General features: G+C 64.4%; 45 protein-coding genes (2 of these 45 only partly in view). 24 read left to right on the forward strand and 21 right to left on the reverse strand.

What is annotated here, in order from left to right; genetic code table 11:
* Positions 1-2,987, reverse strand: the 5' portion of a protein-coding gene (locus ACA027_RS10895) for an EAL domain-containing protein (RefSeq protein ID WP_370682390.1). 130 nt of this gene lie to the left of the window's left edge; 2,987 of the gene's 3,117 nt are visible here — the first part of the coding sequence; the start codon lies at positions 2,985-2,987; its stop codon lies beyond the left edge, outside the window.
* A 323-nt stretch (positions 2,988-3,310) separates the two neighbouring features.
* Here ACA027_RS10895 and ACA027_RS10900 point away from each other — a divergent pair, with 323 nt between their 5' ends.
* The gene (locus tag ACA027_RS10900; RefSeq protein WP_370682391.1) at positions 3,311-4,699 is read left to right on the forward strand and encodes a phosphomannomutase/phosphoglucomutase; all 1,389 of its coding nucleotides are present in this window, start codon (positions 3,311-3,313) and stop codon (positions 4,697-4,699) included.
* A 30-nt stretch (positions 4,700-4,729) separates the two neighbouring features.
* Positions 4,730-6,025 carry a 3-deoxy-D-manno-octulosonic acid transferase gene (locus ACA027_RS10905; protein ID WP_370682392.1) on the forward strand — a complete coding sequence of 432 codons (1,296 nt, stop codon included), beginning with the start codon at positions 4,730-4,732 and terminating at the stop codon, positions 6,023-6,025.
* A 460-nt stretch (positions 6,026-6,485) separates the two neighbouring features.
* Here ACA027_RS10905 and ACA027_RS10910 read toward each other — a convergent pair whose 3' ends face one another.
* The 8 genes from ACA027_RS10910 to ACA027_RS10945 all read right to left on the reverse strand — a co-directional run bounded on the left by ACA027_RS10910 (position 6,486) and on the right by ACA027_RS10945 (position 14,848).
* The gene (locus ACA027_RS10910; protein WP_370682393.1) at positions 6,486-7,829 is read right to left on the reverse strand and encodes a TolC family outer membrane protein; all 1,344 of its coding nucleotides are present in this window, start codon (positions 7,827-7,829) and stop codon (positions 6,486-6,488) included.
* Between the two features lie 92 nt (positions 7,830-7,921).
* Positions 7,922-8,263, reverse strand: coding sequence for a rhodanese-like domain-containing protein (locus ACA027_RS10915; protein ID WP_370682394.1), 342 nt, complete (start codon positions 8,261-8,263; stop codon positions 7,922-7,924).
* A gap of 15 nt (positions 8,264-8,278) precedes the next feature.
* A complete protein-coding gene (locus tag ACA027_RS10920) occupies positions 8,279-8,968 on the reverse strand; it encodes a protein-L-isoaspartate O-methyltransferase (RefSeq protein ID WP_370682395.1) in 690 nt (229 codons plus the stop codon).
* A 48-nt stretch (positions 8,969-9,016) separates the two neighbouring features.
* On the reverse strand, positions 9,017-12,202 hold the full coding sequence (locus ACA027_RS10925) for an efflux RND transporter permease subunit (protein ID WP_370682396.1): 3,186 nt from the start codon (positions 12,200-12,202) through the stop codon (positions 9,017-9,019).
* Between the two features lie 21 nt (positions 12,203-12,223).
* Entirely contained in the window at positions 12,224-13,396 is a 1,173-nt protein-coding gene (locus ACA027_RS10930) for an efflux RND transporter periplasmic adaptor subunit (RefSeq protein WP_370682397.1), read from the reverse strand.
* Complete coding sequence (locus tag ACA027_RS10935) at positions 13,393-14,109, reverse strand: TetR/AcrR family transcriptional regulator (protein WP_370682398.1); 717 nt, start codon at positions 14,107-14,109, stop codon at positions 13,393-13,395. Before ACA027_RS10935 ends, ACA027_RS10930 begins: the two co-directional genes overlap by 4 nt.
* Before the next feature lie 64 nt (positions 14,110-14,173).
* Positions 14,174-14,599 (reverse strand): PaaI family thioesterase, encoded by a 426-nt coding sequence (locus ACA027_RS10940; RefSeq protein WP_370682399.1) that lies wholly within the window; start codon positions 14,597-14,599, stop codon positions 14,174-14,176.
* Between the two features lie 60 nt (positions 14,600-14,659).
* On the reverse strand, positions 14,660-14,848 hold the full coding sequence (locus ACA027_RS10945) for a hypothetical protein (protein WP_370682400.1): 189 nt from the start codon (positions 14,846-14,848) through the stop codon (positions 14,660-14,662).
* A gap of 484 nt (positions 14,849-15,332) precedes the next feature.
* Here ACA027_RS10945 and ACA027_RS10950 point away from each other — a divergent pair, with 484 nt between their 5' ends.
* Entirely contained in the window at positions 15,333-18,197 is a 2,865-nt protein-coding gene (locus ACA027_RS10950; RefSeq protein WP_370682401.1) for an autotransporter outer membrane beta-barrel domain-containing protein, read from the forward strand.
* Between the two features lie 845 nt (positions 18,198-19,042).
* On the opposite strand, the gene ACA027_RS10955 is transcribed toward ACA027_RS10950, so the two are convergent.
* The 7 genes from ACA027_RS10955 to ACA027_RS10985 all read right to left on the reverse strand — a co-directional run bounded on the left by ACA027_RS10955 (position 19,043) and on the right by ACA027_RS10985 (position 30,292).
* Positions 19,043-20,479 carry an efflux transporter outer membrane subunit gene (locus tag ACA027_RS10955; protein ID WP_370682402.1) on the reverse strand — a complete coding sequence of 479 codons (1,437 nt, stop codon included), beginning with the start codon at positions 20,477-20,479 and terminating at the stop codon, positions 19,043-19,045.
* Entirely contained in the window at positions 20,476-21,609 is a 1,134-nt protein-coding gene (locus ACA027_RS10960) for an HlyD family secretion protein (protein WP_370682403.1), read from the reverse strand. The genes ACA027_RS10955 and ACA027_RS10960 overlap by 4 nt, the downstream gene beginning before the upstream one ends.
* Before the next feature lie 48 nt (positions 21,610-21,657).
* On the reverse strand, positions 21,658-23,454 hold the full coding sequence (locus tag ACA027_RS10965; RefSeq protein ID WP_370682404.1) for an MFS transporter: 1,797 nt from the start codon (positions 23,452-23,454) through the stop codon (positions 21,658-21,660).
* Positions 23,451-24,053: a TetR/AcrR family transcriptional regulator gene (locus tag ACA027_RS10970; RefSeq protein WP_370682405.1), complete on the reverse strand. Its 603-nt coding sequence runs from the start codon at positions 24,051-24,053 to the stop codon at positions 23,451-23,453. The genes ACA027_RS10965 and ACA027_RS10970 overlap by 4 nt, the downstream gene beginning before the upstream one ends.
* Positions 24,054-24,293: 240 nt before the next feature.
* Positions 24,294-28,580, reverse strand: coding sequence for a response regulator (locus ACA027_RS10975; RefSeq protein ID WP_370682406.1), 4,287 nt, complete (start codon positions 28,578-28,580; stop codon positions 24,294-24,296).
* 216 nt (positions 28,581-28,796) lie between these two features.
* Entirely contained in the window at positions 28,797-29,171 is a 375-nt protein-coding gene (locus ACA027_RS10980) for a hypothetical protein (RefSeq protein ID WP_370682407.1), read from the reverse strand.
* Positions 29,172-29,317: 146 nt separating this feature from the next.
* Complete coding sequence (locus ACA027_RS10985; RefSeq protein ID WP_370682408.1) at positions 29,318-30,292, reverse strand: LysR family transcriptional regulator; 975 nt, start codon at positions 30,290-30,292, stop codon at positions 29,318-29,320.
* A gap of 140 nt (positions 30,293-30,432) precedes the next feature.
* Between ACA027_RS10985 and ACA027_RS10990 the strand changes: the two genes are divergently transcribed.
* The 6 genes from ACA027_RS10990 (at position 30,433) to ACA027_RS11015 (ending at position 36,322) form a co-directional block, all read left to right on the forward strand.
* Positions 30,433-31,086, forward strand: a complete 654-nt coding sequence (locus ACA027_RS10990; protein ID WP_370682409.1) for a LysE family translocator — start codon at positions 30,433-30,435, stop codon at positions 31,084-31,086.
* 167 nt (positions 31,087-31,253) lie between these two features.
* Positions 31,254-32,177, forward strand: a complete 924-nt coding sequence (locus tag ACA027_RS10995; RefSeq protein WP_370682410.1) for a DMT family transporter — start codon at positions 31,254-31,256, stop codon at positions 32,175-32,177.
* 435 nt (positions 32,178-32,612) lie between these two features.
* Positions 32,613-33,692: a hypothetical protein gene (locus ACA027_RS11000; RefSeq protein ID WP_370682411.1), complete on the forward strand. Its 1,080-nt coding sequence runs from the start codon at positions 32,613-32,615 to the stop codon at positions 33,690-33,692.
* 108 nt (positions 33,693-33,800) lie between these two features.
* Entirely contained in the window at positions 33,801-34,433 is a 633-nt protein-coding gene (locus ACA027_RS11005; RefSeq protein WP_370682412.1) for a TerD family protein, read from the forward strand.
* A 129-nt stretch (positions 34,434-34,562) separates the two neighbouring features.
* Positions 34,563-35,576 (forward strand): hypothetical protein, encoded by a 1,014-nt coding sequence (locus ACA027_RS11010; protein WP_370682413.1) that lies wholly within the window; start codon positions 34,563-34,565, stop codon positions 35,574-35,576.
* Positions 35,573-36,322: a VWA domain-containing protein gene (locus ACA027_RS11015; protein WP_370682414.1), complete on the forward strand. Its 750-nt coding sequence runs from the start codon at positions 35,573-35,575 to the stop codon at positions 36,320-36,322. The genes ACA027_RS11010 and ACA027_RS11015 overlap by 4 nt, the downstream gene beginning before the upstream one ends.
* Before the next feature lie 167 nt (positions 36,323-36,489).
* Here the strand turns inward: ACA027_RS11015 and ACA027_RS11020 are convergent, their stop codons facing one another.
* Entirely contained in the window at positions 36,490-37,419 is a 930-nt protein-coding gene (locus ACA027_RS11020; protein WP_370682415.1) for an alpha/beta fold hydrolase, read from the reverse strand.
* A gap of 220 nt (positions 37,420-37,639) precedes the next feature.
* Between ACA027_RS11020 and ACA027_RS11025 the strand changes: the two genes are divergently transcribed.
* From ACA027_RS11025 to ACA027_RS11040, 4 genes are all read left to right on the forward strand, one after another.
* Positions 37,640-38,698 carry an aldo/keto reductase gene (locus ACA027_RS11025; protein ID WP_370682416.1) on the forward strand — a complete coding sequence of 353 codons (1,059 nt, stop codon included), beginning with the start codon at positions 37,640-37,642 and terminating at the stop codon, positions 38,696-38,698.
* A 189-nt stretch (positions 38,699-38,887) separates the two neighbouring features.
* Positions 38,888-39,385, forward strand: coding sequence for a Cys-tRNA(Pro) deacylase (gene ybaK, locus ACA027_RS11030; RefSeq protein ID WP_370682417.1), 498 nt, complete (start codon positions 38,888-38,890; stop codon positions 39,383-39,385).
* A 91-nt stretch (positions 39,386-39,476) separates the two neighbouring features.
* On the forward strand, positions 39,477-40,166 hold the full coding sequence (gene plsY, locus ACA027_RS11035) for a glycerol-3-phosphate 1-O-acyltransferase PlsY (RefSeq protein WP_370682418.1): 690 nt from the start codon (positions 39,477-39,479) through the stop codon (positions 40,164-40,166).
* Between the two features lie 90 nt (positions 40,167-40,256).
* Positions 40,257-40,853 (forward strand): hypothetical protein, encoded by a 597-nt coding sequence (locus ACA027_RS11040; protein WP_370682419.1) that lies wholly within the window; start codon positions 40,257-40,259, stop codon positions 40,851-40,853.
* Positions 40,854-41,015: 162 nt separating this feature from the next.
* Here the strand turns inward: ACA027_RS11040 and ACA027_RS11045 are convergent, their stop codons facing one another.
* Positions 41,016-43,631 carry a [protein-PII] uridylyltransferase gene (locus ACA027_RS11045; protein WP_370682420.1) on the reverse strand — a complete coding sequence of 872 codons (2,616 nt, stop codon included), beginning with the start codon at positions 43,629-43,631 and terminating at the stop codon, positions 41,016-41,018.
* Positions 43,632-43,803: 172 nt separating this feature from the next.
* Positions 43,804-45,081 carry an O-acetylhomoserine aminocarboxypropyltransferase/cysteine synthase family protein gene (locus ACA027_RS11050; protein ID WP_370682421.1) on the reverse strand — a complete coding sequence of 426 codons (1,278 nt, stop codon included), beginning with the start codon at positions 45,079-45,081 and terminating at the stop codon, positions 43,804-43,806.
* 231 nt (positions 45,082-45,312) lie between these two features.
* On the opposite strand from ACA027_RS11050, the gene ACA027_RS11055 reads away from it, so the two are divergent.
* The 3 genes from ACA027_RS11055 (at position 45,313) to ACA027_RS11065 (ending at position 49,663) form a co-directional block, all read left to right on the forward strand.
* Positions 45,313-46,518, forward strand: coding sequence for a diguanylate cyclase (locus ACA027_RS11055; protein ID WP_370682422.1), 1,206 nt, complete (start codon positions 45,313-45,315; stop codon positions 46,516-46,518).
* Positions 46,519-47,101: 583 nt separating this feature from the next.
* Positions 47,102-48,319, forward strand: coding sequence for a GGDEF domain-containing protein (locus ACA027_RS11060; protein ID WP_370682423.1), 1,218 nt, complete (start codon positions 47,102-47,104; stop codon positions 48,317-48,319).
* A 189-nt stretch (positions 48,320-48,508) separates the two neighbouring features.
* A complete protein-coding gene (locus tag ACA027_RS11065; RefSeq protein WP_370682424.1) occupies positions 48,509-49,663 on the forward strand; it encodes a GGDEF domain-containing protein in 1,155 nt (384 codons plus the stop codon).
* On the opposite strand, the gene ACA027_RS11070 is transcribed toward ACA027_RS11065, so the two are convergent.
* Both ACA027_RS11070 and ACA027_RS11075 read right to left on the reverse strand, forming a co-directional pair.
* On the reverse strand, positions 49,653-50,315 hold the full coding sequence (locus tag ACA027_RS11070) for a 3'-5' exonuclease (RefSeq protein WP_370682425.1): 663 nt from the start codon (positions 50,313-50,315) through the stop codon (positions 49,653-49,655). The two genes, ACA027_RS11065 and ACA027_RS11070, sit on opposite strands and share 11 nt — an antisense overlap.
* 74 nt (positions 50,316-50,389) lie before the next feature.
* Positions 50,390-50,797, reverse strand: a complete 408-nt coding sequence (locus tag ACA027_RS11075) for a PaaI family thioesterase (RefSeq protein WP_370682426.1) — start codon at positions 50,795-50,797, stop codon at positions 50,390-50,392.
* Between the two features lie 200 nt (positions 50,798-50,997).
* On the opposite strand from ACA027_RS11075, the gene msrA reads away from it, so the two are divergent.
* From msrA to ACA027_RS11115, 8 genes are all read left to right on the forward strand, one after another.
* Complete coding sequence (msrA, locus tag ACA027_RS11080; protein ID WP_370682427.1) at positions 50,998-51,555, forward strand: peptide-methionine (S)-S-oxide reductase MsrA; 558 nt, start codon at positions 50,998-51,000, stop codon at positions 51,553-51,555.
* A gap of 145 nt (positions 51,556-51,700) precedes the next feature.
* A complete protein-coding gene (locus tag ACA027_RS11085; RefSeq protein ID WP_370682428.1) occupies positions 51,701-52,228 on the forward strand; it encodes a transcriptional repressor in 528 nt (175 codons plus the stop codon).
* Positions 52,229-52,265: 37 nt separating this feature from the next.
* Positions 52,266-52,595: a hypothetical protein gene (locus tag ACA027_RS11090; protein ID WP_370682429.1), complete on the forward strand. Its 330-nt coding sequence runs from the start codon at positions 52,266-52,268 to the stop codon at positions 52,593-52,595.
* A 34-nt stretch (positions 52,596-52,629) separates the two neighbouring features.
* Positions 52,630-53,109 (forward strand): hypothetical protein, encoded by a 480-nt coding sequence (locus ACA027_RS11095; protein WP_370682430.1) that lies wholly within the window; start codon positions 52,630-52,632, stop codon positions 53,107-53,109.
* Between the two features lie 307 nt (positions 53,110-53,416).
* The gene (locus ACA027_RS11100; protein ID WP_370682431.1) at positions 53,417-55,645 is read left to right on the forward strand and encodes a TonB-dependent receptor; all 2,229 of its coding nucleotides are present in this window, start codon (positions 53,417-53,419) and stop codon (positions 55,643-55,645) included.
* A gap of 127 nt (positions 55,646-55,772) precedes the next feature.
* Complete coding sequence (locus ACA027_RS11105; RefSeq protein ID WP_370682432.1) at positions 55,773-56,297, forward strand: DUF6882 domain-containing protein; 525 nt, start codon at positions 55,773-55,775, stop codon at positions 56,295-56,297.
* Positions 56,298-56,312: 15 nt separating this feature from the next.
* Entirely contained in the window at positions 56,313-57,131 is an 819-nt protein-coding gene (locus ACA027_RS11110; RefSeq protein WP_370682433.1) for an aminoglycoside phosphotransferase family protein, read from the forward strand.
* A gap of 178 nt (positions 57,132-57,309) precedes the next feature.
* On the forward strand, positions 57,310-57,671 hold the 5' portion of the coding sequence (locus ACA027_RS11115) for an RtcB family protein (RefSeq protein WP_370682563.1). The gene runs 1,030 nt beyond the window's last position; 362 of the gene's 1,392 nt are visible here — the first part of the coding sequence; the start codon lies at positions 57,310-57,312; its stop codon lies beyond the right edge, outside the window.

Genomic DNA, 57,671 nt, shown 5'->3' on the forward strand with positions numbered 1-57,671 from the left:
TGCTCGCATTGCTCCCTGGTCTCCACGCCCTCGGCCACCACCTGATAGCCAAAGGAGGCGGCCAGGCTGGTTACGCCCTGGATGATGGTGCGGTTGCCCTGGTCGCGCAGCATGTCGTGCACAAAGCTCTGGTCGATCTTGAGCGTATCGAGTGGCAGCTGGCGCAGATAGGTCAGCGAGCAGTAGCCGGTGCCAAAGTCGTCCAGCGACACGGTCACACCCATGGCGCGCACCTGGGCCAGCTCTTCGGCCACATGGGTGATGTCCTGCAGCGCCGCACTTTCGGTGATCTCCAGATCCAGCAGCTGGGGCGGCACCTCGGGCTGCTGCTGCAGCTCGGCAATCAGCCAGTGGGCAAAGCCGGGCTGCTGCAGCTGGCGTGCCGAGATATTTACCCCCACCGACAGCGCCATGCCCTGGCGCTGCAGCATGGCGATGGTGCGCAGCCCCTGGCGCACGGCCCATTGGCCAAAGGGAATGTCCAGGTGGGAGCCTTCGACCAGCTGCATGAACTCGCTGGGTGCCAGCACCCCGCGTGCAGGATGGCGCCAGCGTGCCAGGCCTTCCACGCCCACCAGGTGGTTGTGCACCATGTCCACCTTGGGCTGGAGGAAGAGGGTGAACTCACCATCTTCCAGCCCTTGCTGGATGCGGGCGCTGTGCGCCTGCTGGTCGCGCAGCTGGCGCTCGTTGGCGGTGTCGAAGGAGCGCACGCAGTTGCGGCCGGCCTGTTTGGCCAGGTACATGGCCTGGTCGGCGTGGCGCAGCAAGGTGTCTTCGTCGGCATCGTCCTCGGGGTAGAGGGTAAAGCCCATGCTGGCGGTGATGCGCGCCGTCTCCTGGCCCAGTTTGTAGGGGGTGGCCAGGCGCTGCATGATGCGCTCCAGCAGCATTTCGCAGTGCACGCGGCTTTCCAGCCCGTTGAGCAGGATGACGAATTCGTCCCCGCCCAGGCGGGCCACGCAATCATGGGCGCGCAGCGCGCCCTTGAGGCGCTTGGCCACCTGCACCAGCAACTGGTCGCCCACGTCATGGCCGAGGCGGTCGTTGACCGGCTTGAAGCCGTCCAGATCAAGGTAGACCACGCCCAGTTGCCCGGCCTCGTGGCGGGCAATGCGGGTGCTTTCCTTGAGCCGGGTGGTCAGGTGCACGCGGTTGGCCAGGCCGGTGAGGGCGTCGAAATGCGCCATTTGCTCCAGCACATGGGTTTGCTCGCGCTGGGGGGTGACATCCTGGGTCACGCCCAGCATGCGCAGCGGCCGGCCATGGTGGTCGCGTGCCACCACCTTGCCCATGCTGCGCAGCCAGCGTGCAGGCTCGCCATGGGCGGTGCGCCAGGTGGCGTCGAAAGGCGTGTCATCGCTGGGCGTTTCCACATGGCGCAGCAGCTCGGCGTTGATGGAGGGGATGTCGGCCGTGGTCAGCAGCTCGGTCCAGTGGCGGGCAACGCGCCCGCCTATGGCCGCCGGAATGGCCTCTCCCTCCATGCCGTTCAGCTGCTGCCACTGGGTGTCGCCAGCAATCATGCCGGTGGCCAGGTCCCAGTCCCAGCGGCCCAGCGAGGCGGCCGACAGCGTCAGCGAAATAAGGGCTTCGCTCTCGCGCAAGCGTTCTTCCTCGGCCTTGCGCTCGCTGATGTCCTGCACCGATACCAGCCAGAAATCGCCATCGCCAAAGCTGGTGCGGCGCAGCGAAAACAGCACCGTGAGCGCTCTGCCATCGCGCGTGCTCAGGCGTGCTTCGCGGTTCACCAGGTGGGCCTCATGGGTGGCGCTGTGTGCCAGCGGGCGCCAGTCGGTGGCGGTGAGCAGGCCCAGGCTGATGGCGCTGTGGCCCATGCATTCGTAGCGGCTGAAGCCGAACAGGTCTTCCCACGCCGGGTTCACGGTCTTGAAGCGGCCGTCGCGGTACTGGGCCAGGGCCATGGGCGTGGGGACCATCTCGAAAATACGTTCAAAACGCACTTCCGACTGGCGCAGGCTTTCCTGGATGCGCTTGGACGCATCAATGTCCTGCATGGCGCCGCGCAGTCCCGTGATCTCTCCGTCCTCGTCGAGGATGACTTCGCCGCGCGAGCGCATCCAGGTCAGGCGGCCGTCGGCACGGATGATTTCGATCTCCGCACTCCACTCGGTCTTGGTGCGCAGGCATTGCTTGATCTTGTCGCGCATCAGGCCACGCCAGGCCGGGGCCACAAAGGTGTTGATGTATTCGCGCGGCAGGGGGGCATCTCGGGGCAGGCCGTGGATGTCAAAGCACACCTCGGACCAATACACCAGGCCCGAGTCCTTGGTGTCTTCCCACACGCCCAGCTGGGCCAGGTGGCCGGCCTGCTGCAACAGGCGGTTGACCGACTGCAGCGCATGGTGGGTGCGCTGTTCCTCACTGGTGTCGTGGAAGACAAAGATCATGCAGTCCTGCTCGGCAATGCGCACCGGCAGAGCCGAAATAAGACCCGGAACCTGTTGCTGGTGCACCAGGCTCTGGATGTTGATGGGCATGCGGTCCACATAGCCCTGGCGCTGCAGCTGCTCGAGCAGGCGTGGGCGCTCCTGCTCGGTGGCGTAGATCTGCAGCGCATAGTTGGTGTGCCCCACCACGGCCTCTGGCGCCAGGCCCAGCAGCTGGCAAAACGCCGGGTTCACGTCCAGAAACATGCCGTCTGCAATGCGGGAGATGCCGGCGGCATCCGGCAGCATGCGGTAGGCGCTGGCGTAGGCGTCCTGGGTCGATGCAGCCTGGCCGTGTGCCTGAGGGCGCAGGGCTCGCGCCGGCAGCAGCCTTTGCGCGGCCAGCACCAGCAGCGTGGCCGACGTCAGCCAGGGCAGCTGCAGCCAATCCAGTGCCGGCAGGCGCAGCACCTGGCCCAGGCTGGGGGGCAGAGGCAGCAGGCTCCACAGCCAGGGAATGAGCAATGCCAGCAACACGGCGGCGGACCAGGCGCGCCGGTGCAAGAAGTGGGCAGTAGGACGGGGTGCTTCACTCATGGCGCGCGGCTTGCTGTGCATGTGGGGGCGCTGCGTGGCACAGCGCCTTTCTCCTTGGTACGAGGTACTCGCTCGGGTGGCGGGCGTGAATAGGGTCGGCCTGGCCTGACGGTATCGCGAGGGACTGTAATGCTGGCCCGACAGCCGGGTATTGATCCAGCCTGGGTTTCCCTCGATGAGGGCTTAGAGTGTGACTAAAAGTAACTCAAATGTGCAGAGTGCGCAGGCGGGTTGTGGCGTGCAGCCTACAATCGACCTTTCGCGCCCGGGAGCACCTGGGCTGTCAAGTGGTTTGTTGACCTTTTGCGCCAAGGACGCCCGCCGTGCACGCCGCCGCCTCGATTTTCAAAGCCTATGACATCCGGGGCATCGTCCCTAGCACCCTGAACGAAGAAGTCGCCCGCGCCCTGGGCCGCGCCTTTGGCATGGCCGCACTGGCCGAGGGGCAGAAAACCGTGGCCGTGGGCCGGGACGGGCGCCTGTCCGGCCCCGCGCTCAGCGCGGCGCTGGCCGCTGGCCTGGTGGACGTGGGCCTTGCGGTCATCGACATCGGCCTGTGCACCACGCCCATGCTGTACTTTGCCGCCAGCACGCTGTGCGAAAGCGGCATCCAGGTCACAGGCAGCCACAACCCCAAGGACTACAACGGCTTCAAGATGGTGCTGGCCGGCCGCGCCATTTATGGCGAGGAAATCCAGGCCCTGCGCCGCGCCATGGAGGACGAGCGCTGGCAGCTGCAAAGCGGTGGCAGCGTGCGCCATGTGGATGTGCTGGCCGACTACAGCGCCCGCATCGTGGGTGATGTGAAGCTGTCCCGCCCGGTGAAGATCGTGGTGGACAGCGGCAACGGCATTGCCGGTGCTTCGGCTCCGGGCATCTTCCGTGCCCTGGGCTGTGAGGTGATCGAGCTGTTCTCCGAGGTGGATGGCGACTTCCCCAACCACCATCCCGACCCCAGCAAGCCCGAAAACCTGCGCGATGTGGTGAAGGCCTTGCAGGACACCGATGCCGAGCTGGGCCTGGCCTTTGACGGTGACGGCGACCGCCTGGGCATCGTCACCAAGGACGGACAGACCATCTACCCCGATCGCCAGATGGTGCTGTTTGCCCAGGACGTGCTGTCGCGCGTGCCCGGCGGCACGATTTTGTTCGACGTCAAATGCTCGCAGCGCCTGGCACCCGCCATTCGCGCGGCTGGCGGCGAGCCGCTGATGTGGAAGACCGGTCACTCCCTGGTCAAGGCCCGCATGAAAGAGGTGAACTCGCCTCTGGGGGGCGAGATGAGCGGTCATATCTTCTTCAAGGAGCGCTGGTACGGCTTTGATGACGGCACCTATGCCGGCGCACGCCTGCTGGAAATCCTGAGCCGGCATGCCGACCCCAGCGCGGTGCTGAATGCACTGCCCACCAGTTTTTCCACCCCCGAGCTGAACGTGGCCTGCGAAGAGGGCGAGCCCCACCGCCTGACTGCCGAGTTGCAGGCCCTGGCGCCCGCCAGCTTCCGCGCACCGGCCGACATCAGCACCATCGACGGCCTGCGTGTGGACTGGCCCGACGGCTTTGGCCTGATCCGCGCCAGCAACACCACGCCCGTGCTGGTGCTGCGCTTTGAAGGCCAGACGCAGCAAGCCCTGCACCGCATCGAAGGCGAGATGCTGGCGCTGCTGCGCCGCGTGAAACCCGATGCCCAACTGGGCGCTTCGGCACATTGAAGGGCATGGCCTGAACGCCTGCCGCAGCCTGTGACCCTGGCCCGCACCCTCTACTCCGCGCTCACCTGGGCGGCCCAGCCGCTGCTGCGGCGCAAGCTGCGCCGCCGTGCAGAGAAAGAAAGCGGCTATGCCGAGGCCGTGCCCGAGCGCTTTGGCCGCTACACCCCGGAGGATCTGGGGGCAGACCACCAGGGCCGGTGGCTGTGGGTGCATGCTGTTTCCCTGGGGGAGACCCGGGCGGCGGCGATTCTTTTGCAGGCGCTGCGGCTGCAGCACCCGAATCTGAAGCTGCTGCTGACCCATGGCACGGCCACGGGCCGGGCCGAGGGGCAAAAACTCTTGGAGCCCGGTGATGTGCAGGTCTGGCTGCCCTGGGACACCCTGGCCGCCACACGCCGCTTTGTGCGCCAGTTCCGCCCCGCCGTGGGCGTGTTGATGGAAACCGAAATCTGGCCCAATTTGCTGGCCGCCTGCCAGGAGGCCGGTGTGCCCGTGGTGCTGGCCAATGCACGGCTGAATGCCAAGTCACTGGCGGGGGCCCAGCGCTGGGGCGCGCTGTCGCTGCCGGCCTACCGGATGCTGTCCGCCATCTGGGCCCAGACCGATGCGGATGCCCAGCGTCTGCACCAGCTGGGTGTGGAGGAGCCCGAGGTCTTGGGCAACCTCAAGTTCGATGTGGAGCCCGATGCCGCACAACTGGCCCTGGGCCACGCCTGGCGTGCGGCCAACCCGCGCCCCGTGGTGCTGCTGGCCAGCAGCCGCGAAGGTGAAGAGGCGCAGTGGCTGGCGGCCGTGCAGCAGTTGCAGGTCGCCGGGCCGCAAGCAGCCGTGCAGTGGCTGATTGTGCCGCGCCACCCCCAGCGCTTTGAAGGGGTGCAGCAGCTGTTCACACAGGCAGGGCTGACGGTGTCGCGGCGCAGCCAGTGGGGGGCGGGCATGCCGGCGGAGGCCGATATCTGGCTGGGGGACAGCATGGGCGAGATGCCGCTGTATTACGCCCTGGCCCATGCCTGTTTGCTGGGCGGGAGCTTTGAGCCCCTGGGCGGACAGAACCTGATCGAGGCCGCCGCCTGCGGCTGCCCCGTGCTGCTGGGGCCGCACACCTTCAACTTTGCCGAGGCTGCCGAACAGGCCTGCGCCGTTGGCGCTGCACGCCGCGTGACCGATATGGCTGCTGCCGTGCAGCAGGCCGTGGCCCTGGTGCAGGACGCTGCCCAGCGTGCCGTCATGCAGCAGCAGGCCCTGGAATTTGCGGCGCAGCACCGGGGCGCGGCTGCGGCCACGGCCAGTGCGGTGTTGAAACTGATGAAGGAAACACCCCCCTGAGTCGCCTGCGGCGCCTTCCCCCGCTCTCGCATCGCAAGCGATGCGGGCAGGGGGACGACACCAGCGCGGCGGGGAGGCGCGGCCGGCATAGGCCCTTGCGCGGTGTCCCTGGCTTGGGACGCACCAGTTTGTGCGTTGTGCCACTGGTTTTTCTCCCTCGCCCGCTTGCGGGAGAGGGCTGGGGTGAGGGTGCCTCCCGCGAGCGCAGGCAGCTACCTCATCATTGCGGGGCGGCCCTTGCTCGCTGTCTCTTGTCTGGTCCACGCCTGTTTTGTGAGCACTGCCCTGTAAAGAGATCGCTGCTGTGGGGGGAGTATTCCCGTGGGCACCGGCATGGCCCACGCCAGGCATGGGCGTGTATGAGGCTTTATACGTCGCAAAAGTCCGCACCATAAGCACTGACAGCTCACAAAAACAAAGCGCCCCTGAGGGCGCTGTTGGTGTGTCGCAGTGGAAGTGCTCAAGGCTTGGTCAGCAGCTGGTTCAGACCGTGGATGTCTTGCAGCTGCAGCTGGCCTGCGGCCTGGCGCAGTTTGAGCTGGCCCATCAGCACGCTGTAGCGGGCCTGGGCCAGGTCACGCTGGGTTTGGTAGAGCTGGCTTTGGGCGTTGAGCACGTCCACATTGATGCGCACGCCCACCTGGTAGCCCAGCTGGTTGGCTTCCAGCGCGCTTTGGCTGGAGGCCACGGCCGCTTCCAGGGCCTTGACTTGGCCTTGACCGGATTGCACGCCAAAGAAGGCGGTGCGTGCGGCCTGGGCCGAGCTGCGGCGGGCGTGGTCCAGATCGGCTCTGGCTTTCTCTTCCAGCGACAGGGTTTCCTTGACGCGGTTTTGCACGGAGAAGCCGGCAAAGAGGGGGATGTTCAGCGCCACGCCCACCTGGCCCTGGTGGATGCGGTTCTTGATCGGAATGGTGGTGGTGCCGTCGGGGTTGCGCTGCACGCCATAGCTGGCCTGCAGGTCCACCGTGGGCAAATGGCCGGTTTCGGCCTTGCGGGTTTCGAGCTCGGCCAAGTCCAGTGCCAGGCGTGCCTGGCGCACCTGGGGCTGCTCTTGCTCGGCCTGCTCGACCCAGAGGGCGAGATTGCCGGGCAGCAAGGGCGGCAGCTGCACGGGCTGGGCCAGGGGCAGGGGGCTGAGCGGGCTTTTACCCACCAGCTGTTCCAGGGCCAGACGCTTGACCTGCAGGTCGTTGGTGGCGGCAATTTCTTGCGCATCGCTGAGGTCGCGGCGGGCCTGGGCTTCGCGGGTGTCGGTGATGGTGGCCGCGCCGATGTCGAAGTTGCGCTGGGCAAATTCCAGCTGTTCCTGCACGGCGCGCTTTTGCGCCTGTACGGTGGCCAGCGTGTCCTGGGCAGCCAGCACATCGAAATAGGCCTGGCTGGTGCGCACCAGCAGGTCTTGCGTGGCCGCATCCAGCTGTGCGCGGGCCAGCTCCACATTGCGCTGGCCTTGGCGGTAGCCAATGAGGTTGGCGGGGCGGTACAGCGGCTGACTGGCATTCAGACTGGCCGATTGCTGGGCCATGCCTTCCTTGATGCCGGCAATCTGCGGGTGGATCTGCAGATTGGTATAGCTGGCACCTGCCTGGGCCCCCACGCTGGGCAGCAGGCCGGCCTGGGCCTGGGCGCCCTTGTGCTGGGCAGCATCCAGTGCGGCGCGGCTGGCCAGCCACTGGGCGTCATAGCCCATGGCCATCTCGGTCATCTCCACCAGGCTTTGCGCATGCAGCGCGCCACTGACCAGTCCCATGGCCGCCAGGGCCGCCCAAGGCGTGAGGGTTTGCCGGAAGATGCGGACCATGGGGCTCCTTGCGAAGAAAAAGGCGGTGGCGGGTGTGAAAGAGCAGCGGTGCATGGTGCCGCTGCCCTCAAGAATCGTAGCGGCAGCTACGCTCAGTAGAGCGGGACGGAGGGGTCGCGCTCCCGGGACCAGGCGTCGATGCCGCCGTCGATATTGGCCACTTCTTCAAAACCCTGGTTGACCAGAAAGGCCGCCACATGCAGGCTGCGCACGCCGTGGTGGCACAGGCAGGCCGTGGGGCGATCCGGGTCCAGCGCTGCGAGCTGGGACGGGATCTGGCCCATGGGCAGGTACAGCAGCTCAAAGCCTGCGGGCTGGATGCTGGCGGTCTGCACCTCCCAGGGTTCACGCACGTCGATCACCAGAGGCAGGGGCTGATCCGGAAACCGGGCCAGCCAGTCATGCAGCTGGGTCGGTGGGACGCGGGTGAACATGGCGGTATCCCTTGCTCAGAACACAAAGCGTTCGGCGCGGGCAAAGCCCGACAGGCGCGGCGCCACGGTGTCCCAGGGCGTGGTGGTGATGCGCTCGTTGCCTTGGCGCTTGACCAGGGTGAAGCGCATCATGGGTTCCTGGCCCACGATGGCGCCCAGGCGGCCACCGTCCTTGAGGTGGTTCAGCAGGCTTTCGGGCAGCACTTCCACCGAGCCGCTGAGCACGATCACATCGAACGGGCCTTCTGCCAGCGCGTCCTTGGCGCCGTCGCCCACGCGCACGCTGACATTGTCGGCGCCGGCGGACTGCAGGTTCTCACGGGCCAGCTCGGCCAGCTCGGGGTTGATTTCCAGCGTCAGCACTTCCTTGGCCAGACGGCCCAGCAGGGCGGCGCTGTAGCCGGTGCCGGTGCCGATTTCCAGCACGCGCTCATGGGGCTGGATGGCCAGGTCATTGGCCATGCGGGCATCGACCTTGGGGGCCAGCATGATTTGCTCACCCACGCCCAGCGGAATCTCTACGTCCATAAAGGCCTGCTCATAGTTGGCAGGCGGCACGAAGTCTTCACGGCGAACCTGCTCCAGCGCGTCCAGCACGCGCACGTCTTGCACCACCCAGGGGCGGATTTGCTGCTGCACCATGTGAAAGCGTGCGGTGGCGTGGGCGTCGGTGGTGTCAGCTGGGCGGTTATAGGGCAATGTCATCGGGGTCTCCTCCACAAGGGGATGGGGGTAAGCGCAAAATCTTCGATTCTAAGGTTCCTGGGCAGGATGCGGCGGCTTGGCCTTGTTGAAGCTGCGTCCCAGCCAACGGGCCAGGTCATCCATATAGCAGTACATGACGGGCACCACCACCAGCGTCAGCAGCGAGGAGGTGATGACGCCGCCAATCACGGCCTGGCCCATGGGGGCGCGCTGTTCCGAGCCTTCGGACAGGGCAAATGCCAGCGGCACCATGCCGAACACCATGGCCAGCGTGGTCATCAAAATGGGGCGCAGCCGCACCCGCGCGGCCGCCAGCAGGGCTTGTTCGCGCGGCAGGCCGGGGTGGGGCAGGCCGTCTTCGCCGGTATGGGGCTGGCGGGCACGGATGGCAAAGTCCACCAGCAAAATCGCATTCTTGGTCACCAGGCCCATGAGCATCACCACGCCGATGATGGAGAACATGGACATGGCGGAATGGAACATCAAGAGCGCCAGCACCACGCCGATCAGGGTCAGCGGCAGCGAGGTCATCAGCGCCAGCGGCTGCAAAAAGCTCTGGAACTGGCTGCCCAAAATCATGTAGATGAAGATGATGGCCAGGGCCAGTGCCGAGACCGCATAGGCAAAGGACTCGTTCATGTTCTTGGTGGAGCCGGCAAATTCCCAGCGATAACCCGGGGGCAGGTGGGCGGTGTTCAGCAGTTGGCGGATGTCGGCCGAGATTTCGCCCGCCGAGCGCAGCGAGGCATTGGCGGAGAACTGGATCTCGCGCGCCAGAGAGCGGCGGTTGATCTGGCTGGGGCCGCTGGATTCGTGCAGCGCCGCCACCTGGTTCAGGCGCACGATGCGCGCCGTGCCGTCGTTGCCCGTTACCGTCAGAGGCAGGCGCTGCAGGTCTTCGGGTTGGGTGCGGGCATCGGGGGCCATGCGCACATTCACGTCATAGGTTTCATCGTCGTCGGCACGCCAGTTGCCCACGGTTTCGCCGGCCACCAGCACGCGCAGCGCGCTGGCAATGCTGCCCACCGACAGTCCCAGGTCGGATGCGGCATCGCGCTGCACGCGCACATCCACCATGGGGCGGTCCCCCTTGAGGCTGGAATCCAGATCCACCAGGCCGGGAATCTGGCGCAGCTGCGGCAGCAGCTGCCGGTTGAGCCGGGCCAGCTCGGTCAAATCCGGCCCCATGACGGAAAACTCGATCTGCTTTTGCCCACCCACGGGGTCCAGCAGGCCGACCTGGGTGACGGTAATTCCCGGCACCTGGCGCAGGGCCTCGCGCAGGGCAATGCTCATCTGGTCCACATCGCGCGTGCGCTGCAGGCGGTCCACCAGGCGGACGTAGATGCTGGCGTCGCTCTTGCTGGGTGCACTGCCGCTGTTGATGGTGGTGACGGTGTAGCGCACCTCGGGCAGGCTGCGGATCACGGCTTCCACCTGGCGGGCGCGGGCCTCGGTGGTCTCCAGCGAGGCACCCTGGGGCGTGCGGAACTGCACCGTGGTTTCCGAAAAATCCGCCTTGGGAACGAACTCCGTGCCCAGCAGCGGCAGCATCAAAATAGCGCTCAAAAAAACCGCCAGGGCCAGCAGCAGCGTCCACAGCTTGTGGGCCAGCGACCAGGCCAGGATGCGTTGGTAGCCCCGGGCCAGGTCTTCGGTCAGACGTTCGAAAAAATGGGTGATGCGGCCCAGTGTGCGGCCATACAGGCTGCGATCGGGCCCCTGGCCTGCGCTGTGGATGCTGGGGTCATGCCAGATGCTGGAGAGCATGGGGTCCAGCGTGAAGCTGACGAACATGGAAATCAGCACCGCGGCAACGATGGTGATGCCGAACTCATGGAAGAACTTGCCGATGATGCCTTCCATAAAGCCAATGGGCAGGAACACGGCCACGATGGACAGCGTGGTGGCCAGCACGGCCAGGCCGATTTCCTGGGTGCCGTCCAGGGCAGCCTGGAAAGGGGTTTTGCCCATTTGCACATGGCGCACGATGTTTTCGCGCACCACGATGGCGTCGTCGATCAGCAAGCCCACGCACAGCGACAGCGCCATCAGCGTGACCATGTTGATGGTGAAGCCAAAGGCGCGCATGAAGAAAAAGGTGCCGATCAAGGCAATCGGTAGTGTCAGCCCGGTGATGACCGTGGAGCGCCAGGAGTTCAGGAACAGAAACACGATGAGCACGGTCAGCAGCGCACCCTCGATCAGGGTCTGGGTCACGTTCTTCACGGCCACCTGAATGGGGCGGGCGGCGTCTCCCACTTTCTCCAGACGAATGCCTGCGGGCAGCTCGGCCTGCAAGGCCTGCACTGCGGCGTCCAGCCCCTGGACCACGGCAATGGTGTTCTCTTCCTGTGCTTTTTGTACCGACAGCAGCAGGGTGCGCTGGCCGTTGTACAGGGCCAGTGATTCCTGCTCCTGCGCGCCATCCTGGATGCGCGCCACCTGGCCCAGACGCACAGGGCTGCCGTTTTTGCGGGCAACGATGAGCCGGGCAAAGTCCTGGGGGTTGTGCACGCGGGCGTCGATCTGCACCACGCGCTCCTGCTCCAACGAGCGTATGGTGCCGACCGGCAGGTCCTGGTTTTCGCTGCGCACGGCCGCTTCCACCTGGTTGGGGGTGATGCCGTAGGCATCCAGTGCGGCGGGATCCAGGTAGATGTTGATTTCACGCCGGGAGGCGCCCACCAGGTTCACGGCCCCCACGCCGCGCACGTTTTCCAGGCGCTTCTTCAGCACCTTGTCGGCCCAGGTGGTCAGTTGCACCGGCGACAGCGGGCTCTGGCCGGCTTGCGCCTGCGGCAGCACGGCCAGGGTCCAGACCGGGGCATTGGTCGGGTCAAAGCGCAGCACACGCGGCTCCTTGACCTCGTCGCGCAGCGTGGGGCGCACGGCGGCCACTTTCTCACGCACATCTTCTGCGGCACGGCGGCCATCCACGTACAGCTGGAATTCGACGATGACCACGGCCCGGCCCTGGTAGCTGCGCGAGGTCAGCGCATTGATGCCGGCAATGGTGTTGACGTTTTCCTCGATCTTGCGGGTGACTTCGCTCTCCACAATCTCGGGCGAGGCGCCGGGGTAGTCCACGGTGACCACCACCACCGGAAAGTCGATATTGGGAAACTGGTCCACCGCCAGGCGCTGGTAGGAAAAAAGGCCCAGCACCACAAAGGCCAGCATGACCATGGCGGCGAACACCGGGTTGCGCAAGCTGACACGGGTGAACCACATGGCGGACTTTCGGTGGGTGGCTCAGCGAGCGGCCGCGGGTGCCGGGGGCTGCTGAAAATCGACCTTGCTGCCTTCTGGCAGCGGTCCCATGCTGGCCAGCAGCACGGTGCTGTCTTCGGCCAGGCCTTGCACCGCCACCCAGGGGGCCTGGTTGCTGCTGTCGGCCGGCACGGCCTGCACACCCAGTTGCACGGGCCGGTGCAGCACGGCACCGTTGAGCACCAGTTGCACATAGGGCTGGGGTTGGTCGTTGCGCACCGCGTCCAGCGGGACGGCCAGCGCCGTCACCCTGCCCGTGTCGATATGGCCTTGCACAAACATGCCGGGGCGCAGCTGCACGCTGGTGTTGGGCTGCATGCGCAAAAACACCGGTACGGCACGGCTGCCGCTTTGGGCACTGGGGCTGATGCGTACGACCTGGGCCGAAAAAGCCAGCGCATTGCCTTCCACTTGCAGCGTGGCATTTTGGCCCAGCAGCACCTGCAGCGAGTCCTGGGCGGGCAGCGGCGCCTGCAGCTCCAGTGCACCGAGGTTGACCACTTCCACCACCGATGCGTCGGCGTTGACGCGTTCGCCGTTCTGCACCCAGCGGCGGGCAATCTGTCCGTCAATGGGGCTGCGCAGCACGGTGTCATCCAGCACCTTGCGGGCCGCGTCGGCGGCGGCCTGGGCTGCCGCGTAATTGGCCAGGGCGCCCCGCAGATTGGCTTGGGAGGTGCTCAGGGCCGTGGGCGAGATGAATTGCTGCGCTACCAGGGCGCGGTTGTTGTCGAACTGGCGCTGCTGAATCTCTACCTGAGCCTGGGCGGCATCGGCCTGCAGTTTGGCCTGGCGCCAGCGGGCCTCGCTTTCGGTGGCATCCACGCGGGCAATTACCTGGCCTTTGCGCACGCTGTCACCCTCACGCAGCGCCAAGTCTTTCAGCTCGCCGCTGACGCGGGCCTTGACCACGCCGCTGTCCACCGCCGTGAGCGTGCCGCTGATGGGCACTTGCAAGGGCAGGGAGCGTGGCACCAGGGTCAGCCAGTCCTGGGCGGTGGCGCGCAGCGGCGGGGCACTGGCAGTCTGCTGGGTATGCAGATCTTGCTGCTGGTTGCGCTTGGTCTGGATGGATCGCCAGCCCCCCACGCCCAGGCCGAGCAGCATCAGCATGACCAGGGCCCAGAAAATTCTGCGGCGGGTGCGAGGGCTCATGGGGGGGAGGCCTTGGGGGCAGGAAAGGGGGACAGCATGCGCTCGGGCAGCTGTGGCATGGCGAGTGTAGCCACTGCCTGGGGATGCACCAGCAGGCCGCGCAGGCAGTTGCGCAGCTGCGACAGGAAGTAGCTGGACGGCCCCAGGCCCCGGTCTTGCGGATGGCTGAGTTCGCTGTCCGGGCGCCACAGCATCACGAACACCATGGGCGTCAGCACCAGGTACAGGGCCTCGGCCAGAGGCATGGGGTGGAATTCACCGTCGTCCATGCCGCGCTGCAAGATGAACTCCAGCATGGCGTGACCGGGCTCGTCCACCTCCTGGCGGTAGAAGGCCGCCAGCTCGGGAAACTGCGGGGCCTCGTTCCACATCAGCCGGCAGATGCCGCCGGCGGGTGCGCCCACTGAGTGCTGCCACCAGACCTCCATGGCCCGGCACAGCATGGCGGCGCTGCTACCTTGAAAGCTGTGCAGCTCCAGGCGCCAATCGGCAAAGGCACTGGAAATGTTCTGGCGCACCACGGCCTTGAACAGCTCCTGTTTGCTGGGGAAGTACAAAAACAGCGTGCCCTTGGAGACGCCGGCGCGCGCGGCCACATCTTCCACGCGGGTGGCGGCATAGCCTTTTTCCAGAAAAAGCTGCAGCGCGGCTTCCAGCAGCTCGCCAGGGCGGGCCTGCTTGCGGCGGCTGTGGCGGGGGGCGGGCGCAGACATCGGGCTTGCGGATCAAGTAGTTAATGACTAATTGGTCAGTAATCTAGCATGAACGCTTGGCGGCTCATGGCTCCATGGTGTGAATGGAGACCACGGCCGTGGCTGTGGCGATGAGGCGGCCATGCTGGCTCAGCTCGCCAGCGAGGTGGCAGATCTTGCTGCCGCGCCGCAGCACACGGCCCAGCCCGGAGATGGACCCAGGTTGGGCCGGGCGCAGAAACTGGGTCACCTGCGACAAGGTAGGGGCGAACTGGCCCGCGATGAGCTGGGCCGCCAGGGCCGAGCCCATGGTGTCGTCCAGCATAGCGGACAGAAAACCGCCCTGGATATGGCCCGCAGGGTTGGCAAATTCAGGCTTGCCATGGAAGACGGTTTCCACCGTGCCGTGCTTGGCATCGACGGTGACGATGCTTCCACCCAGGGTGAGAAAGGCCGGCGGCAATGGCAATTCGCCGCGCTGCATTCTCCAGAAAAAAGCGACGGGGTCCATCAAGCGGCAGCCTTGTCGTGGTGGAGTGAGGCATGGTAATGCACCCGCTTCATCAGGCCTTCACTTCTTACCTGCGGTCACGGTCCTTGGGGCTTCTTCTACAAAGCCCATACCGAAAAGACGCCGGATCATATTCTTCGGTGCAAAAAACAGTGTGCCTTTATCACGCTGGGCTGCAATTTTTGCGCGGCATACCATGCGAAACTCCTTTATCTCTAATTTTTGGAGATTATTTTTTTTAAATTTCATTATTTGTTGCGAATCATCAACATGGTGAGACCCTGATTTGATGGGGTGCCGTTTGTCGGAATTTGACTACAAAATTACCAGAAAAAATCTGTTTCAAAAAGTTTTTAACCAGAGTAATGTTTTGCTCATCTGGTTTTTATAAGAATAAAGTGCACTCCATATACGGCATATTGGTGGATTATGGGTGGGAATATGTTCTGTCATTTGCCAGCATTGCTTTCATCGCAATGAGTGGCTACTTTCGAGTAGGCCGGCCACCCGGCTTCTCGGCTTTCTATCACGGCCGCAAAGCTCGGCATGCTGTGATATCTCCCAAGTATGTTTTTACTCCCTGATCAGGTGCTGATCGGGGTGCTGCTGCTTTCCCGAAAGCGATGCTGGCGAACAGTGATGCTGTCAGCCGATTTTTCTCGGTGGAGTTCTGCTGCCAGCATGAAATCTGGATTTTTGAGACGTTTATCTATAAAGACAGCGAGGGTTGAAGATGTGGTATTCCAGTGAGAAAAAAAATGCGACTGCTTTTGTTTGCAAGTCTTTTTGTGCCTTTTTACTCCTGAGGCTTGGTTCGATGCCATATGGCCATGCAGCTTACGATATACAGTACAACGGCCCTAATAATGCGGTGAACTCCATTAGCGGGTATGGAGTGGATACCACAGGTATTGATCATGTGGAAAACGCTTTGAATGGGTCTCACACATCGTCATTGATCAGGGTGACAGGGCAGGGGAGTACGCTGAATTTTTCAGCAGCAAATGTTCAGCTTGTCAATCACACCGGCAACCAGTCACGCGCTATTTCCATAGAAAATGGCGGAAGCCTTCATTTTGATGGCAGTCTGGATATCAATTTGAGCAGCACCATTGCACGGCAAAATTATGGCTTGTCCATGATCGACACGGGATCGATGGTGGTTGAGAAAGACCTGCGATTTTCTGGGAATATAGGCAATGCCTTTATTTTTTCGCAACATGGCAGTGTGGAAGTGAAAGGCAATACCACCTTTGATTTGGGTAGAATTTCCATGATGGGCTCTGCGATTGTTGCTGGAACAAGCCAATCCAATAGCGATGCAAAATTGAATTTTTGGCAGAAAACCACGATTAACAACGATGCGATTTTCTCCAATACCATGATGCTGCATGGTACGACCTCTACAACCTTTGATGAGCTGGAAATCAACTCATCGGGCTATATGGGCAGAGAGGTCGCTATCAACGATGATGCGGCCTTGATATCCACCGGAAAGACAGTCATCAAAAGCAATCGCTATTCATTGTTTGATATCAATATCAGAGGGAAATCCAATGGTTTTATCAGCTTGGGGGAAGATAGAAGCATTGTGGATGAACAGCTGAGACAGCATACAAACACATTTGTCAATATCGGTGAAAAAGCCTATCTATACAATGACCAGGTAGATGCTGCAGGTATTGATATTCACCACGATGGTGCTTCACTCAGCCATATTCTCATCAAGGGTGTATTGGACGTGCGAAACGGCCAGGCAATTGTGAGCGATGGGCATGGGCAGACCGATATCAAGCTAGAGGGCGGTCATATCCTGGGGAATATAGACCTGAGTGCTGGAGATGACAGGGTGGAGCTGCTCTCGGGCTCCATGGCCGGGGAGATCATCATGGGTGCGGGTAGTGACCATGTGATCATTCACCAGGGCGTGGATATCAGCGGTCTTCAGAGTGCCAATGGTCACCGAAACAGCAGCCCCAAAGATATTGCAGACCATGATCAACTGACTTTGGATGGGGTGAAAAACCTGACTGCCCATACCTCTGGCGCAGGAAGCGTGTTGCCTGGCATCAATTTCCTGAACTGGAATGATATCTATCTGGTCAATGGCGCAGAGATGAGCATTGCCCAGCAGATATTTGCAGCCAATGAAGTGGGATCACACCAAATTCATATTGATTCAGGCTCCATCATCAAGCTGGCAACACCGCTGGCGACCATCTATGGTTCTGTGAATAACAATGGAGTCATCTCTATGGCCAATGGTCTGCCTGGAGATAATTTGGTCATTGAGGGAGACTACCAGGCGGGAAAGGGTGCTTTGGTCTTGGACACGGTGTTGGAAGGGGATGCTTCTTTAAGTGACAAGCTCACCATCAAAGGGGATGCCAAGGTGGGCGAAACCCATGTCAAGATCAACCAAGTGGGTGGCGGCGGAGCTCAGACAAAGACAGGTATCAAGGTCATAGAAATCTTGGGAAAGTCGGATGCCAAATTCACACTCGATGGCCGTGTGGTCGCCGGTCAGTACGATTATTTCTTGCGCCAGCACAGTCCTGATCAGCAAGACGGAAACTGGTACCTGCGGTCGGAGCTGAATGAACCCAAGGTCCCCATTGTTCGGCCCGAGCCTCTCACCTATATCAACAACCATTGGGCTGCAAATTCCCTGTTCCAGATGCGTCTGCACGATAGATTGGGTGAGGCGCAGTATGTGGATCCGGAAACAGGAAAGACCAAGGTCAGCAGCCTATGGTTGCGCCAAGTGGGAGCCCATGCCCGCAATCGGGATAGCAGCGAGCAGGTGGGCGCTTCCAGCAATAGGTTTATGACCCAGCTGGGCGGGGATGTGCTTCAGTGGAGCCAGGACGGTGTGGAGCGATGGCATCTGGGCTTGATGGCCGGATATGCCCGGCAAAATACCAGCAGCAGCAGCGTCAAAAGCACATACCGCTCTCAGGGTACTATCGATGGCTATAGCGTAGGCCTGTATGGGACTTATTTTGCCAATGCGGTAGAAAAAACAGGTGTTTATTGGGATGGTTGGCTGAACTACGGCTGGTTTGATAACAGCGTGGAGGGACAAGGGCTGCAGACAATGCACTACAAATCCAAAGGCCTGACGGCCTCGGTAGAGGCTGGTTACACCTGGAATTTGGGGGAGAACAAGCAGCGCGATGCCCGATATTTTTTGCAGCCCAAAGCGCAGCTGACCTGGATGAATGTGCGTTCCGATAATTTCATCGAGCAGCAGCAAGGCATGAAAATTCAGGTGGACTTTGCCAGCAAGGCCAATTTGCAAACGCGCTTGGGTCTGCGTGCCTATCGGGATAAAAATGCAGAAACAGAGCGAGATAAAGAGCAGACATTCAAATCTTTTGTGGAGGTGAATTGGATTCACAACAGCCAAAGCTTTGGTGTGGCCTTTGATGGCGACCGCAGCAGCATGCGCGGCGATAGAAATACCGGCGAGGTGAAAGTGGGTCTGGAAGGGAAATGGTCAAGGCAATGGCATGGCTGGGGGAATATTGCCTATCAAATGGGGCAGCAGGGCTATAAGGAAACCAAAATCACGGCCGGCATGAAATACATTTTCTAATCACGGCCGGTATGGTTTTGATGGGCAGGCTGCGCAACCTGCCCATCAAAACGCCTGATGAGCTACATGTCTCAGATGAAGTTTCACTGCGAATTGCGCTGCTGCGTGGATATGACGTTCTGAGGCCGGGACTCGCCCCGGCAGGCGACTTCATTTTCTTGAACGCTCAAGAAAACGGAAGCAAAAGAAACCGCCCCTGCTGCCCATGTCCCTGCGCTGCGCTTCGGGCAAGCTCAGTGCTCGATCCCAGGGCGGTGCCGCAGAACTCGCGGCGCGGCGTAGCCGCTCTGCTCAAACATGCTGCGGCAAGTCAGACCACGAAGCAGCTGTGTCCTTCGGCACAGCTGCCCGCCCCGCGCTCTGCGCGCCGAGCCATGGGCAAAAGGGGAAGGCGGGAGCCGGATACCTGCCCTGCGTAGGCTGTGCCGTTGACGAACTTTATCTCCAAGCCATAAACACCTGATGCTTCGTCACGCTGCTGGCGCTGCGGTTATTCCCCTTCTATACACGCCTGCGGCGCACAGCACACAGGGCCGCATGGCTGCCGTAGGACAGCCATGCTTCGTAGACTGACTTGCCGCGGCTGTTTGAGCGGAGCGCTGTAAGCGCGCAGAGAGTTCTGCGGCAGGCCCTGCGTGCTGGGTGACGCAGGTCGCCCCGGCGCGACAGCGCTGAGGTCGGGGATAGAGGGGCGCATTCTTCGCCTACCTTCTTGTGCGAGCAAGAAGGTAGGTCGCCCGCCGGGGCGAGACCCGGCTTCGGAACATCACTTCACAACAGTGCCTGAGATAAGTACCTAATCAGGTCAAAACGGCTGCCGGTGTAGCAGCCATGGGCATGGCTTGCTACGGTTTGGCTACATTCTGCGCGGCATGCTGCCATCCGCCCCCCAAGGCCTTGTACAGCTGCACGCGGTTGTCCAGCTCGGCCTGGTGCAATCGCACCACCTCCAGCTCGGCCGCATACAGATTGCGCTGGGCGTCCAGCTCTTCCAGGTAGCTGGCGTAACCGGCTTCATAGCGGTCGTGGGCCAAGCCCAGCGATTTTTTCAGCACCTCGCGGCGTTGGGTGGCGTGCTGGGTTTGCTGGGCCAGGCGCTGGGTGCCGGTGAGGGCGCCCTCCACATCGGCAAAGGCGTTGAGCACGGCGCCGCGGTAGCCGTAGGCTGCCTGGTCGCGCTGGGCCGTGGCGGCATCCAGTTGGGCTTGTAGGCGGCCGCCGTTGAACAACGGTGCCAGCAGGCTGCCGCCCAGGCTCCACACGGTGAGGGGGTTGTAGTCCAGCGCGTTGACCAGCAGGCTGCCCACGCTGGCGCTCAGACTCACCTGGGGCAAAAAGGCTGCGCGCTGGGCCTGCATCTGGTGGTCGCTGGCGGCCAGCAGGGCGGCCGCACGGGCAATGTCGGGGCGGCGTTCCAGCAACTGCGAAGGCAGGCTGGCCGGCACGGCGGGCAGTGGCAGGTCTTGCAGCTGCCCGGTAGAGGCAGCCAGCAGCTGGGCGTTGCCGCCGGCCTGGCCCAGCAACAGATTCAGCGTGGTCAGCTGCTTGTCGATTTGCCACTGCAGCTGCAGCACCTGCTGCTGCACGGCCTCGTATTCGGCCTGTGCCTGGGTCAGCTGCAACTGCGAGCTATAGCCCACACGCACCTGGTCGTTGGCCAGTTGCAAGGCCTTGTCGCGTGATTGCACCGTGGCCTGGCTGATGGCCAGCTGCTGCTGCAGAGCGCGCAGGCCCACATAGGTCTGCACCGTGGTGGCGGCCACACTGAGCTGCACGGCGGCGCGATCGGCCTCGCTGGCCTGCACCCGTGCGGCAGCCGCCTGACTTTGCTGGGACAGCCGCCCCCACAGGTCCAGCTCCCAGCTGGCTTGCAGGCCGGGCTGGGCGCTGCGGGACTGGCTGGGGCCCAGCACTGTGAGGCTGCGGCCGGCCGAGGCGCCCAGCGTGGCGTTGAGCTGCGGGCTGCGCGCCGCATCGGTCGCGGCCAGATTGGCCTGGGCCTCTTGCACGCGGGCGGCGGCGGTAAGGATCTCGGTGTTCTGGGCCAATGCCTGCTGCACCAGGCGGTTCAGCTGGGCATCGCCCAGTTGGGTCCACCAGTCGCTGGTGAGGGCGGCGCTGGTGTCGGCGTTGGTGCCTGGGGTGGTGCCTGCGGCGCTGCTCCATTGCGCGGGCAAGGCCACCGCAGCGTTCTCGGGCAGGGCGCGGGGCAAGGGGGCGCAGGCGCTGAGCAGGGCCGCGGCCAGGGCCGTGGCGGCAAGCCACTGAGGGCGGCGCATCATGGCTGTTGTCCTTCGGTGCTGGTATCCACATGGGCAATCACGGACATGCCGGGGCGCAGGCGCGCGGCCAGGGGCTGGTCGGCGGCGATGGCAATCTTCACCGGCAGGCGTTGCACCACCTTGGTGAAGTTGCCGGTGGCGTTGTCGGCCTTGAGCACGGTGAACTCCGAGCCGGTGGCGGGGGCGATTTCCAGCACCTTGCCCGTGAGCTGGGCGCCCTCCAGGCCATCCACGGTGAAGCGGGCCGGTTGGCCGGGGCGCACCTGGGCGGTCTGGGTTTCCTTGAAATTCGCCACCACCCACAGCTGGGGCGGCACCACATACAGCAGCTGGCTGCCGGCGGCCACATATTGGCCCTTGCGCACCGTGACCTCGCTGGCCTGGCCATCGCTGGGTGCATGCACCGTGGTGTTGTCCAGATTGATCTGGGCTTGCTGCACCTGGGCCTGGGCCATTTGCACTGCAGCCTCCAGTGCGCGGCGGTTCACCGTGGTGGCCTTGATGGTTTCCTGGCCTATGGCGATGTCGGCTCTGGCCTTGTCCACATTGGTGGTGGCCAAGCGGGCGGTGGCGCGCACCTTGTCGCGCTCGTTGAGCGACACCGAGCCGCGCGCGGCCAGGTCTTCCACGCGGCGCAGCTCGGCCTGGGCGCGTTCGGCCTCGGCCCGGGTGGCGGCCAGCTGGGCCTGTTTGGCGGCCAGGCCGGCGTGGTTTTGCGACTGGGTCTGGGCTGAGTTGGCCAGCTGTGCCTGGGCATTGGCCAACTGGGCCTGTGCCTGGGCCAGCGCGGCCTCGTAGCTGCGGCGGTCGATCTTCACCAGGGGCTGGCCGGCCTTTACCTGCTCGTAGTCCTGCACCAGCACCTCGGTCACATAGCCGTTGACCTGGGGCGCCAGCACTGTCACCTGGCCGCGCACATAGGCGTTGTCGGTGGAGATGTCGGTGGTTTGGAATAGGCCTACATTCCAGGCGCGCAGCACCAGCACAATGCCGGTCAGGCCAATCACCACGGCGATGGAGGCGCTGCGCAGGCTGGGGCGGATCTTCTTGGGGGTGGGGGAGGCTGTAGCTGGGGTTGCAGGGGTGGCAGCGCTGGGGCTGTTGACCGGTGTGGGGGTGTTCTGGCTCATGGTGGCAATCGCAAAAAAGAGGAGGAGACGAAGACGGTGGGCGGTGGCTTAGCGTGGCGGCGGCTGGGCTTCAGCCGCAGCGCTCACGGTGCTCGTCGCAGCGGCCGGGGCGGGCCGCTCGGGCTCTGCGCTCTCGTCTTCCTCGTCATCGGCTGTGGTGTTGGCGGCATCGGTGCCCACATCGCTGTGGTTCTCCAACAACTGGTGTGCATGGCGGGCCGCGCGCACGGCCGCGTGTTTGGCCTGGCCGATTTCCAGCAGGCACCAGGCCAGATAGGCCAAGGCCACCAGGGCCACCACATGAAAGACATCGTTGTAGGCCAGCACATTGGCCTCGCGCCGCACGGTGGCGGCCAGTTGGGCCGTGCCCTGGGCGGTGCGCAGCATGGAGTCGGTCACGGTACTGGCAAGTTGCTGCTGCTGCAGTTGCAAGCGCTGGGCCACCAGCGGGTTGGCTGGATTGATCTGCTGCACCAGGGCCACGGAATAGGTCTGCTCGCGGTGGATCTGGTAGGTGCCCAGCAGGGCCGAGCCCATGAGCCCGCCCAGGGCCTGGGTCATGGAGATGGTGAGAATGGCGGTGAGCATGTGGCTGGGGCCGTTTTTCAGGCCCTGGACCATGCCCAGCAGCATCAGCGGCCCCATGAAAATGCCTGAGCCCAGGGCCAGCAGAAACTGGCTGAGGTAGAAGTCGGCAGGCCGGTCCAGGCTGGTGCGGTGAAAGTCCAGGAAAGCCCCCACACCCAGCAGCACCAGGGCAGCCAGCAGCTGTTTGCCGGCATTCTCCAGTCCAAAAGTGAGAGCAGACAGCGCAATGCCTATCAGTGTTCCGGCAAAGATGACGACAAACAATGGCTGCATTTGCTCGGGCGTCATGCCCAGGGTGCGCATCATGCCCACCACGCCATAGCTTTGCTCGGTGGTCAAAAAGCGCAGCACGATGGCACCCACCACAAAGCGTATGGTGGCGCTCTGCGTGAACCAGCGTGTGTGCAGCAGCGGGTTGCTGCGGTGGTGCTCCAGATACAGGCCGGCCAGCAGCAGCACGATGGCGCCACACAGCAGCCAGGCCAGCTCGGGCGCATTCGTCCACCATCGCGTCGTGCCTTGCACCAGCACGGCCACCAGCATGCCCACGCCGGGGATCAAAAGCGCCATGGTGAGAAAGTCGCGCTTTTCAAAGGCCTGGATATGCACCCCCGAGGGCAGCTTGAGCAGCACCACGGCGGCAAAGGCCAGCAGGGCCAGGCCAGCCTCCAGCATGTAGAGGTTGTGCCATTGGCCGTGGTCGAGCAGGCTGGGCGAGAGCAGCCAGGCCAGCGGAGTGGCCAGTTGGCTGACGCCCACGCCCAGCACCAGCATCTTCAGCACATAAATGCGCGGCAGGGCCTGCAGCATGTACAGCGTGCCCAGCGAGATGCAGGCTGCAGCGGCCAGGCCGCTGGCACCGCGCAGCAGCAACAGGCTTTGCGGGCTACCCAGCAACAGGTGCAGCACCGACAGCAGGGCGTAGAGGCCCAGGCCGATTTCGGCAAACAGCCGCATGCCGTATTGCTGGCGGAATTTGTAGACCAGCATATTGGCCGTCACATTGAAGGTGACATAGGCGCCGGACAGCCAGGCTGCCTCGCTGGGGGTGAGGCCCATCTGCCCCTGGATGGTGGGCAGATTGGCGGTGAACAAGGCATTACCCAGGCCGCCGGTAAGCCCCAGCAGCACCGACACCAGGGCATAGCAGGCCCGCTCCCAGGGCGCATGCCAGGGCATGGCGGGCGAGCCGGGTAGGGCGGGCTTTTCATGCTCCTCCCAGTCGGGCGGGCGACGCAGATAGACCGTCTCGCTCATGCGGCGCCTGCGCTGGGGGTGTCAGCGCGGGTATCGGGTACATCGGGCTGCAGACCCCGGCGCACGATGTCCAGGGCCTGACGGGCCAGGCGGCGGCGCTCGGCATCGCTGCTGCCGCGCAAGGCTGCACCCAGCATGCCGGACAGCAGCGAGATGTCGCGGGCCTGGATGTCGGGACGGATCAGACCCGCTTCCTGGCCGCGCTGCAGCGCCGGGCCAAAAGCGGCCCAGAGATGCTGGCGCAAGGCGTTGACGCGTGGGTCGTCCAGCTTGGCCGTGCGCCAGTAGTCCGACAGCGAGGGGGAGCTGACGATGCGGTCGGACAGGTATTCCAGCAGGCTGAAAAAGGCCTCGGGCCGCTGGCGCAGGCTGTCGGCCTTGGCATGCAGGCGCTCGGCAGAGCGCTCCATCAAGGCCAGCAAGATGGCGTGGCGGTCGGGAAACTGGCGGTACAGCGTGGCGCGGCCCACGCCGGCATGCTCGACGATCAATTCCAGCGGCGCGTTGACGCCGTGGCGGGTGAAGACCGCGTCGGCGGCATCGAGCAACTGGGCCCGGCGCGTGGCGGCATCGGGGCGTTTGATGGGAGTGGAGGGCATGGGAGAAATTATCGGACGATTTTGTCCGTTAATTTGTGGCGGCATCGGTAGCCATGCTGGGCTGCGGGCTTTTAAGCGCACAGCGGTGGCGTGAGGGGTGCTCAGCTTTCGATAGCTCTCTATGCGCTGCAGCTATGCCTGTGCAGCATGCAGGGCGTCAAAAATTGCTGTGCATGGCGATGGCTGCACCGGGCCGCAGCCACCCCGCTGCGGCCCGGTGCAGTGTTGGCGATGGCCGCGTCAAGCCGGCTGGGTCTGCGCTTCGGGCAGGCGCGCGCAGCGGCGCACCAGGGCCAGCAGCTCGTTGGGCGCGTAGGGCTTGGTCAAAAAGGCCTGGGCACCGGCATCGATGGCTTTTTGGCTCACCGGGCCGGCTTCGTGGGCCGTCAGCATCACCACCGGCAGCTGGCGCAGGCGGGCGTCGGCGCGCACGCGGCGCAGCAGCTCCAGGCCGTCCATATCAGGCATTTCGATATCGGCCAGCAGCAAGGCGGGTAGCTCGCCTTCTTCCAGCAGCTTCAAGGCCTGCACGCCGTCGGCGGCGGTTTCCACGCGGTAGCCACCCTGGGTCTGCAGCAGATGCTGGGCCAGGCGGCGCACGCTGGTGGAGTCGTCGGCAATCAGCACCAGGGGGCGCTGCTGGGGGGCTTCGGCAGGAGCGTCTGCCACGGGCTGGCTGGCCTGCAGCAAACGGCGTTCCTCGTGCGCGGCCAGGGCGGCATAGGGGTCGTAGACCTGCAGCACCTGTCCGCTGGGCTGGGCCGCGGTACCCAGCAGGCCGGGCAGGGGCACGGCCACATCGGCGGCGGCTTGCAGGGCCACTTCCTGCGAGCCCAGTACCTCATCCACCTGCAGCGCCCAGCGCGAGGTGTCGCTGCGTACCACCAGGGCCAGGGCGTGGCCGTCCACGGACAGGGCATTGCTGCGGGCGGACTGCTGCCACACGGCGCCGGCCCAGTACAGCGGCATGGGGCCGGTGGCGTCATCTTCCAGCAGGCCCTGGCCCAGGGCCTGGTCCATCTGCGCCTGGGGAATGCGGCGCACGGCTTCGATGCTGCGCGCGGGCAGGGCAATGCTCCAGCTGCCGGCGCGCAAGGCCACCACCTGCTCCACCTGGGGCGGTGCGGGCAGGGTGATGTGAAAGCTGCAGCCCTGGCCGGGCTGGCTGGTGATGTGCAGCTGGCCGCCCAGGGCCTCCACGCTGGCCAGCACCGCATCCATGCCAATGCCGCGGCCCGAGAGTTCGGTGATCTGGGCGGCCGTGCTCAGGCCGGGGTGCAAGATCAGCGCGGCCGCGCGGGCCATGTCCACCACCTCGTCTTCGGCTAGCAGACCCAGGGCCAGGGCCTTGGCGCGCACGCGTTCGAGTTGCAGGCCGGCGCCATCGTCCTGCACGGTCAGGGTCTGGGTGCTGCCCTGGCTGCGCAGCTGCAGGCTGATCTGGCCCTGGGTGGGTTTGCCGGCGGCCTGGCGGGCATGGGCGGGCTCTATGCCATGGTCCACGCAGTTGCGTAGCAAATGCTCCAGCGCCGGTGCCAGTTGCTCGGCCACGCCGCGTTCCAGCAGCAGCTCGCCGCCTTGCAGCAGCAGTTGCACGGGCTTGCCGGTGTCCTGCGCGGCCAGCTGCACCGTGGCCTGCAGGCGCTCGTGCAGCTGGGCCAGCGGCATCAGGCGGGCATAGAGCAAGGTGTGCTGCAGGGCGCGCAAATGGCCGGCCTGGGTGGTGAGGGCGGTGTCGGCCGTGGCCAGGCTGTGCTGCAGCTGGCGCTGCACCGTGCCCAGGTCGTCGGCGCAGTCGCCCATGGCGCGGACCAGGGCGTGCAGCTCCTCATGCCATTCATAGGACAGGTCCATATCGCCGTGCAGCACCAGGGTGTCGGCCCAGGCAGCGCAGTCCTTGAGCTGGCTGCGCAGGCGCAGCATGCAGCTGTCCATTTCGCCCAGGGTCAGCCCGCCTTCGGCCAGCGGCTGCTGGGTGTGTTCATGGGTGCTCCACAGGGCCTGGGCATGGCGGCCCACGGTGTCCAGCGGGCTGCTGCCCCAGTGCTGCAGCGAGCGCTCGGGGTGGCGGGCTGCCAGCTCCTGCTGCAAGGCCACAAAGCCCAGGCGCAGGGCTTCCAGCGGGGCCTGCAGCGACTGTGGGCCCAGTGGGCCGGCCTGGGCCTTGGCCAGCAGGGCCAGGTCTTCTAGCGCATGCACCTGGCTGGCCCAGGCGGCGGCCCCGGCCAGGCGGGCGCTGCCCTTGAGGGTGTGCAGACTGCGCAGCAGGGTCTGGCGGGCGGCGCCGGGCTCGGCGGGCTGGTCCATCCAGGCGTGCAGCGCGGCTTGCAGGGCGGGCCAGGTGGTCAGCACCTCGTCTTCAAACACGGCAAAGCGCACGGGCTCGAGCTGGTCCACGCTGGGCGCAGTGGCCGCGGGTGGGGGGCTGGCAGGGGGCGTGGCGGCGGCGGCTTCGGCCGGGGCCTCGTCGGCGGCCTGGGTGCCGTCGATCAATGTGCGGTGTGCTTCCTCGGCGGCCCCATCGGCGGTGGCTGGCACAGGCATGGCCGTGGTCTGGGCCAGTATGGCGTGCAAGGCCTCCAGCACCTGGGGCTGGGGGCGGCGCATAAAGCCGGCGGCAAACTGATGCAGCAGGCGGCGCAGCTCTTCGGCGGCCTGCACGCAAGCCTGGCGCTGGGCCTGCGTGGTGCCGGGTTGCAGGCGGTCCAACACCATTTGCAGCGTGTGGCTGAGCAGGGAAATCTCGGTGCAACCGGCACCCCAGGCGCTGCGCGTCAGGGCGCGGGCCTGCTCGGCCGTGGCAGCGGGCAGGCCGCTGGCGTCGTCTGCCGCAGCGGCCCAGGCGCTGATGCCTTCCAGCAACTGCTGGGACAGGGCATCGGCCTCGCTCAGAAAAACCGTATTCGGCTCGCGCTGCGGGGCGCTGGCATGGTTGTCCAGCAAGGTGGCGCCGGGCGTGAGCTCCATGATGGCCGTGGAGGCGGCAGCTGCGGGCAGCGGTGCGGCCTCGTTGGGTGCTTCGTTTTCGAGAGCGGGAGGCGTATATTCCGAGCGCATCACAGCCGGTTTTGCGGCGATTCTGCTGTCGGCTTCGGCTTCGGCTTCGGCTTCGGCTTCGGCTTCGGCTTCGGCAGTCATGGGTGTCGCCGGTGGAGCAGGCTGTGCCGTGAAGGGGGTGGTGGCTGGGGCTGTGTCATCGACGGTGGTATCGGTGTCGATCTCGGCTGCCTCTGCAGTCTGCAGCTCGGCAAAGCCATCGCCGGGCGCTGAAAGTGCCGTGTCGCTGTCGGCTTCCTGCGGGCTGGGTACTTCGATTTTCGTAGCGTCTTCTGCAGATGGCGAGGGCGTTGGCGCCGATTGTTCTATGGCGTCTGCAAAGGCCGGCACCACTGCTTCTGGCGCTTCTGGTGCTTCTGGAACCAGGGCCGCCTCAGGAGCTTCATCACCAAAGTCCAGCGCAATGACGGGCGCGCGTGCCATTGCCTGCGGCATGGGGGCGGGAGGGGGCGCGCTGGTGGCTGGCGCTGGCATGGCCACGGATGTGCTGCCTTGGCCCAGGTCCAGATCGAGCAAGGCGCCGGGAAGGGCGCTGGCCGCAGCATCTGCCTCGACGGGCAACAGGCCGCTGCGTTGGCAGACGGCTTGCAGTGCGGCGGGCAGGTCGGCCATCAGCATCTGGGCCGTGTCCAGGGCCTGGGCGCAGTGGTAGAGCAGGTCGCGCGCCAGCAGGGCCGGGGCGGGACTGGGGCTGCTGCCGTCTGCGGCCTTGGCCATGGCGGCATAGTGCAGCAGCAGGCGTGAGGCCAGGCGCTTGGTGTAGAGGTCTTGTTCCAGCAGGCCATGGGCCGTGGCGTCCAAACAGCCGGCCGCCACCTGCCAGAAGGCCGCGTCGGCCGTGGCGCTGCGGGTCTGGGCCAGGCCCAGGCACAGATCGCGCAGCTGGGCTGCGGCCTGGGGGGAGGCGCTTTTGACCAGGGACAGCACCTGCTGGTCCAGCAGAGCGCGGGTGGCGGGCGAGGGCTGCAAGGCGGGCACGGCCAGCGGGGATGGGCCATGGGCCTGCTGCCAGCGCTGCTGCCAGGGCAGCTCCCACAGATCGGCGGGGTGGGCCAGGTCTTTGCCGCCCAGTTTGCAGACGGCGCGGTAGGTGGCAAACAGGTTCTGGGCCGGGGGCTGGCGTCCGGCCTGCAGGGCCTGCAAATGGGCCAGGCTGTCGCGGGCGGCCAGCAGCAGCACATCGCGCGGCTGGCTGGCACCGTCCTCGCTGCTGGCGGCCAGCGGCAGGCGCAGCGCGGCCTCCATGGCCTGCAGCAGCCGGGCCACACTGCCCAGCTGCACCACTTCCAGCGCGCGGGCGGTCTGGTGCAGCAGCTGGGCTGCCTGGGCACGGGACTGCGGATCGTCCGACTGCAGCAGCGCAGGCAGTTCGCGCAGCATGGTGCACAGCGAAGGCAGGACCAGGGCACGGCCCTCGGGCGTGGGGACAGCAGACGGTGAGGCAGCCTGGAGCGGCAAGGTGTCGGTCATGGCAATGGCAGGGCGCGCACCAAGCGGCGCGACAGAAAATCGGGTGGGCTGGCGGGAGCGATGGTACGCGCCCACGGCCGCGTGCAGACCCATCTCCTGCCAGGGCGCAGCGTAATACCTGTTGGCGGCGCTACGGGTTTTGCCGCCGCCAAACGCTGCGCCAGGTCAGAGGGCGCGTGCTGCCGCAGCCCTTTGCGGCGGCAAGAGGGGCTGAGCTTATTCGGCGAACTTGCCGTTTTCCTTGCGCCGCTCGCGCATGCCGGTGCGTATGAACAAGGCTACGCCGGGCAGGGCCAGAAAGGGCTGATCCAGCTTGCCGGCCAGATGGGTGTCCAGGCGCTGGGGCAGGGCGTCCAGCGTGGCCTGCACGGCGGGCACTTCGGCGGCGCCGGGGTGGGCGTCGACAAATTCCTGGAGGTATTGGCGCACCTCGCGCTCCAGCCACGCGCGGTTGCTGGGCAGGGCGATGTAGGTGGGCTGTTTTTCCCCATCGGCCTCAAAGCCAAACAGATAGCAACCTATGAAGTGGCGAAAGGTTTCGCCCACCTTGGGGCCACGCGAGAGCTTGCGCAGCAGATCAAAAAGCCACATGGCGGTCATCCAGGGCAGCGCGGGGCGGCCCACAAAAACAGGAGCAGCAGGTGCGCTCCGGGTGAGGGAAATAAGGCCCAATGTAGCGCAAGTGCTTGGTGTATCTGCACAGGCAGCTTCTTTTTTGGGAGTTGGGCGGGTCAGGCTCAGCCCTGGGCCTCGGGCAATTCATAAGGCAAGGGCAGGTGCGAGCGCTGGTGCAAGCGGGGCTCCTGCGCCAATCGCTCGGCCATGAAGTGGATGAAGGCGCTGAGCTTGGGCGCCAGATGCCGGGTGGGCGGGTACAGCACCCAGGCCTGGCCGCCGTAATGGGGCTGGAACTGCCAGTCGGGCAGCACTTGCACGATCTGGCCCTGCTGCAGCGCATGCTTGGCCGTGAAAAAGGGCAGGCTGCCAATGCCCAGGTTGCGCAGCACGGCATCCAGCCGGGCGCCGGTGTGGTTGACGGCGTAGCGCCCCCTGACCTGCACATGGACCCGCTTGCCGCCTTGCTGGAACTTCCAGCGTGCATCGCCGGGCTCCTCGCCCAGAAAAATGCAGTCATGGGTTTTCAGCTCGTGGGGGTGCTGCGGCGTGCTGCGCTGCTGCAGGTACTGGGGGCTGGCACACAGCAGGTGGTCGATGTCGATCAAATGCCGGCCCATCAGGCCGGGCGAAGGGCTGTCGGTGATGCGGATGGCCAGGTCCACCTGGTCGTCGATCAGGTCAACATAGCGGTCATCCAGGCGCAGCTGCACATCGACCTTGGGGTAGCGCGCCAGAAAATCCGGGATATGCGGGTGAATGACAAAGCGCCCCACGGCCTTGGGCACGCTGACCCGCACCAGGCCCTGGGGCTCGGGCCCCAACTGGCTGGAGGCCGCCATCACGGCCTGGGCGGCGTTCACCATGTCCAGGCAGCGTGCGTGGACCGCATGGCCGCTCTCGCTCAGGCGCAGCTTGCGTGTGGTGCGTTGCAGCAAGCGGGTGCCCAGCACCTTTTCCAACCTGGCCACGGCGCGGCTGGTGGCCGAGGGTGTGGAGCCCAGCAGGCGTGCGGCGGCCGAAAAACTGCCGGTTTCCACCACTTTGACAAAGACCACCATCTCGGTGAGCAAGGTCATCATTTGATTTGTGCTCATGGCGCAAAGATTATTTGGTTTTGTGGTGGATTATCGCGGGCTGTCTGGCTGCCTACACTGAAAAGAGTAGACAGCAAGCAGCAAACCATGAACCGTAGACCTTCCTCAAAAAAAAGCACCAACTCTGTATGGGAGGACGCATGAGCATGCTGTCAGCCCATGGGGCCGAGTTTCTGGCCCTGGCCAGCATCCACCTGCTGGCCGTGGTGGCGCCCGGGCCGGACTTTGCCGTGACCGTGCACCAAAGCCTGCGCTTTGGCCGCCGCGCAGGGGTGTGCACCGCCCTGGGCATAGGTGCCGGCATTTCGGTGCATGTGCTCTACACCTTGCTGGGCGTGGGCGCGCTTTTGCATGCCTGGCCCTGGCTGCTGCAACTGGCCCAGCTGCTGGGTGGCGGCTATCTGCTGTATCTGGGGGCGATGTTCATCTGGCGTGCGGCCAGATCGTCCGCAGACCCAGCAATGGGCGAGCAGGTTGGAGGAGCCGCCATGCACAGCGCATGGCAGTCCTGGTGGCTGGGCTTTTTGACCAATGCCACCAACCCCAAGGCGACGCTGTTCTTTCTGGCCGTGTTCACCACCGTGGTGAGCAGCAGCACGCCGCTGCAGGTGCAGGTTTTCTATGGTCTGTGGATGTGTGCGGTGAATGCGGCCTGGTTTGTACTGGTCGGTTTGCTGTTTACCAATCCAACAATTCGTAAGCGTTTTTTGCGTTGCCGTGCCGTGCTGGAGCGGCTGATGGGCGCGCTGCTGCTGGTGTTTGCCGGCAGGCTGCTGTGGGGAGCGCTGCCATAGCGTAGCGGCCCTGCAAGGGCCTTGATGGTGTTGCAAATCCTCGCAATGGCGGGCCGGGGCTGGGCTATCGTGCCTCGCCTTCCGTCCTGGGGTGACGCAGCTGCGCCACTGCAGAGATGGCCCTTCGGTTTGGCCCCCAGTCCCATGGTGCTGGGCAAGGTGCCGCAATGAATCAGCGCGTTGAGATGAGCAGGCCTGCCCAGGCCTTGCGCCCTGGATTGGCCGTGGCCGTCGCCGTGGTGGCGGCGGCCAGCTCCTTTCCCTTTATCCGCATGGGTCTGCAAGGCCTGCCGCCACTGGAGCTGGCGGCCGCGCGGTTTGGCGTGGCAGCCCTGTTGCTGCTGCCATGGCTGGCCTGGCGCAGGCCGGAGCTGCCCGGCTTCATGGACGGGGTGCGATTTTTGCTGTGCGGCGTATTGGGGGTGGCACTTTTTCACGTGCTGCTGAATACCGGCGAGCTCACGGTGCAGGCCGGTGCTGCCAGTTTCATTGTCAACACCATGCCCATCATGACGGCGTTGCTGTCGGCGATTTTTCTGCGTGAAACATTGCCGCTGTGGGGGTGGATGGGATCGCTGTGCAGCTTGGGGGGCGTGGCGCTGATCGCCCAGGGACAGCCCGGCAGCTTGGGATTGATCGCAGGGTCTAGCCTGATTCTGGGGGCTGCCTTCTCGTGCGCATTGTTTGCAGTGCTGCAAAAAAGCCTGGTGGCACGCTATGGAGCGGTGCCAAGTACGGCCTATACCTTGCTGGCAGGGGCGGTGTGCCTGTCGCCATGGTGGCCTGAGGCCTTGGCCGCGCTGGAACCCGCCGATACCCGTACGGTGTTTGCCGTGGCCTGGTTGGGCGTGTTTCCCTCTGTGATTGGCTATGCCAGCTGGAGCTATGCACTGGGCTATTTCGGTGCGCTCAAGGCAGCCAACTTCTTGTACCTGGTGCCAGTGGTGGCCAGTTTGCTGTCCGTTTTTTTGCTGGACGAGTCCACCGGAATCTTGACGCTGGCGGGGGGCGCGTTGGTGGTTGCGGGTGTGATCGCTGTGAATCTATATGGCGTGGATAGCGGAATGGCACAACCCTTGCACGGGCAGTGAAAGATGGGATGCAACAGGTAAAGTGCACGCTGAAAAAAAGCCCCATAAATGCATCACCTGGATTATCGAGGTGCTGCGGCTGGGGGCAATGTGTTACTGAAATATTCACTCAGGCCTGAGGCTGATCCATTCGGTACTCTCAAGCTCGAGAGGGCGTGGCTGAGGCAGAATTTCGCTGCTTCCAGGGAGGAGTTTCAAGGTGATTTTTACGAATGAAAAGCATATTGTTAATGTTCTAACAAATATTTTCTAAAGATCATTTTGTCCCCATCACGGTGTTGAAAATAATTGCGCCTTCGTCGGAAATTGGAATGTCCATTTTCATTTCTCCAGCCAGTTTTATCTCCATTCGTGACTGCTCCCATTGCTTCTGCGAAATCACCTGTTGTTTTGCAGGTCCCGCCCAATTTCCCACTCGTGCTGCAGACACCGGCCATGGCAGAAATGCTGGCGCGTGTGCAGCAGTTCGATCTCATGGCTTTGAGTCCGGTAGAAATTTCCAGGCTGGGACTGGAGGCAGAGCTGGCGTTGAACCAGGTTTTCGATCGGTTTCTGTCGGCCATTGACCGGCAGAAATCTCCGGCGATGTTCCGCCTGCTCGATCAACTTCAGGGGGCGGTGGAGGCGCAGCGTTTGGATCAGCTGGCCGAGCGCATCTTGAGCGGAGCCAAGCCCTCGTTCATCGAGCGCTTGCAGGGAATGCTCAGCCCCAGCGCCTTGCGCAGCACCGTGGCCAAAGCCTTGACGGAGACCGCGCATCTGGTGTCGCTCAAAACCAAGAGGCTCTCGGACGAGGTGTCCAAGCTCGAGGTCGAGCTGGCTGCCGAGATGCGCAGCCTGGAAGCAGAAATGCAGGGGCTCAACCAGGTCTTGCAGGAGTACAACCGCTTTCGCGACCTGTTTGCGCTGGAGACATTGTTTCTCTTCAATGCCCATGCTTTTGCCAAGGCCCAGGTTCAGACCCTGGAGCCCGCCATGCAAACCGACCCATTGCTGCACATGCAGGCAAGCCAGAAACTGCAGGCGCTGGAGTCGCGGGCACTGGCAGTGGAAGGCTGCATGACGCGGCTGCCAGCAGACCAGCTCATCCTGGCCCAGATACAAGACGCTGGCATGAGCACCTTGCAAGAGCTGGCGACCACGGCGTCTGCGCGTTTTGTTTCCATCAAATCGAGTCTGCTCAGCCTGTACAGCGCCTACCGCGTGCTGGAGACCCAGCAACTGGGCCAAAGAGGCAAGGAGCTGGATGCCAATCTGAGCCAGATGCGCAACAAGCTTTTGCGCCAGGTAAGCAGCCAGGCCGCCCATGCGCCGGGCGACAACCGCCTGGGCCAGGCACAGCAGATCCAATCCGTGGTCGCCACCACCAGAGAGTTGCTGGAGCTGGCCAGCCAGGCCCGCACGGCCAATCAGCAGAAATTTGAGCAAACCCGCCAGCTGCTCGTCGCCTCGCGCCAGGAGATCTTGGCGCTGGGCGTGCAGGTGATGGCCAGCGCCGAGGCCCGGGGAAGCTGAGCCGAAGAGGGCTGGCAGGCCCCGAATGCCTTGTTCCCTCCTTCCTGATCGCAAAGCACATGGCGACAGGCAGGCTGTTTTTTGAATTGTTCTCAGCTGGAGTTCTTCATGTCCCTTGTCGTCAACCTGGTCAAACCTTCCGATGCTCCTAAAAAGCTTTCACTCAACCTGCAAAAAAATGAGTCCTTTCTGGTGCGTTTGGCCTGGGACTGCAAGTCCGATCTGGATTTGCATGCGCTCGTGGCGGTGAACCAAGGCACTGGGGCCAAGATTGCCGAGTTCGAGGACATCTTGTCGATCTACAACGTGCAGCGCACGGTGCGCGGACAGCCCGAGGGCTATCTGCCGCTGGCGGCAAACAAGACTTTTTCGGTCCATGGTGGTGCCCTGGTGCACAGCCCGGACGCGACCGATGGGCAGCTCAGCGACGAAGACGATGAATGGATTCGCATCTTCCCATCGAAGTTGGCGCTGCCTGGCACAGGCTATATCGAGGTGGTGCTTGTGGCCATGATCCATGGTCCCGGAAACCCGGTGTTCAAAGGTGTGAAGGGCGCCCGCGTCATTGTGGAAAACGAACAAGGTGAGCAACTGCTGGTGGTGAATCTTTCCGAGCATTTCTCGGGCTTCACGGGCCTGCAAATGGGCTCTGTGATCATTGATGGCAATGGGCCGGCGTTTTCTCCCGTGGGGGTCGGTTTTTCCGGCAGCTTCAACGACGTTCTGGCCCAGTTCTCCTGAGCGGCTGTGGCCCAGCGTCGTACGCCTACCGCTGTACGGGACGCCCGCCGCACCGTGCCAGCGCCTGGTGCTGTCGACGCAGCGGGCCCGCCCGGGCCAACGGCCAAGGCAAGGCCCACGCCCACGCGTATGCAAGCCAGCACCGGTTCGCAGCAGTCTGGGCCGGCGCCATCACGGCCTTCGCCCACCAAGCTGGCCGGGCCTCTGGCAGGGCCTGAAGCCGGCGCCCCAGCTGCTGCGACAGAGCGCACAACAACGCCAGCGCCAACGCGGCTGGCGCCCGCAGCCAAGGCCGCAGACTTGCACGCAGCTGCTTTCCGTACGGGGGGCGATGAGCGCGCTGAGCCGCTGCAAGCCTCGGCATTGCCTGGTGTCAGAAGCCTGCCTTTCCAGGCCTCGGTGCCCGCGCTGCAGCAGTTGTTCCCGCAAGCCTGTGCCCTGAGCTTGCAGCAAGCCGCGCATGCGGTGTCGTCAGCACCTTTGCCCGGGAGTGCCGTACTGGCCTGGGTCCGCTATGGCGAAAAAGCACAGCAAACCCTGGCGGAGTTGGTCAGGCAGCGCCTGGAGCTGGCCGATGGCAAGCCGCTGCGTCTGGTGCCCGCGCTGCTGCGGCATTTGCACGGCCGGATGGCCGATGTCCTGGAGGCCTTCCAAGGCGGGGTGTTCCGGCGTTCGCCAGCCAGGGTTTGGCGCGAGACGGCTCCCGAGGTGGCCTTGCTGGAAGCGCAGCTCCGGCAGGCCTTGCCCGTCCTGCAATCACTGCACGACCAGCTGGGGGATCTGATCTCCCGCGTCCGGGCCGCGCAGCAGGCTTTGCAGGCCTTGGACATGGCCTGCATGTTTCTGATGGACAAGGTGGGCGCACACATACAGCCCACCTTGGCTGCGCGTGCTGGCGCGGTGCTTGCATCGCTGGCGCTGGCGATGGAGCAGCTGCAGATGCTGACGGAGGATCAGTCCCGCCTTCTTGAACTCATGCAACTGGTGCAAGACGGTGTGCTGCTCAAGCTGCCAGCCGTCTTGAGCCAGTTGGCCAGGCTGAACGGAGCCGCGCATGCGCCACTCAATGAAACACAGCGATTGCTGCTGACCGAAGTCGTGCTGGAGTTCAGCACATTTATCGAAAACCACCTCACACCATGATCACTCTCAACCTGGAAAAATCAAGCCTGGCGCTCAAGCTCTCGCTGGAAAAGAAAGGCCTGATCAAGCCCCCCGTCATCGAGGTGGCGATTGCACTGGATGTTTCTGCCTCGTTCGAGGACGAACACCAATCGGGGATCACCAGTGATTTGCTGACCCGCCTGGCACCCTGGGGGCTGACTTTCGATCCCGACCAAAAGCTCGATGTCTTCACCTTTTCCAGTGGCCCGGAGAACGCCCACCATGTGGGTGAGATGACGGCCAAAAACTACCAGAACTTTGTGCGCAAACGCATCATCAACAAGGTTCCTGGTTGGGGCGGTGCGACGGACTACTCCTATGTCCTGGGCGATATCTTCCAACACTTTGGCCACAAGCTTGGCGCCGGAGGCATTCTGGGCTTTTTGCAGCGCTGCCTGGGCGGCTCGCAGCCCAAGGTGGCTGAAGCTGCAGGAGGGCGCAAACGCTCCGTGGTGTTCTTTATTACGGATGGCGAAAACAACGACAAGGGTGCAACGCGCAGCCTGCTCAGCCGGGCCGAGCGGGAAGGTTGTGAGGTCTATGTGATGTTTTTGGGCGTGTCCAACCAGCCGGGGGAATTTGGTTTTATTGAAAAACTGGGTGAGGAATTCGACAACATAGGCTTTCTCGCCATCCGCGATCTCAAGGCCTTGGTGCGCATGGATGACGATGCGCTCAACGAGCTCCTGCTGGTGCCCGAGCTGCTGCGCTGGCTGGACAAGTGAGCCACTCCGTCAGCGTGAAAGTGCATGCCCCCACGGCCTGCCTGTGGGGTGTGGCGATTGCTTGCAGGCATGCGGGGTGGTGATGGCTGTGACCTCGCCGCGCCGGTTCGCATAGAAGGTGCGGCAGCCCATAGCCCTGCGAACAGGGTCTGGCTGCATGGGGCGGCTCAATCGCCCGCGCCGCAAAAATCCTCAATCAGCCGGGCCACGGCGGCGGGTTGGTCGTGGTGCAGCATATGGCCGGCGTCTTCCACGCATGCCACGCGGTGCCGGGCCACGGATTGCAGGCGCTGGTGGTATTGCTCCAGCGTGTACTTGCCTTTGCTCCAGCTGGCCAGGCTGTCGTCTGCGGCCTCCACGGCCAGCACCGGGGCGGTGATGGCGGCGTAGCAGGCCAGGGCTTCCTCCACGCGGAACAGCTGGGGGTTGATCACCTTGTGCGCTGCATCGCCCAGGATGGCCCAGCGGCCATCGGCCTGGGGGGCTGCCCATTGCTGGGCCAGCCACAGTGCTTTGTCGACCGGTAGGCGCAGGTTGGTTTTGCGCAAGCGCTGGGCCACTTCGTCCGCGTTGGCATAGCTTTTCAGCGCCAATGCGCCTTGGCGGCATTGCTGCAGCTCGTCCAGCCATTGGGCTATGCGGCCCGGGGCTTGCGCGGGTTGGGTGGCGGTCAGGCCAAAGCCTTCCAGATTCACCAGGCGGCGTATGCGCGCCGGCCGGGCGCCGGCATAGAGCATGGAGATATGGCCGCCCATGCTGTGGCCCACCAGGTCGACAGCGCCGCCATCGGGCACATAGTGCTGCAGCAGCGCGTCCAGATCGCCGAGATAGTCGACATGGTGGTAGTTGTCGCAGGCCATGGGCGCGGTGGTGAGACCAAAGCCGCGCCAGTCGGGCGCGATGATGTGGCGGCCTTCGAAAAAGCCCTGGCTGAGGGCATCGACGACGAATTGCCAGGAGGCGGACACGTCCATCCAGCCATGTGCCAGCACCAGGGGCACGCTGCCGGGCCGGGGCTGGCCCCAGCTGCGCACATGGTAGGAGAGGGCGCGCACCGGTAGATGCTGGCAGGTGGCGGGGCGTAGCGGTGTGTACATGGGCGTGATGGGGCGTGTTCATCCAGGGAGCTGGCGCCGGGAGGGCGCAGCAAATCCTATAGCAATGCAGAGGGCGTGCCAGGACATGGCTGTCCGCCAGGTGACGTGCTGGCCGCCATGCGCCAAGCAAGAGGCCGGGCTGACCAGGCGGCGAAGCTGCGCGCACTACACTTGCAGCGTAGAGACCAAGAAGGCCCTAGAGGCCCATAGAAAGCAAGCAATGCAGCAAGTTGAGCTGGGCCGCAGCGGCCTGCAAGTCAGCCCCATCTGCCTGGGGACCATGACTTTCGGCGAACAGGTGAACGAGGCCGACAGCCACCGTATCCTGGACCGTGCACTGGAGCGTGGTGTGAATTTTTGGGACACGGCCGAGATGTATGCTGTGCCCGCCCGTGCCGCCACCTATGGCGCCACCGAAACCATTTTGGGAAACTGGATCAAGGCCAACCCGGCCAAGCGCAGCCAGGTGGTGCTGGCCAGCAAGGTGGCCGGCCCATCGCGGGGCATGCCCTGGATTCGCGAAGGGGGCGGCATGACGGCGGCCGACATCACGGCCTCCTGCGAGGCCAGTCTGCGCCGCCTGCAGACCGATGTCATCGACCTCTACCAGATCCACTGGCCCGAGCGCCATGTACCTTCGTTTGGCGCCCTGTATTACGAGCCGGCCAAGGAAAAGTCCGAAACCCCCATCCGTGCACAGCTGGAGACCCTGGCCAAGCTGGTCCAGCAGGGCAAGATCCGCCATGTGGGCCTGTCCAACGAAACCCCTTATGGCGTGCACGAGTTTGTGCGCCTGGCCGAGGAGCTGGGTCTGCCGCGTGTGGCCAGCGTGCAAAACCCCTACAGCCTGTTGAACCGCAGCTGGGAAAACGGCATGGACGAAAGCTGCCACCGCCTGGGCGTGGGCCTGCTGGCCTATTCACCGCTGGGTGTGGGCCTGCTGTCCGGCAAGTACGACCCCATGGGCACGGAAGCCCCTGACGCCCCGCAGGGCCGCATCGCCAAGTACGAGTCGGTGCGCAAGCAGCGCTGGGGCCGCCCGGAAGTGCTGCCCACGGCCCGCCTGTACAACGCCCTGGCACGCGAAAACGGCCTCACGCCCACGCAGATGGCACTGGCGTTTTGCTACACCAAATGGCAGGTGGCCAGCACCATCATCGGCGCGACCTCGCTGGCCCAACTGGATGAGAACCTGGACATCTGGGGCCGGCAGCTGCCTGCGGAGTTGCTGGCGAAGATCGACGCCATTCGCTGGCTGCACCGCGATCCGGCGCAATAAACAGGAGCCACCCCCTGTGGCGCTGCGCGCCTTTCCCCTCGCTCTCGCGCTGCGCGCGGGGAGGGGACGCCTCCAGCGGGGCGGCCCTTGCGCGGCAGCCCTGCCGGGGTGAGCCCAGGGTTGAAATCATGGTCGAACAGGCCTTTTGTGCATTGCCAAAGCGCATAGGCAGCTATCAAAATTGAGAATATGGCTAAAAAAGACAAAGCCCATGTGAGCGAAACACCCGCCACCCAGATGCTCAAGGCGCACAAGGTGGAGTTCACCGAGCACCCTTATGACTATGTGGAGCATGGCGGAACCAGCGAGTCGGCACGCCAGCTGGGACTGTCGGAGCATGAGGTGGTCAAGACCCTGGTGATGCAGGACCAGGACGCCAAGCCCCTGATCGTGCTCATGCATGGCGATTGCACTGTCTCCACCAAGAACCTGGCGCGCCAGATTGGTGCCAAGAGCGTGGAGCCCTGCAAGCCCGAGGTGGCCAACCGCCACAGCGGCTATCTGGTGGGCGGCACCTCGCCCTTTGGCACGCGCAAGCAGATGCCGGTGTATATCGAAGTCAGCATTCTGGCGCTGCCGCGCATCGCCATCAACGGCGGGCGCCGTGGCTTTCTGGTGCAACTGGCTCCACGGGTTTGTGTGGACCTGCTGGCTGCCCAGCCAGTGCAGTGCGCACTGGCACAATAAGCCCCTTGGGCCAGCCCTGGCTGGCCCCTAGACCACCAGGACAACACCACAAATACCAGCCTGCCCTTGGCGGCAGGCAAGGATTTTTCTCTTGAACGCATTGCTCCCTATTTTTGCTACCGTGCTCGCCACCGTGGTGGCCTATCTGATCGGCTCGCTGTCATTCGCCGTCATCGTCAGCCGCGCTTTTGGTCTCAGCGATCCTCGCACCTATGGCAGCGGCAACCCCGGCGCCACCAATGTGCTGCGCTCGGGCAGCAAAAAGGCGGCAGCCGTCACCTTGCTGCTGGATGCGCTCAAAGGACTGGTGCCGGTGGCGCTGGTGAAGTACGCAGGCCCGCAGTTCGGCCTGGAGGAGGGCACGCTGGCCCTGGTGGCCATTGTCGCTTTTGTGGGGCATTTGTTCCCGGTGTTCTTCCAGTTCAAAGGCGGCAAGGGCGTGGCCACGGCCCTGGGCGTGCTGCTGGGCATCAGCGGCTGGCTGGGCCTGTTGGTGCTGCTGACCTGGCTGGCCGTGGCGCTGACCACGCGCTACTCCTCGCTGTCGGCCCTCATCGGCTCCATTGCGGCTCCCGTGCTGTACGTGCTGCTGAGTGGCAGCCTGTGGAATGCCGAAAAGCCGTTGCTGCTGGCCATCATCGCCATGTCGGCCCTGCTGCTGTGGCGCCATGCCGAGAACATCGGCCGTCTGCTCAAGGGCCAGGAAAGCAAGATCGGCAGCAAAAAAGACCAGCCGGCTGCAGGCAAGCCGGCAGCCAAGGGCAAGGCGAAAAAACACTGAAGACGGCCGCCATGCGCGGCCCGCAGGCTGTGATGGCCTGCGGGGCCGGCGAGTCATGGCACGATGCGGGTTTTGGACAGGAGCAATCGCATGAAGTTCTGGTTGGTGGGCGCATTGGGCGCCTTGGTGTTGGCCGGTTGCGCCAGCAAGCAGGCGCTGGTGCCCCAGGTGCAGCAAGGCAAGGCCCAAGATGGCAGCAAGACCGTGAGCGTGGCGCCGGAGAAAACCCTGTGCAGCCGGCCGCAATGCCCGGTGCTGGCGGCATCCTGGACATCGGCCAAGGACGGCCAGGCCGTGCTGACCATCGGCCTGCCCTATCAGCAGGCAGCGGTGACGGGGGCGGATTTCCACTTCGGCAGCCAGGAGATCGTGCGCGTGCGCTCGCGCTCGCAGACCGCAGCACTGGCCCAGGACTTTCCGGCCACGGCTTTCGATGTGCCGCTGCGCACCGTGGAGCGCATTGCCTATGGCCCCAGCAGCTGGGTGCGGGTCTACACCGAAGGCGGTGCCAGCGTGGATGAAACCATCAACAGCGGAGAAGAGGGCAGCCGTGCCTTTACCGCCATGCATTACTTCATGGGGGCGGTACAGGCCGCCACCGGCAAGGGGCCTAGCGACGATGTGAATGCGGGCGGCCTGATGGACCGCCTGGGCATGGGGCGCGACGACAAGGACAAGCAGCGCTGAGCTGTGCTGCAGGCCATGGAGATGGTCTGACTTATCAAAAAACAGAGCGCCCTTTGCAGGCGCTTTGTGCTTTTTACAGTGTTGCAATCCGGTGTTCAGCGCTCAGTCAGCAGATGCAGCTCTGAAAATCGAAGCAACTATCAGGGCCGTGTAGGGCTGTGTCTATTCCGCCAGCGCGTTGACCAAATCGGTTTCCAGTGCCAGCTGGGCAGCGTTGTGGCCCAGCGTGGGGCCCTGGATCAAAAAGCTGTCCTCCACCCGCTCGCCCAGGGTGCTCACCTTGGCCAGTTGCACGCTGATGCGGTGTTCGGCCAGGATGCGGGCCACGGTGTAGAGCAGGCCGGCGCGGTCGCTGGCGGATATTTCCAGCAGCCAGTGCTGGGATTTTTCATCCGGCTGCAGCAGCACGCTGGGCGGCATGGGAAAGCTGCGCACCCGGCGCGAGAGGCGCCGGCGCGCGGGTGGGGCCAGGGCGCCCTGGGCCGCGATGGCATGGGGCAGACCTTCTTCGATCAGGGCGGTCAGCTCGCGCCAGTGCACCTCCAGTGGTTCGCTGGTGATGACCTGGAAGGTATCGAGCGCATGGCCGTTGCGGGCGGTGTGCACGCGGGCGTCCAGAATGGAAAAACCGGCGCGGTCGAAATAGCCGCAGATGCGGGCGAAGAGGTCGCTGCGGTCGGGGGTGTAGACCAGCACCTGCACACCCTCGCCGGCCAGCGACTGGCGTGCCCGCACAATGGGCTGCTGCGTGCCCACATGGCGGCCCAGATGGCGCGCATGCCAGGCGATATCGGCGCCTTCGTGGCGCATGAAATAGCTCAGATCCAGCGTGTCCCACAGCGGCTTGTGTGACTCATAAGGCTGGGCGCTGAGGGCCAACTGCACCAGGGCTTCGCGCTTGCGCGCTTCCACCTGGGCTGCGGCATCGGGCGCATGCCCGCCCAGGGTGCGCACGGTGGCGTGGTAGAGGTCTTCCAGCAGCTTGCCCTTCCAGGCGTTCCACACCTTGGGGCTGGTGCCGCGGATATCGGCCACGGTGAGCAAATACAGGGCCGTGAGGTGGCGCACCGAGCCCATGCGCTGCGCAAAGGCGTGGATCACCTCGGGGTCGGTGGTGTCCTGCTTTTGTGCCACCTGGCTCATGGTGAGGTGTTCGCGCACCAGGAATTCCACCATGCGCGCGTCATCTGCTGCCACGCTGTGCTGGCGGCAAAAGCGTTTGACCTCGATGGCGCCAATCTGCGAGTGGTCACCGCCCCGGCCCTTGCCGATGTCGTGAAACAGCGCCGCCAGATACAGCAGCCAGGGCTTGTCCCAGCCGCTGGCCAGCTGGGAGCAAAACGGGTATTCATGGGCATGCTCGGCCATGAAGAAGCGGCGCATATTGCGCAGCACCATCAGCGTGTGCTGGTCCACGGTGTAGACGTGGAACAAGTCATGCTGCATCTGGCCGACGATGCGGCGAAAGGCCCACAGATAGCGGCCCAGCACCGAGGTCTGGTTCATCAGCCTGATGGCATGGGTGATGCCGCTGGGCTGCTGCAGGATTTGCATGAAGGTGGCGCGGTTGACCGGGTCGCGGCGGAAGTCCCCATCCATCATGGCGCGGGCCGAGTACAGGGCGCGCAGCGTGCGGGCCGACAGGTCACGCAGGCCGGGCGAGGTCTCGTAGGTCAAGAAGGTGGCCAAGATCGCCTGTGGGTCGCGGCGGTAGAGGTCGTCGCTGGCGACTTCGATCAGCCCGTCCTTGTCATAGAAGCGCGCATCAATGCGCACCATGGCGCCTTGGTTGGGGGGGTAGAGGCGCTCCTCGATGTTCAGCAGCAGAATCTGGCGCAGCTGGGTGACGGCCTTGGCCGCCCAGTAGTAGCGGCGCATCAGTCCCTCGCTGGCGCGCACCGGCATGGGCTGGCCCGGGCGCTGGTGGCTGCGAAAGCCCAGCTGCTCGGCCACGGTGGTCTGCAGGTCGAACAGCAGCCGGTCTTCATGCCGGCCGGTGGCCGCATGCAGGCGGGCGCGGATATGGCTGATCAAGGCCTCGTTGCGCTCCAGCTGCTGGGCCTCGAAGGGTGTGGCAATGCCGCTTTGCACCAGCTCTTTCCAGCTGCTACCCAGGCCTGCGGTCTTGGACACCCAGAGGATGGTGTGCAGATCGCGCAGGCCGCCGGGTGATTCCTTGCAGTTGGGCTCCAGCGCATAGGCCGTGTTCTCGAACTTGTTGTGGCGCTGGCGCATCTCCAGCATCTTGGCGGTGAAGAAGGCGCGCGGATTCAGCAGGGCCCGGAACTGCTGCTGCATCTGGGCGAACAGGCTCAGGTTGCCGTCGATGAGGCGTGACTCCAGCAGCGCGGTCTGTATGGTCACATCTGCTGCCGCCTCGTGCACGCACTCCGTCACGGTGCGCACGCTGGAGCCGATTTCCAGCCCCGTGTCCCAGCAGGCGCCGATGAAGCGCTCCAGCTGCGCCTTGAGCGGGCTGTGCTCGGCTCCCGCTTCTTCGGGCACCAGCAGCAGCACATCGATGTCCGAAGCCGGAAACAGCTGGCTGCGGCCATAGCCGCCCACAGCCACCAGGGCCACGCTGTCGGGCAGGTCGGTGAGTTGGCGCAGTGCCTGCAGATGCTGGTCGGTGCGTTCCGACAGCTTGTGCAGCAGCGGCCGTACGCTGCGCTTGGCAGGCGCGGGCTGTTGGAGCTGCTCCACCAGGGCGGCTTTGTCGCTGCGGTAGGCGTTGCGCAAGCGGGTCAGGTCGGACATGTCAAAGGCGGGCAAAGTCATGGGGACGGTGCTAGCAAAAACTGTGCATACAACATGTATGCACGGTGTTCACTGTAGCCTTTGTACACAGACATGCAGGCCATAGGGGCGGACGGCCAACCGCAAAAAACAAGGAGCGCCGCAGCGCTCCATGCAAGGCAGCAGGGCGTAGCGCCCTGCCGGGACGGTGGTGTTACACCTGGGCCAGAGCCTGGTCCAGATCGGCCAGCAGGTCGTCGATATGCTCAATGCCCACGGACAGGCGCACCATGCCCTCGGTCACGCCGGCCTTGGCCAGCTCGGCCGCATCCAGCTGGCGGTGGGTGGTGGAGGCCGGGTGGGTGGCCAGCGATTTGGCGTCGCCAATGTTCACCAGGCGGGTGAACAGCTGCAGCGCGTCCAGGAAGCGGGCACCCGCAGCGCGGCCTTCCGCACCCTTGAGGCTGAAGGACAGAATGCCCGAGGCGCGGCCAGCAGACTGCTTTTGCACAATGGCGTGGTCGGGGTGGTCTTTCAGGCCGGCATAGCGCACCCATTCCACCTTGGGGTGTTTTTGCAGGATTTCGGCAATTTTTTGCGTGTTCTCGCAGATGCGGTCCATGCGCAGGGCCAGGGTTTCAATGCCCTGCAGAATCTGGAAGGCGTTTTGCGGCGAGATGGCCGCGCCCATATTGCGCAGCGGCACCACGCGGGCACGGCCGATAAAGGCGGCTGGGCCCAGGGCTTCGGTGTAGACCACGCCGTGGTAGCTGACGTCGGGCTCGTTCAGGCGCTTGAAGCGTTCCTTGTGCTCGGCCCAGGGGAATTTCCCGCTGTCCACAATGGCGCCGCCCACGCTGGTGCCATGGCCGCCCAGGTATTTGGTCAGCGAATGCACCACGATATCTGCGCCAAATTCAAACGGGCGCAGCAAATAGGGCGAGGGCACGGTGTTGTCCACAATCAGTGGCACGCCATGGGCATGGGCCACATCGGCCAGGGCGCGGATGTCGGTCACATTGCCCAGAGGGTTGCCAATCGACTCGATGAACACGGCCTTGGTCTTGGCGTCGATCAGCTTGCCGAAGCTGACCGGATCGCGCGGATCGGCAAAGCGCACCTCGATGCCTTGCTGCGGGAAAGTGTGGGCAAACAGGTTGTAGGTGCCGCCGTAGAGCGTGCTGGCGCTGATGATGTTGTCACCGGTCTCGGCCAGGGTCTGGATGGCGGCGGTGATGGCCGCCATGCCCGAGGCCACGGCCAGCGCGGCAATGCCACCTTCCAGGGCCGCCACGCGCTTTTCCAGCACGTCGGTGGTGGGGTTCATGATGCGGGTGTAGATATTGCCCGGCACCTTGAGGTCGAAGAGATCGGCGCCATGCTGGGCGCTGTCGAAGGCATAGGCCACGGTCTGGTAGATGGGCACGGCCACGGCCTTGGTGGTGGGGTCGGGGGCGTAGCCGGCGTGTACGGCGAGTGTCTCTAAGCGCATAAGTCTCTTTCGGGTAATTGCTAGGAAATGTTTCTTTTTCTGAGGCGCGGAACAGCACGGGCGGGCCATGCAAGACCTACAGGCAAGAGCGTCAGCGGCGATTATGCAAGGGGGCTGTCCCTGGGCGAACCAAGCTTTAGCTATGTGCTTATGGGGTGGAGAGAGATGCCGTTGATCGGTGGCATTTAGATACACTTATTGAACTTAGCTATTCGCACTGCCTGTCCGTTTGTGCTTTCTCTTTCCGATCGCTACTTTGCACTCATCGTGCCGCTGTGCGTTTTGCTGCTTGCAGCGGCGCTGGTGGGCTGCTGGGCGGCATTGCGCTACCAGCGCCATCAACGCTATTTGCTGTGGCTGGCGGCGGGCTATGCGCTCAGCGCCATAGGGCTGGGTTGGCAAAGCCTGCTGGACAGCGCGCAGTTCGCGCGCTGGGCGCCGGTGACCGGTCTGCTGTATCTGGGAGGCGCCTGGTCTTTGGCCCAGGGCATGGCAGGGCGCTATGGCTGCTCGGCCCACCCTCGCATTGCCCTGCTGCTGGGCGCCGTGGTGCTGGGGGCGCTGTACTACTACGGCCATGTGCAGGATCGGCTGCTGGTGCGCATGCACTGGCTGAACCTGGGCCTGGGGCTGGTGCAGGTCCTGCCCATGTATGGCATTTTGCGCAGCAAGCCCCCCAGTGACCGCTTGGAGCGCACCCTGCGTGGCTCTTTTCTGGTGTTCGCCTGCTACACCATGGTCAGGCCGGTGCTGATCTTGCTGCTGGTGCCGGGTCTGCAGGGGAGCGACATCCCGCGTTCGGGCTATTGGCTGATCACCTTGGCAGGCAGCCTGATTTTTGCCCTGTGGTTCACCATGCTGCTGGTGGCCTGCACCGTGCGCGATGTGTTCACCACGTTGCGAGAAGAGCGCAACCATGACCCGCTGACCCAACTGCTCAACCGCCGCGCTTTCATGGAGGGGGCCAAGAGCATCTTGGGGGCCCCGCGCAGCGCGCCCTGGGCGGTGGTGGCGGGAGACATCGACCATTTCAAACAGGTGAATGACCGCTGGGGCCATGCCTGTGGCGACCAGGTGCTGCAGTCGGTCAGCGAGGTGCTGCGCCAACAGGTACGCAAGGGCGATCTGGTGGCCCGCTTTGGCGGGGAGGAGTTTGTGCTGCTGCTGCGTGCCAGCCTGCAGGAGGCTGAAACCGTGGTGCAGCGCATGCGCCAGCAACTGGCATCGGCCGAGGTACTGGCCCTGCCCAATGGGCGGCAGGTGACGCTCAGCTTTGGCATTGCGCAGCTGCCAAGCGCACAGCAGCTGACGCAGGCCTTGTCGCGCGCCGACGTCCTGCTGTATGAGGCCAAGCAGGCCGGCCGCAACCGGGTGCATGTGGATGCCGAAGTGCCAGGGGGCGCGGCGGTGTCCAAAGAGCGTGCTGGCGATCTCTAAAAGACGCTGGAGCCCCGCGAGGGGATCGTAAACCAGCGGCCTAAGAACGTGTTCAATGTCTCTACGCAGGCGCGTTGGAACGCAATCGGGATGAGTTCGAAGCGATGGAGCGCAGCTTGCACCTGTGTGCAAGCAAGCTTCAGCGCGAAGAAATCGCCCGATTTCGCTCCAACCCTGCGGGCCAGTGCCTTTGCGGGCGGTCTACTGTGTTGCGAATCCTCGCAATAGCACGGCTATTGCTGCGGTGTCGCGCCTTGTATCCCATCCCGTAAAGACATGGCGCGCCGCGAGGAGACTTTGAACACATTCTAGCAGCCAGCCGGTTTTCTGGGCGGTGCGCCATGCGTGCTTCCGAAATGCTAGCTGCTGGTGCATATATACCAGGTGTTTGCGCCGGGAAAGGCTCTGAGAATTCCACTGGCGGTATCGCTGTCGCTGGATGCCCGGCAGCACCTGCGAGCGCAGGATAGGGCGGTGGGCAAGACCAAAGGCCTTCTTTCACAGCTTGTATTGCGCAAAGATACACTCTGATACAAAGCGCTGACCAAGCCTTGGCCACTCTCCCCACACCACGCCACAACCCGTGAATCTGCCTGCCGATCAATACTTTGCCTTGATCGCTCCCATCTGCGTGATCTTGCTGGGCGCTGTGCTGCTGGCGTGCTGGTGGACGCAGCGCCGTCAGGTCTCGGCCCGTTTTTTGCTCTGGCTGGCTGCCGGTTATGTGCTGCCCGCTGTGGCGGTGGGTGCACAAAGCCTGATGAGCAATGCGCAGCTGGCGCAGTGGACGCTGCTCACGGCGGGGCTCTATCTGATGGGCTCATGGTGCATGGCCCAGGGCATGGCACAGCGCTACGGCCAGGCCCATGCCAGCCGCTGGCTGGGCGCCATCGTCACGGCCGTGACCTTGGCGCTGCTGCGTTATTTCTCCCAGGTGTACGACGACCTCTGGGCGCGCGTGCAGTGGCTGAATCTGGGCATGGGCATCTTGCAGTTCTTGGCCATGCCGAGCTTGCTGCGCGCAGCGCCTGCCCGCGACAGGCTGGAGAAGGCCTTGCGCTGGACCTATATCGCCTTCTCCTGCTACATATTGATGCGGCCATTGATGGTGTGGCTGGTGGTGCCCACTGCCGAAACAGGGCAGATGGCGCGCTCCGGTTTCTGGTTGCTGACCCTGGCCGGCACCTTGCTGTTCTCGCTCTGGTTTTCGCTGGTGCTGCTGTCTTGTGCGGTGCGTGATGTCTTCACCACGCTGCGCGAGGAGCGCAACCGTGACCCCTTGACCCGTTTGCTCAACCGCCGCGCCTTCATGGAAGCGGCCGAAGCGGTGTTGACCGATAGGCGCACAGGCCCCTGGGCAGTGGTGGCGGCCGATATCGATCACTTCAAAAAGGTCAACGACAACTGGGGCCACGGCTGTGGCGACCAGGTCCTGCAAAGCGTCAGCCAGGTGTTGCTGAAGCAGGTGCGCGCGGGTGATGCCGTGGCGCGCTTTGGTGGAGAGGAGTTCGTGGTGCTGCTGCAGCGGGTGTCGCTGGAGGCGGCAGAACATGTGGTGCAGCGCATTGCCCAGGAGCTGCGCCGCACCGAGATGGCCTGTCTGCCCCGGGCGCAGGCGGTGAGCATGAGCTTTGGCATTGCCCCGGTGGCAGGCCTGCCCGGCTTGGCCGCCGCACTCTCGCATGCCGATGAGCTGCTGTATGCCGCCAAGCAGGCCGGACGTGACCGTATTTGCGTGGCGCCACAGCCTCGCCCCCCCGTGCCGCCGCCTGCAGCCAGTTACCAAGACATTCTGGTGTGAGTGCAGCGGTCTTGTGGATGCGCTTGAGTCACTGGTAGCGGTAACAGGGACAAGTGAATATTTGTATGCTGAACACACGGTGGCGTGCGCGGCCCGTTGCGCAGAAGTGGGCCGCCGCCTCCCGTGCTGACAAGTGAGGGTGCTTGATCGCATGGAGATGCGCTTGACGCCCACAGGAGGGCTCGATCCGTGACGGTCGGCAACTACTACGCTTTGAGTCTGCCCTTGTGCACCAGCTTGCTGGCACTGGGCTTTGTGGTGTGCTGGCGCTGGCAGCGTGCACAGCAGGATGCGCTGTGGATGGCGGCTTGCCTTGCCTTGTTCAGCCTGGGGCTGGCGGGGCAGGTGTTGACGCCGCCGCTTCCCTTGCGTGGCAGCGCCGTGGTCATGGCAATGCTGTACCAGGGGGCCGCCTGGTGCCTGGTCGAGGCCATGTGCTGGCGCCTTGGCCGGCGCCCGGCGCGCTGGCTGCAGGCCTTGCTGGTAGGGCTGGCAATGGTGGCGCGCATCTACTGCATCTATACGGATGCGCCGTTTTATATGCGGGTGTATGCGCTGAACTTGGGTTTGGGCGCACAACTGGCCGTGGGTACCTGGCGGCTGTGGGGGCAGCGTCCGGCGCTGCGGCTGGAGCGCAGCCTGCGGCTGCTGTTTGCCATGTTGATCCTGAGTTTTTTTGTGCGTACACCCACGACGGTGCCCGCTTCGGAGGGGCTGACCAAGGCCAGTTTGGCGGCCTTGCCCTTCTGGGGCGTGCTGCAGCTGAGCATGCTGGCCTTTGCACTGCTGTTTGCCATGCTGTATGTGGCCATCACCATGCGCGATGCACTGGTGCAGCTGCAGGAGGAACGCAACCGCGACCCGCTGACCCAGCTGCTCAATCGGCGGGCCTTTCTGGAGGCGCTCAAGCATGGCGACCGGCGCCAGGCCGTGGGCACGGTGCTGGTCTGTGATGTGGACCATTTCAAGCAGGTCAACGACCGCTGGGGCCATGCGGCGGGTGATGCTGTGCTCCAGGGCTTTGCCCGTACGCTGCAGGACTGCGTGCGGGAAGGGGATCTGGTGGCACGCTTTGGCGGTGAGGAGTTTGTGCTGCTGCTCTATGGCCTGGCGCCGCAGGATGCTGTTCTGGTGGCGGAGCGCATCCGTCAGCGGCTGCGAAGCATGCGGCTGGCCAACCTGCCTCCAGACCAGAGGGTGACGGCCAGTTTCGGCGTGGCGCCGGTGCTGGCCTTGTCGCAGTGGCACGAAGCCATCGCCCAGGCCGACCGGCTGCTCTACGCCGCCAAGGCCGCAGGCCGCGACTGCGTGCGCTGGGAGCCGGTGGCGGAAGTCAGGCCCTAGTGTCCTGGGCTGGCCGGGGGCGTCGCGGGCGCTGCGCCGCTGGTGCGGGCTGCCGGGCCAGCCAGGCGGGCAGGGCCGCGTAGACCAGGGCCGGGCCATGGGCATCGTTGGCCGCATAGCGCAGCTGGGACGGGCTGAGCTGCAGCGCCGCCCAATTGGAGGTGGATTGCTTTTTGGACTTGTGAAAGTTCTGCCCCAGCACCAGCGCCATGGCCGCGCGCACGCCGGTGCTGGCGCCGTAGCCCTGTTGCTTGAACACCCGGTCCAGATCGAGCACGTTGACCAGCTCGCAACCCAGGCGGCGCGGCAAGGTGGCCTGGTCGTTGTCCAGCCCAAAGCCGACCTTGCAAATACCGGGGTGGCTGAGCACCTCGCGCGCCAGTGCCAGGGCCTGGGGGTGGTGCAGCTGCAGCAGCCATGCGGCGTCGGGGGTGGCCAGCTGCACCAGATGGGGGCCGGTGTCGACTTGGTGGGTGCTGAAGATGGGCTTGCTCTCGGTGTCAAAGCCCAGTGCGTGCTGTGCCAGCAGTGCCTGGCGGGCCTGGGCGAATGCGGCATCGCTGGCGGGCAGGACAATGGCGTGGTCCGGCAGTGCCGCAAACAGCGGCAGCAACTGGCTTTCTTCTTTGGTAGGAGGCTTGAGACGGGGCATGCAGGGCAGGCAAAGTGGTGCGAGGCGCAAGCGTACACAGTTTTGCGGCAGCCGGCGTTGGCGCGGCGATTGGCTCAAGCCGCCGGGACCACCGTGCCTTGGGCCAGGGCGCACAGCTTTCTGGACTCGCCATCCACGGCATAGATTTCGCACTGGCAAATGGCCATGCGCTTGCCGGCACTGCGCGCCTGCGCTGTGGCCAGCAGGCGGCGGCCGATGGCGGGCCGCAGGTAGTTGATCTTGAACTCCGCCGTCAAGGCATTGCCGCCCAATGCCAGGCCTCCGGCAAAGGTGATGGCGTTGTCCGCGAGGTAGCTGAGCACACCGCCGTGGACAAAGCCATGCTGCTGCTTGTGGTGATCCTGCACGGTCAGTGCCAGTTCCGCGCTGTCGCTGGACACCGCAACCAGCTCGGCCCCAACAAACTGGCTGAAGGGCTGGGAGGCGAAAACCTGGCGGGCAAAGCTGTCCATATCGTCCATCTGCGGTCTCCTTGGTGTGAGATGCAGCGGTTGTACGCGCAATACCTATGCCGTGGGTGACGTCGGGGTGACAGAGCTGGGCCGTGCACCACCAGGCCACGCTGGCGTAAGCTTGTGGCAGATGCTGGCAATGGGCAGAGCCGCTGGCGCATGACGGGCCCGCAGCCTGCGCGAGGAGCATGGGAAATATGGAGAAAGCTATGGAAAACCAGGCAAGTAGTGCGCTGGAAAGCATCGTCTTGGGCGGTGGTTGTTTTTGGTGCACCGACGCGGTGTTCACCCGCGTGCGTGGGGTGGTGAGCGTGGAGGCCGGCTATGCCAATGGACATGTGGACCACCCCAGTTATGAGCAGGTGTGCACAGGCCAGACCGGCCATGTCGAAGGTGTGAAGTTGGTGTTTGATCCCCAGGTGATTGACCTGCATGCGCTGCTGGAAATCTTTTTCGGCACCCACGACCCCACCACGCTGAACCGCCAGGGCCACGATGTGGGCACGCAGTACCGCAGCGGCATTTATTTTTCCAGCGCGCAGCAGGAGCAGGTGGCCCAGCAGTTGTTGCGCATGTGCGAGCAGGAACAGACTTTTGGCGCCCCGGTGGTGACCGAGCTGCAGCCTTTGCGCTGCTGGTGGCCGGCCGAAGAAATGCACCAGAACTACTTTGCCCGCAACCCTTACCAGGGCTATTGCGCCCATGTGATCGCCCCCAAGGTGCGCAAGTTTCTGGATACCTTCGCGCGCTACGCCAAGCCGGGCTGAGCGGCTGCGCGGGCTTTTGCGCGGTGCAGACCTGCGGATGGCGCCTGGAATACATGTCCCGCAGTCTGGCCCGGGCATTGGGCAGGCTGTGATTCAGCTCGGTGCTTTTTGCATACATAATGCAATCGAGTTGCGTTAACAAGCCATGTCCGAATCCACCACTTCCCGTCGCCGCCTCCTTGCCGGAGGCGAGTCCCCGCTGCCTGCCGGTATGCGCTCCACCCGTGCCACGCGGGCCTTGCTGGCTTTGTTGCGCAGCCAGGCCGCACAACGCCTTTCTGCGGCGGATGCCGAGGCCGCCCTGGCACGCCTGGGTGTGGCGGTGAACCGGGTGACGGTGTTTCGCGCGCTGGACCGCCTGGCCCAGGCCGGTTTGCTGCAGCGCCAGGTGGACAATGACCGCGTCACCCGCTACCAGTGGCGGACAGAGGGCGCGGCCGGCCAGCGCAGCACGGTGGTCACAGCGGTTGCATACGGCGAAGAGGGCGGCCTGGTCTATTTCCGCTGCCTGCACTGCCAACAGCGGGTGGCGGTGGATGCCGCAGCACCTGCTGTTCGCCGCGCTCTGCAAGGGTTGGCCCGCAGCTTGCAGGGCCTGGGCCAGTTGCAGCAGACCGAGCTGCAAGGCCTGTGCACGGCCTGCCTGCCAGCCAGTACCGCATCTGCTGCCTAGGCTGCGCTTTCAGGGTTTCACATTCAGGATGATTTCCATGCTCTCTCTTCTTTCTTTGCGCTTTCGGGCTGTGCTGAGCGGCGCGGCACTGGTTTGCGGCTTGGCGCCTGCCCTGGCCCAGACTGCGCCGCCTGCTGCTGCGGCTTCACAGATGCCGGCGCAGCAGGCTCCGGCCGCGCAGCAGCCCACGCTGGATGCCCACACCCGGGAAGACATCGCCCGCCACCACAGCATGGCCAAGGCCCATGCCCAGGCGGCGCAATGCCTGGAGTCCGGCCAATCCGCCACCGCTTGCCAGCAGCAGCTGCAAACCGCATGCAAAGGCCTGGCCTTGGGCAAGAATTGCGGTATGCGGCATAGCCATTAAGCACATGGTGCTTCCGATTGCATAGCGCCTGAGCATGTCTTCAACCACACCATTCACCAGCCACCCAGTGGCCCGTACGCAGCCATGGCGCCGGGCTGCGGGCATATGGCTGTTGGTGGTCTGGATGCTGGCCATAGGTCTGGGGCCGCTGCTGGCGCGCATGCACCAGATCGTGCACCCTGCACAGCCGGTGGCCGTGCAGTTGCAACAAGCCGGGCAAGGCGTAGGCCTGGCCCGCAGCGAATCCCTGCAGCCCCAGAGCAGCCTGGCGCCGCCGCCGGGGAGCTGGGCGCATGCGCTGGGGGCCATGTTTGCCCACCACCACAGCCTGGATTGCCAGGCGCTGGACCAACTGGCCCATGCCCAGGCCCCGGGCACGGTGGCCATGCTGTGGCTGTCTGCGGCCTTGCCGCTGTTTTTGGCGCCGCCGCTGCTGCCCTGGGTGTTGCTGGAGCGGCCCTGGGGCTGGACCGCGCGCGGACCGCCTGCGTCCTTCATCGCTGCAGCTGGGTGACTGTCAGCCTGCCTCTTCATGGGGCAGGCAAGGCGGGCGCTGGCTGCATTCAGAGCGACCGAGCCCCTCTCTTTCCGAGGCCACAGCGCTGGCTGGCCCCATTGCCCGCTTGCCCCCGATGGCGAGCAGGCTGGCCGAGAGATGGTGCTCTCGCTCTTTTCTTCATAGCAACTCATGCATACCTGCTGTGCATTTGCATGCTTTTTAGCGATGAAAAGATTGCGCCATGCGCAATCCATGCTCCGTGGGGAGAGGGCAGGCGTACCCATATGTCGCCGCCGCCCAGCGAAGCTTGAGGGAGAAGTCCATGCGGACAATGAACAAAGAAGGCCAGGCCACCGTGGCTGCGGGCAAGGCCGGGTCTATGGTTGGGGCGGACGCGCCGTCGACGCTTTCCGGGCCGCGCACGCGCCGCCCCCATGCCATCACCGTGGCTTGCCTGATGCTGTTGGGAACCTGGGGCAGTGCGCCGGTGTTCGCGCAAAGTGCAGCACCCGGCGCAGCCCAGGCGCCTGCCGAAACCGCCGTGCCTGCTGCGCAGGAGACGGCCGCTCCGGCAGACCCAAGCCAGGCAGCAAGTGCCAATGAATCTACATTACATGAAATTAATGTGCGTAGCAGCGCTTGGTCCCTGGAGCAAACCAGCCTCGCGTCTCCCAGCAGTGTGCTGGCCGGCGACGCCCTGGAATCCCGCCGCAGCGCCACGCTGGGCGAAACACTGGAACAAGAGTTGGGCGTGCAAGCCAGCCACTTTGGTGCCGGGGCCAGCCGTCCGGTGATCCGGGGCATGGATGGACCACGGGTGCAGGTGCTCAGCAGCGGCAGTGCCGTGCAGGACGCTTCCAGCGTCAGCCCTGATCACGCCGTCATGGCCGACCCCATGCTGGCCGAGCAGATCGAGGTGTTGCGCGGTCCATCGGCCTTGCTCTACGGCGGCGCCGTGGGCGGGGTGGTGAATGTGCTGGACAACAAAATCCCCACCGCCGTCCCAGAAAACGGCCTGCAGGGCAGCGCCCAGACGCGCTACAGCACCGCAGACAAAGGTACGGTGGGCGCTTTCGGCCTCACCGGCGGCAAAGGCCCGCTGGTGGTGCATGTGGAAGGCATGGGGCGCAACGCCCAGGATTACCGCGTGGGCAGCGGTTGGGCCGATGGTGCCCGCGTGCCGGGCAGCTTCAGCAGCGGTGAAACCGGCAGCCTGGGCCTGAGCTGGGTGGGCAGCGAAGGCTATCTGGGCCTGGCCTACACCCGCCAGAACGCCCGCTACGGCCTGCCGGGCCACGAGCATGTGGACTGCCACCCCCATGGCGACCATCTGCATTGCGGCGGCCATGGACACAACCACGGAGGCCACAACCACAGCCATGGGGATGATGAAGAGGCGCCCACGGTCAATATGCGCAGCAACCGCTGGGATTTGCGCGGTGCCTGGCGCAACCCGGTGGTCGGCATCGCTGCCGTGCGCCTGAATGCCAGCACCACGCGCTACGCCCATGACGAGCTGGACGATGGCGTGGTTGCCACCGAATTCCGCAACCGGGCCCATGATCTGCGTCTGGAGGTGGAGCACCAGCCCCTGGCCGGTTTGAGCGGCGTGTTCGGCCTGCAAAGCGGCCAAAGCCGTTTCAGCGCCGAAGGCGAAGAGGCCACCGTACAGCCCACGGACACCCGCAGCTGGGGCCTGTTCTGGCTGGAGCGCTACCAACTGGGCGACTGGACGCTGCAGGGCGCCTTGCGCCATGACCAGCAGCGCGTGCGCGCCTTGCAATCCGATGTGGAGCGCACGCACAACGGCAGCTCGGCCTCGCTGGGCGCGGTCTGGCGCTTTCAGCCGGGCTGGCAGGCCAGCCTGAGCTACACCCATGCCAACCGCCTGCCCACTGCACAAGAGCTGTTTGCCGACGGCCCCCACCTGGCCACCAATGCCTGGGAGCGGGGTGACAGCAATCTGGGGCGCGAAACCTCGCACGCCTGGGACCTGGGCCTGCGCAAGACGGCGGGCGACACCACCTGGGGCCTGAGCCTCTACCACCACCAGGTCAATGGCTACATCTACGGCCGCACGCTGGATGTGCAGGATGGCTTTCAGTTGCTGCAATACAGCCAGGCCGATGCTCGCTTTACCGGGCTGGAAGCCGAGATGCGCCACCGCTTCAACGCCACCTGGGCACTGCGCCTGTGGGGCGATATGGTGCGTGCCGAGCGCAACGACGGCACCCGCCTGCCACGCATTGCCCCTGCGCGGGTCGGCGCGCAGCTGCAGGCCCGCTGGCAAGGTTGGAAGGGCAGTGTGGAATGGGTGCAGGCCGCCCGCCAGTCGCGCGTGGCGCCGCTGGAAACGGCAACCCCCGGCTACGGCATGCTGCATGCCGGCATCAGCTACCAGCTGCGCACGCCACAGGGCCAGCCGTTGGAGCTGTTTGTGCAAGGCCGCAACCTGACCAACCGCCTGGCCTATGCCCACACCAGCTTCATCAAGGATGCCGCACCGCTGATGGGGCGCAACATCACGCTGGGTGTGAAGATGGACTTTTAAGTTCAGACTGCCTCCTTCTCCAAGGCGCCCGCTGCAAGGCTGGCGCCTTTTTGCTGCCTGCTGCCTTCGCTCATCGCCTCCTGAACTTGGTCGACAATGGCGGGCATTCGGAACACCCAGACAGCCCATGAGCGCCGCCACAGAAAACACACCAGCCCCCGTCGAAAAAACCGCCAGCGCCCCAGACTGGGCCGCCTGGAGCCGCGAAGCCGTGGAGATGATGGTGGCCCGCAATGCCGAATGGCCGCGCCAGTTCGGTTTGCAAGGCTCACCCCAATACCGCTGGGACCTGGACCGCGCCACCCTGGTGCTGGAAGGGCCGCTGCACGAAGTGGTGGCCACGGTCTGCCTGGTTGGCACCACCAGCGACAGCGAGAACAGCTTTTTGTGGAGCTGGGCCAATGAAGCCATTCCCCCGCTGCATGGCCAGGCCCTGGAAGTGGTGCATGACTTTGGCCGCGAACACCAGCTGGCCTTGCTGACCACGGCACGCATCCCCGGCGGACGCCCTGAGGCCACGGAATGCCTGTGCATCGCCGCCCGCCTGCAGCGCGCCATGGGCACCTTTATTGACCAGCAGGGCGATGTCACGTTGTACTTCACCCTCTTGCATGCCCAGTTGGCCCCCATGGATGTGCAACTGCCCAACTAAGGTCACGCCAGACCCATGAGCTTGCCTGTATTGCCAGCCATGTTGACGGCCTATCTGGAGCCGTGGGGGCTGGTGCCGGATGGTGAGCCCATGCTGAGCCCCAACGGGCAACTGCTGCCGGTGCGATGCGAGGGCCTGCCCGCCATGCTGAAAGTGGCCACCGAGGAAGAAGAGAAACGCGGCGCTGCCCTGATGGCCTGGTGGCAAGGGCAGGGCGCCGCCAGGGTGCTGGCCCATGGTGGCGATGCGCTGCTGCTGGAGCGCGCCCAGGGGCCCAGGAGCCTGGATGAACTTGCACGCCATGGGCATGACGAGGAGGCCTGCCGCATCATGTGCGAAGTTGTCGCCAGGCTGCACACGCCGCGCGCGGCGCCGTTGCCGGTGCTGACGGATTTGCGGCCCTGGTTTCAGGCGCTGCACCACTGTGCAGGGGTACAGGTACAGGGCGGTATCTTTGCCACGGCTGCAGCAACGGCCACAGCGCTGCTGGCCGGGCCCCAGGATGTGGTGGCCCTGCACGGCGATATACACCACGGCAACATCCTCGACTTTGGCCCGCGTGGGTGGCTGGCGATAGACCCCAAGGGCCTGGTGGGCGAGCGTGGGGTTGACTACGCCAATCTGTTTTGCAACCCAGATGCGCAAACTGCCACCGACCCGGCGCGGTTTGAGCGCAGGCTGGAGGTGGTGGCCGCAGCGGCAGGCCTGGAGCCGCAACGGCTGTTGCAGTGGATTCTGGCTTGGGCCGGCCTTTCTGCGGCATGGCATCTGGAGGATGGCAGCAACCCCGATACGGCCCTGGCGGTGGCCCACATGGCCGCGGCCAGACTTTGAGCGGTGTGATGCTTCATTGCAGCATATTTGCCACGCAGCGTTGATGCTCTGCCCGCAGATTGACTAGAATGGGCCGCTTACTTCCTTCTTGAAGCTGCTGCTCGAAGGTACCAGGCTTTCCCGCCTTAGCGGGGAGGCTGCATTTGCGTACCTCAGTTTCAGCATCATGTCGCACTCTTTGGGAAAGCTTTCCCGACTGCAAAAAGCCCTGTCTCGCCAGGGCATCCAGGTCTCTTACCGAGACAATATCTACCAAATCCACAACGAGCAGGCCGCCGCCAGCATCTTGCTGCCAGCCAGTTTGCCGCTGGAGCACAAAGCCGTCAGCCAGTTGCTGGACTTCGCCTCCGTGGCCGATCCCAACGGCCATGGCGCAGTCTGCAAGGCCTGTGCGACGCCGGACTTTCACCCCGGCAGCATTGCGCCAGTGGGGTCGGTGGTGGCCACCTCGCCGGACTTTGTGATTCCCGCCGCCATCGGCACGGACATCAACTGCGGCATACGCTTGATGAGCACAGGGCTGACCCAGGCGCAGGCCGA

The sequence above is a fragment of the Comamonas sp. GB3 AK4-5 genome, assembly GCF_041320665.1.
Lineage (GTDB): Bacteria > Pseudomonadota > Gammaproteobacteria > Burkholderiales > Burkholderiaceae_C > Comamonas.

Bases quoted from the DNA above. Each gene is read 5' to 3' on its own strand.
- ACA027_RS10910 (WP_370682393.1), bottom strand. From the start codon at position 7,829: ATGGTCCGCATCTTCCGGCAAACCCTCACGCCTTGGGCGGCCCTGGCG.
- ACA027_RS10915 (WP_370682394.1), bottom strand. From the start codon at position 8,263: ATGTTCACCCGCGTCCCACCGACCCAGCTGCATGACTGGCTGGCCCGG.
- ACA027_RS10920 (WP_370682395.1), bottom strand. From the start codon at position 8,968: ATGACATTGCCCTATAACCGCCCAGCTGACACCACCGACGCCCACGCC.
- ACA027_RS10925 (WP_370682396.1), bottom strand. From the start codon at position 12,202: ATGTGGTTCACCCGTGTCAGCTTGCGCAACCCGGTGTTCGCCGCCATG.
- ACA027_RS10930 (WP_370682397.1), bottom strand. From the start codon at position 13,396: ATGAGCCCTCGCACCCGCCGCAGAATTTTCTGGGCCCTGGTCATGCTG.
- ACA027_RS10935 (WP_370682398.1), bottom strand. From the start codon at position 14,109: ATGTCTGCGCCCGCCCCCCGCCACAGCCGCCGCAAGCAGGCCCGCCCT.
- ACA027_RS10940 (WP_370682399.1), bottom strand. From the start codon at position 14,599: ATGGACCCCGTCGCTTTTTTCTGGAGAATGCAGCGCGGCGAATTGCCA.
- ACA027_RS10945 (WP_370682400.1), bottom strand. From the start codon at position 14,848: ATGAAATTTAAAAAAAATAATCTCCAAAAATTAGAGATAAAGGAGTTT.
- ACA027_RS10950 (WP_370682401.1), top strand. From the start codon at position 15,333: ATGTGGTATTCCAGTGAGAAAAAAAATGCGACTGCTTTTGTTTGCAAG.
- ACA027_RS10955 (WP_370682402.1), bottom strand. From the start codon at position 20,479: ATGATGCGCCGCCCTCAGTGGCTTGCCGCCACGGCCCTGGCCGCGGCC.
- ACA027_RS10960 (WP_370682403.1), bottom strand. From the start codon at position 21,609: ATGAGCCAGAACACCCCCACACCGGTCAACAGCCCCAGCGCTGCCACC.
- ACA027_RS10965 (WP_370682404.1), bottom strand. From the start codon at position 23,454: ATGAGCGAGACGGTCTATCTGCGTCGCCCGCCCGACTGGGAGGAGCAT.
- ACA027_RS10970 (WP_370682405.1), bottom strand. From the start codon at position 24,053: ATGCCCTCCACTCCCATCAAACGCCCCGATGCCGCCACGCGCCGGGCC.
- ACA027_RS10975 (WP_370682406.1), bottom strand. From the start codon at position 28,580: ATGACCGACACCTTGCCGCTCCAGGCTGCCTCACCGTCTGCTGTCCCC.
- ACA027_RS10980 (WP_370682407.1), bottom strand. From the start codon at position 29,171: ATGTGGCTTTTTGATCTGCTGCGCAAGCTCTCGCGTGGCCCCAAGGTG.
- ACA027_RS10985 (WP_370682408.1), bottom strand. From the start codon at position 30,292: ATGAGCACAAATCAAATGATGACCTTGCTCACCGAGATGGTGGTCTTT.
- ACA027_RS10990 (WP_370682409.1), top strand. From the start codon at position 30,433: ATGAGCATGCTGTCAGCCCATGGGGCCGAGTTTCTGGCCCTGGCCAGC.
- ACA027_RS10995 (WP_370682410.1), top strand. From the start codon at position 31,254: ATGAATCAGCGCGTTGAGATGAGCAGGCCTGCCCAGGCCTTGCGCCCT.
- ACA027_RS11000 (WP_370682411.1), top strand. From the start codon at position 32,613: ATGGCAGAAATGCTGGCGCGTGTGCAGCAGTTCGATCTCATGGCTTTG.
- ACA027_RS11005 (WP_370682412.1), top strand. From the start codon at position 33,801: ATGTCCCTTGTCGTCAACCTGGTCAAACCTTCCGATGCTCCTAAAAAG.
- ACA027_RS11010 (WP_370682413.1), top strand. From the start codon at position 34,563: ATGCAAGCCAGCACCGGTTCGCAGCAGTCTGGGCCGGCGCCATCACGG.
- ACA027_RS11015 (WP_370682414.1), top strand. From the start codon at position 35,573: ATGATCACTCTCAACCTGGAAAAATCAAGCCTGGCGCTCAAGCTCTCG.
- ACA027_RS11020 (WP_370682415.1), bottom strand. From the start codon at position 37,419: ATGTACACACCGCTACGCCCCGCCACCTGCCAGCATCTACCGGTGCGC.
- ACA027_RS11025 (WP_370682416.1), top strand. From the start codon at position 37,640: ATGCAGCAAGTTGAGCTGGGCCGCAGCGGCCTGCAAGTCAGCCCCATC.
- ybaK (WP_370682417.1), top strand. From the start codon at position 38,888: ATGGCTAAAAAAGACAAAGCCCATGTGAGCGAAACACCCGCCACCCAG.
- ACA027_RS11040 (WP_370682419.1), top strand. From the start codon at position 40,257: ATGAAGTTCTGGTTGGTGGGCGCATTGGGCGCCTTGGTGTTGGCCGGT.
- ACA027_RS11045 (WP_370682420.1), bottom strand. From the start codon at position 43,631: ATGACTTTGCCCGCCTTTGACATGTCCGACCTGACCCGCTTGCGCAAC.
- ACA027_RS11050 (WP_370682421.1), bottom strand. From the start codon at position 45,081: ATGCGCTTAGAGACACTCGCCGTACACGCCGGCTACGCCCCCGACCCC.
- ACA027_RS11070 (WP_370682425.1), bottom strand. From the start codon at position 50,315: ATGCCCCGTCTCAAGCCTCCTACCAAAGAAGAAAGCCAGTTGCTGCCG.
- ACA027_RS11075 (WP_370682426.1), bottom strand. From the start codon at position 50,797: ATGGACGATATGGACAGCTTTGCCCGCCAGGTTTTCGCCTCCCAGCCC.
- msrA (WP_370682427.1), top strand. From the start codon at position 50,998: ATGGAAAACCAGGCAAGTAGTGCGCTGGAAAGCATCGTCTTGGGCGGT.
- ACA027_RS11085 (WP_370682428.1), top strand. From the start codon at position 51,701: ATGTCCGAATCCACCACTTCCCGTCGCCGCCTCCTTGCCGGAGGCGAG.
- ACA027_RS11090 (WP_370682429.1), top strand. From the start codon at position 52,266: ATGCTCTCTCTTCTTTCTTTGCGCTTTCGGGCTGTGCTGAGCGGCGCG.
- ACA027_RS11095 (WP_370682430.1), top strand. From the start codon at position 52,630: ATGTCTTCAACCACACCATTCACCAGCCACCCAGTGGCCCGTACGCAG.
- ACA027_RS11100 (WP_370682431.1), top strand. From the start codon at position 53,417: ATGCGGACAATGAACAAAGAAGGCCAGGCCACCGTGGCTGCGGGCAAG.
- ACA027_RS11105 (WP_370682432.1), top strand. From the start codon at position 55,773: ATGAGCGCCGCCACAGAAAACACACCAGCCCCCGTCGAAAAAACCGCC.
- ACA027_RS11110 (WP_370682433.1), top strand. From the start codon at position 56,313: ATGAGCTTGCCTGTATTGCCAGCCATGTTGACGGCCTATCTGGAGCCG.